This window comes from Enterobacter sp. PL_is379 (genome assembly GCF_055817355.1).
This window is the reverse complement of sequence record NZ_JBVPGT010000028.1, coordinates 112,064-168,650: the sequence shown is the minus strand read 5'-3', so window position 1 is coordinate 168,650 and position 56,587 is coordinate 112,064. Positions and strand designations below refer to the sequence as shown.

Annotated in this window: 55 protein-coding genes, 1 other RNA gene and 1 pseudogene (2 of these 57 cut by a window edge); 33 read left to right on the top strand and 24 right to left on the bottom strand. The window is 56.2% G+C overall.

Annotated features, from left to right (window positions below; translation table 11 throughout):
- The 8 genes from pheT to selO all read left to right on the top strand — a co-directional run.
- Window positions 1–2,107: the 3' portion of a phenylalanine--tRNA ligase subunit beta gene (gene pheT, locus AC0TOY_RS11605; RefSeq protein ID WP_473721866.1), read on the top strand. Its footprint begins 281 nt before the window's first position; 2,107 of the gene's 2,388 nt are visible here — the last part of the coding sequence; its start codon lies beyond the left edge, outside the window; it ends in the stop codon at window positions 2,105–2,107.
- A gap of 4 nt (window positions 2,108–2,111) precedes the next feature.
- Entirely contained in the window at window positions 2,112–2,411 is a 300-nt protein-coding gene (gene ihfA / locus AC0TOY_RS11600) for an integration host factor subunit alpha (protein ID WP_003857805.1), read from the top strand.
- A 103-nt stretch (window positions 2,412–2,514) separates the two neighbouring features.
- Entirely contained in the window at window positions 2,515–3,495 is a 981-nt protein-coding gene (gene btuC / locus AC0TOY_RS11595) for a vitamin B12 ABC transporter permease BtuC (protein WP_032650944.1), read from the top strand.
- Between the two features lie 34 nt (window positions 3,496–3,529).
- Window positions 3,530–4,081, top strand: a complete 552-nt coding sequence (locus tag AC0TOY_RS11590) for a glutathione peroxidase (protein WP_473721865.1) — start codon at window positions 3,530–3,532, stop codon at window positions 4,079–4,081.
- The gene (btuD, locus tag AC0TOY_RS11585; RefSeq protein WP_024909428.1) at window positions 4,081–4,836 is read left to right on the top strand and encodes a vitamin B12 ABC transporter ATP-binding protein BtuD; all 756 of its coding nucleotides are present in this window, start codon (window positions 4,081–4,083) and stop codon (window positions 4,834–4,836) included. Before AC0TOY_RS11590 ends, btuD begins: the two co-directional genes overlap by 1 nt.
- A 74-nt stretch (window positions 4,837–4,910) precedes the next feature.
- Entirely contained in the window at window positions 4,911–5,375 is a 465-nt protein-coding gene (locus AC0TOY_RS11580; protein ID WP_023335377.1) for a C40 family peptidase, read from the top strand.
- A 293-nt stretch (window positions 5,376–5,668) separates the two neighbouring features.
- Window positions 5,669–6,385 carry an EAL domain-containing protein gene (locus tag AC0TOY_RS11575; protein WP_024909427.1) on the top strand — a complete coding sequence of 239 codons (717 nt, stop codon included), beginning with the start codon at window positions 5,669–5,671 and terminating at the stop codon, window positions 6,383–6,385.
- Window positions 6,386–6,446: 61 nt separating this feature from the next.
- Window positions 6,447–7,889 carry a protein adenylyltransferase SelO gene (gene selO, locus AC0TOY_RS11570; protein ID WP_473721864.1) on the top strand — a complete coding sequence of 481 codons (1,443 nt, stop codon included), beginning with the start codon at window positions 6,447–6,449 and terminating at the stop codon, window positions 7,887–7,889.
- A gap of 43 nt (window positions 7,890–7,932) precedes the next feature.
- Here the strand turns inward: selO and AC0TOY_RS11565 are convergent, their stop codons facing one another.
- The 5 genes from AC0TOY_RS11565 to AC0TOY_RS11545 are packed head-to-tail and all read right to left on the bottom strand — an operon-like array spanning window position 7,933 to window position 12,707.
- Window positions 7,933–8,703: a 3-hydroxybutyrate dehydrogenase gene (locus AC0TOY_RS11565; protein WP_061715453.1), complete on the bottom strand. Its 771-nt coding sequence runs from the start codon at window positions 8,701–8,703 to the stop codon at window positions 7,933–7,935.
- A gap of 10 nt (window positions 8,704–8,713) precedes the next feature.
- On the bottom strand, window positions 8,714–10,108 hold the full coding sequence (locus tag AC0TOY_RS11560) for a GntP family permease (protein ID WP_230581870.1): 1,395 nt from the start codon (window positions 10,106–10,108) through the stop codon (window positions 8,714–8,716).
- A 41-nt stretch (window positions 10,109–10,149) separates the two neighbouring features.
- Window positions 10,150–11,331 (bottom strand): acetyl-CoA C-acetyltransferase, encoded by a 1,182-nt coding sequence (locus tag AC0TOY_RS11555; RefSeq protein WP_473721863.1) that lies wholly within the window; start codon window positions 11,329–11,331, stop codon window positions 10,150–10,152.
- A 9-nt stretch (window positions 11,332–11,340) separates the two neighbouring features.
- Window positions 11,341–11,997: a CoA transferase subunit B gene (locus AC0TOY_RS11550; protein ID WP_024909422.1), complete on the bottom strand. Its 657-nt coding sequence runs from the start codon at window positions 11,995–11,997 to the stop codon at window positions 11,341–11,343.
- Window positions 11,998–11,999: 2 nt separating this feature from the next.
- Window positions 12,000–12,707 (bottom strand): CoA transferase subunit A, encoded by a 708-nt coding sequence (locus AC0TOY_RS11545; RefSeq protein ID WP_048991574.1) that lies wholly within the window; start codon window positions 12,705–12,707, stop codon window positions 12,000–12,002.
- A gap of 140 nt (window positions 12,708–12,847) precedes the next feature.
- On the opposite strand from AC0TOY_RS11545, the gene AC0TOY_RS11540 reads away from it, so the two are divergent.
- Window positions 12,848–13,741, top strand: coding sequence for a LysR family transcriptional regulator (locus tag AC0TOY_RS11540; protein ID WP_032645461.1), 894 nt, complete (start codon window positions 12,848–12,850; stop codon window positions 13,739–13,741).
- On the opposite strand, the gene AC0TOY_RS11535 is transcribed toward AC0TOY_RS11540, so the two are convergent.
- The 8 genes from AC0TOY_RS11535 to ppsR all read right to left on the bottom strand — a co-directional run bounded on the left by AC0TOY_RS11535 (window position 13,738) and on the right by ppsR (window position 21,830).
- On the bottom strand, window positions 13,738–14,517 hold the full coding sequence (locus tag AC0TOY_RS11535; RefSeq protein WP_290094787.1) for a heme ABC transporter ATP-binding protein: 780 nt from the start codon (window positions 14,515–14,517) through the stop codon (window positions 13,738–13,740). The genes AC0TOY_RS11540 and AC0TOY_RS11535 overlap by 4 nt on opposite strands.
- The gene (locus tag AC0TOY_RS11530; RefSeq protein WP_473721862.1) at window positions 14,510–15,502 is read right to left on the bottom strand and encodes a FecCD family ABC transporter permease; all 993 of its coding nucleotides are present in this window, start codon (window positions 15,500–15,502) and stop codon (window positions 14,510–14,512) included. Before AC0TOY_RS11530 ends, AC0TOY_RS11535 begins: the two co-directional genes overlap by 8 nt.
- Window positions 15,502–16,323, bottom strand: a complete 822-nt coding sequence (locus tag AC0TOY_RS11525; RefSeq protein ID WP_473721861.1) for a heme/hemin ABC transporter substrate-binding protein — start codon at window positions 16,321–16,323, stop codon at window positions 15,502–15,504. The genes AC0TOY_RS11530 and AC0TOY_RS11525 overlap by 1 nt, the downstream gene beginning before the upstream one ends.
- Window positions 16,320–17,348: a hematinate-forming heme oxygenase ChuS gene (gene chuS, locus AC0TOY_RS11520; protein ID WP_473721860.1), complete on the bottom strand. Its 1,029-nt coding sequence runs from the start codon at window positions 17,346–17,348 to the stop codon at window positions 16,320–16,322. The genes AC0TOY_RS11525 and chuS overlap by 4 nt, the downstream gene beginning before the upstream one ends.
- A gap of 35 nt (window positions 17,349–17,383) precedes the next feature.
- Window positions 17,384–19,366, bottom strand: coding sequence for a TonB-dependent hemoglobin/transferrin/lactoferrin family receptor (locus AC0TOY_RS11515; RefSeq protein ID WP_473721859.1), 1,983 nt, complete (start codon window positions 19,364–19,366; stop codon window positions 17,384–17,386).
- Window positions 19,367–19,443: 77 nt separating this feature from the next.
- A complete protein-coding gene (gene hemP / locus AC0TOY_RS11510) occupies window positions 19,444–19,626 on the bottom strand; it encodes a hemin uptake protein HemP (protein ID WP_024909414.1) in 183 nt (60 codons plus the stop codon).
- A 171-nt stretch (window positions 19,627–19,797) separates the two neighbouring features.
- Entirely contained in the window at window positions 19,798–20,844 is a 1,047-nt protein-coding gene (gene aroH, locus AC0TOY_RS11505) for a 3-deoxy-7-phosphoheptulonate synthase AroH (protein WP_021241096.1), read from the bottom strand.
- 152 nt (window positions 20,845–20,996) lie between these two features.
- Window positions 20,997–21,830, bottom strand: coding sequence for a posphoenolpyruvate synthetase regulatory kinase/phosphorylase PpsR (ppsR, locus tag AC0TOY_RS11500; RefSeq protein WP_473721858.1), 834 nt, complete (start codon window positions 21,828–21,830; stop codon window positions 20,997–20,999).
- Window positions 21,831–22,165: 335 nt separating this feature from the next.
- Between ppsR and ppsA the strand changes: the two genes are divergently transcribed.
- The 6 genes from ppsA to AC0TOY_RS11470 all read left to right on the top strand — a co-directional run bounded on the left by ppsA (window position 22,166) and on the right by AC0TOY_RS11470 (window position 29,809).
- Complete coding sequence (ppsA, locus tag AC0TOY_RS11495; RefSeq protein ID WP_024909413.1) at window positions 22,166–24,544, top strand: phosphoenolpyruvate synthase; 2,379 nt, start codon at window positions 22,166–22,168, stop codon at window positions 24,542–24,544.
- Between the two features lie 235 nt (window positions 24,545–24,779).
- Window positions 24,780–26,180, top strand: coding sequence for an MFS transporter (locus AC0TOY_RS11490; RefSeq protein ID WP_248272198.1), 1,401 nt, complete (start codon window positions 24,780–24,782; stop codon window positions 26,178–26,180).
- A gap of 3 nt (window positions 26,181–26,183) precedes the next feature.
- Complete coding sequence (locus tag AC0TOY_RS11485; RefSeq protein WP_473721857.1) at window positions 26,184–28,559, top strand: glycoside hydrolase family 3 N-terminal domain-containing protein; 2,376 nt, start codon at window positions 26,184–26,186, stop codon at window positions 28,557–28,559.
- Window positions 28,560–28,693: 134 nt separating this feature from the next.
- Window positions 28,694–29,008, top strand: coding sequence for a hypothetical protein (locus AC0TOY_RS11480; RefSeq protein WP_473721856.1), 315 nt, complete (start codon window positions 28,694–28,696; stop codon window positions 29,006–29,008).
- Window positions 29,005–29,496 carry a hypothetical protein gene (locus AC0TOY_RS11475; protein WP_157188997.1) on the top strand — a complete coding sequence of 164 codons (492 nt, stop codon included), beginning with the start codon at window positions 29,005–29,007 and terminating at the stop codon, window positions 29,494–29,496. The genes AC0TOY_RS11480 and AC0TOY_RS11475 overlap by 4 nt, the downstream gene beginning before the upstream one ends.
- A gap of 1 nt (window position 29,497) precedes the next feature.
- The gene (locus AC0TOY_RS11470) at window positions 29,498–29,809 is read left to right on the top strand and encodes a hypothetical protein (RefSeq protein WP_096151424.1); all 312 of its coding nucleotides are present in this window, start codon (window positions 29,498–29,500) and stop codon (window positions 29,807–29,809) included.
- Window positions 29,810–29,997: 188 nt separating this feature from the next.
- On the opposite strand, the gene rprA is transcribed toward AC0TOY_RS11470, so the two are convergent.
- An RNA gene (gene rprA / locus AC0TOY_RS11465) (antisense sRNA RprA) lies at window positions 29,998–30,105 on the bottom strand.
- A gap of 209 nt (window positions 30,106–30,314) precedes the next feature.
- A complete protein-coding gene (ydiK, locus tag AC0TOY_RS11460) occupies window positions 30,315–31,430 on the bottom strand; it encodes an AI-2E family transporter YdiK (protein ID WP_061715441.1) in 1,116 nt (371 codons plus the stop codon).
- Window positions 31,431–31,755: 325 nt separating this feature from the next.
- Between ydiK and ydiJ the strand changes: the two genes are divergently transcribed.
- The 3 genes from ydiJ to AC0TOY_RS11445 all read left to right on the top strand — a co-directional run bounded on the left by ydiJ (window position 31,756) and on the right by AC0TOY_RS11445 (window position 35,499).
- Window positions 31,756–34,812: a D-2-hydroxyglutarate dehydrogenase YdiJ gene (ydiJ, locus tag AC0TOY_RS11455; RefSeq protein WP_473712754.1), complete on the top strand. Its 3,057-nt coding sequence runs from the start codon at window positions 31,756–31,758 to the stop codon at window positions 34,810–34,812.
- Window positions 34,809–35,219 carry a 1,4-dihydroxy-2-naphthoyl-CoA hydrolase gene (menI, locus tag AC0TOY_RS11450; protein ID WP_023311321.1) on the top strand — a complete coding sequence of 137 codons (411 nt, stop codon included), beginning with the start codon at window positions 34,809–34,811 and terminating at the stop codon, window positions 35,217–35,219. The genes ydiJ and menI overlap by 4 nt, the downstream gene beginning before the upstream one ends.
- 85 nt (window positions 35,220–35,304) lie before the next feature.
- Window positions 35,305–35,499 carry a YdiH family protein gene (locus AC0TOY_RS11445; RefSeq protein WP_003857766.1) on the top strand — a complete coding sequence of 65 codons (195 nt, stop codon included), beginning with the start codon at window positions 35,305–35,307 and terminating at the stop codon, window positions 35,497–35,499.
- A gap of 50 nt (window positions 35,500–35,549) precedes the next feature.
- On the opposite strand, the gene AC0TOY_RS11440 is transcribed toward AC0TOY_RS11445, so the two are convergent.
- Together AC0TOY_RS11440 and AC0TOY_RS11435 are read right to left on the bottom strand one after the other, a co-directional pair.
- Window positions 35,550–36,179, bottom strand: a complete 630-nt coding sequence (locus tag AC0TOY_RS11440) for a helix-turn-helix domain-containing protein (protein ID WP_473721855.1) — start codon at window positions 36,177–36,179, stop codon at window positions 35,550–35,552.
- A gap of 69 nt (window positions 36,180–36,248) precedes the next feature.
- Window positions 36,249–36,908, bottom strand: coding sequence for a helix-turn-helix domain-containing protein (locus AC0TOY_RS11435; RefSeq protein ID WP_473721854.1), 660 nt, complete (start codon window positions 36,906–36,908; stop codon window positions 36,249–36,251).
- 417 nt (window positions 36,909–37,325) lie between these two features.
- Here AC0TOY_RS11435 and AC0TOY_RS11430 point away from each other — a divergent pair, with 417 nt between their 5' ends.
- The 6 genes from AC0TOY_RS11430 (at window position 37,326) to AC0TOY_RS11405 (ending at window position 43,362) form a co-directional block, all read left to right on the top strand.
- The gene (locus AC0TOY_RS11430; protein WP_248164167.1) at window positions 37,326–37,856 is read left to right on the top strand and encodes a fimbrial protein; all 531 of its coding nucleotides are present in this window, start codon (window positions 37,326–37,328) and stop codon (window positions 37,854–37,856) included.
- A 79-nt stretch (window positions 37,857–37,935) separates the two neighbouring features.
- Window positions 37,936–38,613 (top strand): fimbrial biogenesis chaperone, encoded by a 678-nt coding sequence (locus AC0TOY_RS11425; protein WP_473721853.1) that lies wholly within the window; start codon window positions 37,936–37,938, stop codon window positions 38,611–38,613.
- A 44-nt stretch (window positions 38,614–38,657) separates the two neighbouring features.
- Entirely contained in the window at window positions 38,658–41,186 is a 2,529-nt protein-coding gene (locus tag AC0TOY_RS11420; RefSeq protein WP_473721852.1) for a fimbria/pilus outer membrane usher protein, read from the top strand.
- Window positions 41,187–41,197: 11 nt separating this feature from the next.
- Window positions 41,198–42,145 carry a fimbrial protein gene (locus tag AC0TOY_RS11415; protein WP_473721851.1) on the top strand — a complete coding sequence of 316 codons (948 nt, stop codon included), beginning with the start codon at window positions 41,198–41,200 and terminating at the stop codon, window positions 42,143–42,145.
- A gap of 5 nt (window positions 42,146–42,150) precedes the next feature.
- The gene (locus AC0TOY_RS11410; protein WP_473702398.1) at window positions 42,151–42,669 is read left to right on the top strand and encodes a fimbrial protein; all 519 of its coding nucleotides are present in this window, start codon (window positions 42,151–42,153) and stop codon (window positions 42,667–42,669) included.
- Window positions 42,670–42,720: 51 nt separating this feature from the next.
- Window positions 42,721–43,362, top strand: a complete 642-nt coding sequence (locus AC0TOY_RS11405) for a LuxR C-terminal-related transcriptional regulator (RefSeq protein ID WP_024909401.1) — start codon at window positions 42,721–42,723, stop codon at window positions 43,360–43,362.
- A 66-nt stretch (window positions 43,363–43,428) separates the two neighbouring features.
- Here the strand turns inward: AC0TOY_RS11405 and fdhF are convergent, their stop codons facing one another.
- From fdhF to ycgZ, 4 genes are all read right to left on the bottom strand, one after another.
- On the bottom strand, window positions 43,429–45,579 hold the full coding sequence (gene fdhF / locus AC0TOY_RS11400; RefSeq protein WP_463726838.1) for a formate dehydrogenase subunit alpha: 2,151 nt from the start codon (window positions 45,577–45,579) through the stop codon (window positions 43,429–43,431).
- Between the two features lie 190 nt (window positions 45,580–45,769).
- The gene (locus AC0TOY_RS11395; protein ID WP_023617825.1) at window positions 45,770–46,048 is read right to left on the bottom strand and encodes a biofilm development regulator YmgB/AriR family protein; all 279 of its coding nucleotides are present in this window, start codon (window positions 46,046–46,048) and stop codon (window positions 45,770–45,772) included.
- Window positions 46,049–46,077: 29 nt separating this feature from the next.
- Window positions 46,078–46,398 carry a hypothetical protein gene (locus AC0TOY_RS11390; protein WP_024909398.1) on the bottom strand — a complete coding sequence of 107 codons (321 nt, stop codon included), beginning with the start codon at window positions 46,396–46,398 and terminating at the stop codon, window positions 46,078–46,080.
- 4 nt (window positions 46,399–46,402) lie between these two features.
- Window positions 46,403–46,642, bottom strand: coding sequence for a regulatory protein YcgZ (gene ycgZ, locus AC0TOY_RS11385; protein ID WP_024909397.1), 240 nt, complete (start codon window positions 46,640–46,642; stop codon window positions 46,403–46,405).
- Window positions 46,643–46,980: 338 nt separating this feature from the next.
- On the opposite strand from ycgZ, the gene AC0TOY_RS11380 reads away from it, so the two are divergent.
- Entirely contained in the window at window positions 46,981–48,204 is a 1,224-nt protein-coding gene (locus AC0TOY_RS11380; protein ID WP_473721850.1) for a diguanylate phosphodiesterase, read from the top strand.
- A 185-nt stretch (window positions 48,205–48,389) separates the two neighbouring features.
- Window positions 48,390–49,118: a MerR family transcriptional regulator gene (locus tag AC0TOY_RS11375; protein ID WP_032650989.1), complete on the top strand. Its 729-nt coding sequence runs from the start codon at window positions 48,390–48,392 to the stop codon at window positions 49,116–49,118.
- Window positions 49,119–49,302: 184 nt separating this feature from the next.
- Here the strand turns inward: AC0TOY_RS11375 and AC0TOY_RS11370 are convergent, their stop codons facing one another.
- The 3 genes and pseudogenes from AC0TOY_RS11370 to AC0TOY_RS11360 form a co-directional block, all read right to left on the bottom strand.
- The gene (locus AC0TOY_RS11370; RefSeq protein ID WP_473721849.1) at window positions 49,303–49,794 is read right to left on the bottom strand and encodes an Hcp family type VI secretion system effector; all 492 of its coding nucleotides are present in this window, start codon (window positions 49,792–49,794) and stop codon (window positions 49,303–49,305) included.
- Between the two features lies 1 nt (window position 49,795).
- Window positions 49,796–50,065, bottom strand: coding sequence for a hypothetical protein (locus tag AC0TOY_RS11365; RefSeq protein WP_248164185.1), 270 nt, complete (start codon window positions 50,063–50,065; stop codon window positions 49,796–49,798).
- Window positions 50,037–50,156 (bottom strand): annotated as a pseudogene (locus tag AC0TOY_RS11360) (DUF2778 domain-containing protein); the annotation flags it as partial. The pseudogene AC0TOY_RS11360 and the gene AC0TOY_RS11365, both read right to left, overlap by 29 nt.
- A gap of 488 nt (window positions 50,157–50,644) precedes the next feature.
- Between AC0TOY_RS11360 and sufA the strand changes: the two are divergent.
- The 7 genes from sufA to ldtE all read left to right on the top strand — a co-directional run.
- A complete protein-coding gene (sufA, locus tag AC0TOY_RS11355; RefSeq protein ID WP_473721848.1) occupies window positions 50,645–51,013 on the top strand; it encodes a Fe-S cluster assembly scaffold SufA in 369 nt (122 codons plus the stop codon).
- A gap of 8 nt (window positions 51,014–51,021) precedes the next feature.
- On the top strand, window positions 51,022–52,512 hold the full coding sequence (sufB, locus tag AC0TOY_RS11350) for a Fe-S cluster assembly protein SufB (protein ID WP_024909392.1): 1,491 nt from the start codon (window positions 51,022–51,024) through the stop codon (window positions 52,510–52,512).
- A 9-nt stretch (window positions 52,513–52,521) separates the two neighbouring features.
- Window positions 52,522–53,268: a Fe-S cluster assembly ATPase SufC gene (gene sufC, locus AC0TOY_RS11345; RefSeq protein WP_024909391.1), complete on the top strand. Its 747-nt coding sequence runs from the start codon at window positions 52,522–52,524 to the stop codon at window positions 53,266–53,268.
- Window positions 53,243–54,514, top strand: a complete 1,272-nt coding sequence (sufD, locus tag AC0TOY_RS11340; RefSeq protein WP_473721847.1) for a Fe-S cluster assembly protein SufD — start codon at window positions 53,243–53,245, stop codon at window positions 54,512–54,514. The genes sufC and sufD overlap by 26 nt, the downstream gene beginning before the upstream one ends.
- Window positions 54,511–55,731, top strand: a complete 1,221-nt coding sequence (gene sufS / locus AC0TOY_RS11335; RefSeq protein ID WP_473721846.1) for a cysteine desulfurase SufS — start codon at window positions 54,511–54,513, stop codon at window positions 55,729–55,731. Before sufD ends, sufS begins: the two co-directional genes overlap by 4 nt.
- Before the next feature lie 14 nt (window positions 55,732–55,745).
- Window positions 55,746–56,162, top strand: coding sequence for a cysteine desulfuration protein SufE (gene sufE / locus AC0TOY_RS11330; protein WP_148769565.1), 417 nt, complete (start codon window positions 55,746–55,748; stop codon window positions 56,160–56,162).
- Window positions 56,163–56,259: 97 nt separating this feature from the next.
- A protein-coding gene (ldtE, locus tag AC0TOY_RS11325) for a L,D-transpeptidase LdtE (RefSeq protein WP_473721845.1) crosses the window boundary here: on the top strand, window positions 56,260–56,587 show its start. The gene runs 686 nt beyond the window's last position; the window shows 328 of its 1,014 coding nt (coding positions 1–328); it begins with the start codon at window positions 56,260–56,262; the stop codon falls past the right edge of the window.

Sequence of the window (56,587 nt, the reverse complement as noted above, 5' to 3'; positions counted from 1 at the left end):
CGTCGGTGCGGTACTGCCGGGCGATTTCAAAATCAAAGCGGCTAAGCTGCGCGGCGAGCCGTCTGAAGGCATGCTGTGTTCCTTCTCCGAGCTGGGTATTTCCGACGATCACAACGGCATCATTGAGCTGCCGCTGGATGCGCCAATCGGCACCGATATCCGTGAGTACCTGAAGCTTGATGACAACACCATCGAAATCAGCGTCACGCCAAACCGTGCCGACTGCTTAGGGATCATCGGCGTGGCGCGCGACGTTGCCGTGCTGAACCAGACCGAACTGAATGCGCCGGACGTTGCGCCGGTTGAAGCGACCATCAGTGACGTGCTGCCTATTCAGGTTGACGCTGCGGATGCCTGCCCGCGCTACCTCGGTCGCGTGGTGAAAGGCATCAACGTTAAGGCGCCAACCCCGCTGTGGATGAAAGAGAAGCTGCGCCGCTGCGGTATCCGCTCTATCGACGCCGTGGTCGACGTGACCAACTACGTTCTGCTGGAGCTGGGCCAGCCAATGCACGCGTTCGATAAAGATCGTATCGAAGGCGGTATTGTGGTGCGCATGGCGAAAGAGGGTGAAACCCTGGTTCTGCTGGACGGCAGCGAAGCGAAACTGAACGCCGACACCCTGGTGATTGCTGACCACAGCAAAGCGCTGGCAATGGGCGGTATATTCGGTGGCGAGCATTCGGGCGTCAATGACGAAACCCAAAACGTGCTGCTGGAGTGCGCGTTCTTCAGCCCGCTCTCTATCACCGGTCGCGCACGCCGTCACGGTCTGCACACCGATGCGTCTCATCGCTACGAGCGTGGCGTTGACCCGGCGCTGCAGTACAAAGCAATGGAACGTGCCACCCGCCTGCTGATCGACATCTGCGGCGGCGAAGCGGGCCCGGTGATCGACGTCACCCACGAAGCGACGCTGCCGAAGCGTGCGACCATCACTCTGCGCCGCAGCAAGCTGGATCGTCTGATTGGGCACCATGTTGCCGATGCGCAGGTGACCGATATCCTGAAGCGTCTGGGCTGTGAAGTGACCGAAGGCCAGGACGAGTGGAAAGCCGTTGCGCCATCATGGCGTTTCGACATGGAAATTGAAGAAGATCTGGTGGAAGAAGTGGCCCGCGTTTACGGCTATAACAACATCCCTGACGAGCCTGTCCAGGCAGGTCTGGTGATGGGCACCCACCGTGAAGCCGACCTGTCCCTGAAGCGTGTGAAAACCATGCTGAATGACAAAGGCTACCAGGAAGTGATCACCTACAGCTTTGTGGATCCAAAGCTGCAGCAGCTGATCCACCCGGGCCAGGAGGCGCTGATCCTGCCAAGCCCAATCTCCAGCGAAATGTCCGCGATGCGTCTGTCTCTGTGGACGGGCCTGCTGGGCACTGTCGTTTATAACCAGAATCGTCAGCAAAACCGCGTGCGAATTTTCGAAAGCGGTTTGCGCTTTGTACCGGATAATCAGGCAAATTTAGGCATCCGTCAGGATCTCATGCTGGCTGGCGCCATCAGCGGCAACCGCTATGAAGAGCACTGGGACCTGGCAAAAGGCACGGTTGATTTCTACGATATGAAGGGCGATCTGGAAGCGATTCTGGATCTGACCGGTAAATTATCTGAAATTGAATTCCGCGCAGAAGCCATCCCGGCACTGCATCCGGGCCAGAGCGCAGCTATCTATTTAGACGGCAAACGCGTTGGTTTTATTGGGGTTGTTCACCCTGAGCTGGAGCGCAAGCTGGACCTGAACGGCCGTACCATCGTGTTCGAGCTGGAATGGAACCCGGTGGCTGACCGCGTTATTCCTCAGGCTCAGGACGTCTCCCGCTTCCCGGCAAACCGCCGTGATATCGCGGTTGTGGTCGCGGAAAATGTGCCCGCAGCAGATATTTTGGCCGAATGTAAGAAAGTTGGCGTAAATCAGGTAGTTGGCGTAAACTTATTTGACGTGTACCGCGGCAAGGGCGTAGCAGAAGGTTTCAAGAGCCTCGCTATTAGCCTTATCCTTCAGGATACCAGCCGTACACTCGAAGAAGAGGAGATTGCCGCTACCGTCGCCAAATGTGTAGAGGCATTAAAAGAGCGATTCCAGGCATCATTGAGGGATTGAACCTATGGCGCTTACAAAAGCTGAAATGTCAGAATATCTGTTTGATAAGCTTGGGCTTAGCAAACGGGATGCCAAAGAGCTGGTAGAGCTGTTTTTCGAAGAGATCCGTCGTGCTCTGGAAAATGGTGAGCAGGTAAAACTCTCCGGTTTTGGCAATTTTGATTTGCGAGACAAAAACCAACGTCCGGGCCGCAACCCGAAGACGGGGGAAGATATTCCCATTACAGCCCGCCGCGTGGTGACCTTCAGACCCGGCCAGAAGTTAAAAAGCCGTGTCGAAAACGCAACGCCCAAAGCAGAGTAATATGAACTAACTAAAAAGGCCGCCCACGCGGCCTTTTTTCTTTGCGCTCTCCGGCAAACCCGCCGTAAAATCAATTACATCTCACGCTACTAAAACCGTACACATGCTTGATTATGCCCATCGCCAGCACCGTTCCGATAAGCGTCGCCTGCTTTTGCTGGTGCTATTGCTCATTGTCGCCGCGGCCGTGAGCCTCTGCGCCGGAGACCGATGGATAGGGCCTGAAAGCTGGTGGGGGCCGGACGGGCAGCTCTTCGTCTGGCAAATTCGCCTGCCGCGCACCGTCGCGGTGGTTCTGGTGGGTGCCGCGCTGGCGCTGTGCGGCACCATTATGCAGGCGTTGTTTGATAACCCGCTGGCGGAGCCCGGGCTGCTTGGCGTGTCGAACGGGGCAGGCGTGGGGCTGATTGCAGCGGTAATGCTGGGCGGGGGAGAACTCTCCGGATGGAGTATTAGCCTGAGCGCTATTCTCGGCGCATTGCTGATCACAGCGATCCTTCTTCGCTTTGCCAGACGGCACTTATCGACCAGCCGTCTGCTGCTTGCCGGCGTGGCGCTGGGGATCATCTGTAGCGCGTTGATGACCTGGGCGGTCTACTTCTCAACATCCTTTGACTTGCGTCAGCTGATGTACTGGATGATGGGCGGCTTTGGGGGCGTTGACTGGCACCAGGGCTGGCTGATGGCGCTGCTGGTACCGGTCATCGTGTGGGCTGCCCTGCAGGCGCAGCCACTGAATATGCTCGCGCTGGGTGAAACCTCTGCCCGCCAGCTCGGCATGCCGATTGGGTTCTGGCGTAATGTGCTGGTGATCGTCATTGGCTGGCTGGTTGGCGTCAGCGTGGCTCTGGCGGGCGCGATCGGTTTTATCGGGCTGGTTATTCCGCACATGCTGCGTCTGTGTGGCCTCACGGACCATCGGACTCTGCTTCCGGCCTCGGCGGTCGCCGGGGCCGTCACGCTGCTGGTGGCCGATATCATCGCCCGGCTAGCCCTGACGGCCGCAGAGCTGCCGATTGGCGTGGTGACCGCCACGCTGGGCGCGCCGGTCTTTATCTGGCTACTATTAAAAGCTGGACGTTAAATCAACTAGCCGTAAGACAACCTGAGGGAATGCTATGCAGTCAACTATCCTGAATACTGAAGTGACCACCATTGACGGCGAGAAAACCACGCTGGAAGGCTACAAAGGCAACGTGTTGCTTGTCGTCAACGTGGCATCCAAATGTGGCCTGACGCCGCAGTACGAGCAGCTGGAAAACATTCAGAAGGCCTGGGAGAAAGACGGTTTCACCGTTCTGGGCTTCCCGTGCAACCAGTTCCTCGGCCAGGAGCCGGGCAGCGAAGAGGAGATCAAAACCTTCTGCAGCACCACCTATGGCGTGACGTTCCCGATGTTCAGCAAAATCGATGTCAACGGTGAAGACCGCCATCCGCTGTATGCGAAGCTGATCTCTGCCGCGCCGAAGGCCGTTGCGCCGGAAGGAAGCGGTTTTTATGAACGCATGGCCAGCAAAGGCCGCGCGCCGCTTTACCCGGACGATATCCTGTGGAATTTTGAAAAATTCCTGATTGGTCGCGACGGCCAGGTGGTTCAGCGCTTTTCGCCGGATATGACCCCTGAGGATCCGATCCTCATGGAATCGATCAAGCTGGCGCTGGCGAAATAATGTCATTGCTGATGCAGCTCACGGACGTTGCCGAGAAGGGGCGTCTGGAGGCGATATCCGGTGCCGTCAATGCGGGAGAAATTCTGCATCTCGTCGGGCCAAACGGTGCGGGGAAGAGCACGCTGCTGGCACGGATGGCAGGCATGACCGACGGAGAAGGGCAGATAACGCTGCTGGAGCATACGCTCGCCGACTGGTCGCCGGTCTCGCTGGCGCATAGGCGCAGTTACCTCGTGCAGCAGCAGATGCCGCCCTTTGCGATGCCGGTCTGGCACTATCTGATGCTGCATTTGCACGACAAACAACAAACGTCACTGCTGACGGACGTGGCCGCGGCTCTGGGGCTGGAAGATAAATTGTCCCGGCACGCCAGCCAGCTTTCCGGCGGAGAGTGGCAGCGGGTGCGCCTGGCGGCTGTCATCCTTCAGATCCACCCGGCCGGCAATCCTCACGGGCGGATGCTGCTTCTCGATGAGCCCATGAGCGGTCTGGACGTGGCGCAGCAGGCGGCACTGGATACGCTGTTAAGCACCCTGAGCCGAAAAGGCATTGCCGTGGTGATGAGCAGCCATGACCTCAACCACACCCTGCGTCATGCCCACCGGGTATGGCTGCTCTCGAAGGGAAAGATGATCGCCAGCGGTGCACGGGATCAGGTTCTTACGCCACCCCATCTTGCCCGCGCATACAACATGTCGTTCCGCAGGCTGGATATAGAAGGACATAAGATGCTGATTTCTACCGGGCAGGCGTAACCGTTTCTTGCCTGTGAGCACAATTGCACGCTAAATTACGAAAAGAACAATAAAAGCAGAGGATTCGTCTGAAAATGCGATTCTGGTTTCTCCTGATGGCCACACTCTTTCTTGCGGGATGCAGTAGCCATCGTGCGCCGCCGCCTAACCCACGGCTTTCAGATTCGATCACCGTTATTGCCAGCCTTAACGATCAGCTGAGCAACTGGCGCGGCACGCCTTATCGTTACGGCGGCATGAGCCGCGGCGGTGTGGATTGCTCCGGCTTCGTTCTGATGACGTTTCGCGATAAGTTTGATTTACAGCTTCCGCGAGAAACGCGCAAGCAGGCAGAAATCGGCACTGAAATTGATAAAGACGATCTTCTCCCCGGAGACCTGGTTTTCTTCAAAACTGGTTCGGGTGAAAGCGGTCTTCACGTGGGCATATATGATACAGACAATCAGTTCATTCACGCCTCGACCAGTCGCGGGGTGATGCGCTCCTCTCTTGATAATGTTTACTGGCGTAAAAATTTCTGGCAGGCACGACGTATATAGTCTTTGTCGGATACTTCTCTTATGACGGCATGATAAGAATAAATCATGCCGTTTTTTCTCAAATAAGATGCTTAAAGTTAAATTTACCTAAAATTAGCGAATCCTGCATGTGTCTGTTTTATCTAAAACTGGCTATTATTCTGTAACCAGGATAAAATTATTTTAGATTCAGGGATAAATCTGAAAATTAATACGGAACTAATGAAATTAATCTTATTAAAATCAAGACAGTGGAATTGTGTCGGCAATTGCTCCAGGATGTCCTCTCTCATCTTTAATGCGGGGCGAGTGCAATGATTATTACGCTAGATAATGCTTACCAGTCTGAACTGCTGCTTCTGCCTGCCCGTAATAGCGCAGGTGAGCTGAAAGGCTTAGAAATTCTGGTTAACTTTACTGGCGTCGGCAGCAATGTGCGGATCCCCACTGAGCTTGTTATCCCTCGGCTTTCAGCGGCTGAAGAGTTAGCGCTGTTTGACGAAAAACTGCAATTGCTTGATACCTGTAAACTGTTTTTTATTCAGCATCAGTTAATTGCATGGATCAATATTACACCTGCAATAGTTGAATTTTTATTAAGTAATGGAAACGCTGTTTCAATCCTTGAGCGTTATCCGTTTCTTGAGTTTACTGTTAATGAGAATTATCCAGGTTTAAATAACGGAAAGGACGACCTGCAGCTGGCGAGAATGGCAATCCATTTCCCGTTGGTCCTGGCAAACTTTGGTGCAGGCGCCGCCTCGCTCAAAGCGGTCTATGATGGATTATTTAAACGGGTCATCCTTGATAAAGGATTCATTCAGCAGCGTGCCCCGGAGCTCTCTTTTGAGCCTTTTATGCGCGCAATCCTCTGGCAAATCACGCCGCACTGCCAGTCAGTGATTGTCTCGGGTATTGACGACCACGGCCTGTTGCAGCGCGTTTTGTCCTTCAATTTTGGTGCAATGCAGGGGGCTCTCTGGCCAGCCGTCTCTGCAGAACACGTCACTACGCTGGTTCAGCAGCGATAACCCTTGCTTTCGCCCGTGTTTAAGTCCGGGTAAACCCTCTACACTAAAAGCAGGAGGACTTATGACCCTGTCTTTTACTGCTCACTGGCATGACGAGTTGCCTGGCTTTTACACCGCACTCAAACCTACACCGTTACACAATTCACGTCTTATCTGGCATAACGATTTGCTGGCTGAAGAACTGGCGATTCCGCCTGAGCTGTTTCAGCGTTCAGAGGGCGCTGGCGTCTGGGGCGGTGAAACGCTTCTTGCCGGTATGCAGCCTCTGGCTCAGGTCTATAGCGGACATCAGTTTGGCGTCTGGGCGGGACAACTGGGCGACGGCAGGGGGATCCTGCTCGGCGAACAACAGCTTCCAAACGGGGAGACGGTTGACTGGCACCTGAAAGGTGCCGGCCTGACTCCCTATTCGCGGATGGGCGACGGGCGCGCGGTACTGCGTTCAACGATTCGCGAGTGCCTGGGCTCCGAGGCGATGCATGCCCTGGGTATCCCCACCACCCGCGCGCTGTCGATCGTGACCAGCGATACCCCGGTTGTGCGTGAAACCGTGGAAAAGGGTGCAATGCTAATGCGTATCGCGCAAAGCCATTTGCGCTTCGGTCATTTTGAGCATTTTTACTATCGTCGCGAGCCGGAAAAGGTGCGCCAGCTGGCTGACTTTGCCATTCGTCACCACTGGGCACATTTGCAGGACGAGGCGGATAAATACGTTCTCTGGTTCAGGGACGTGGTGGCTCGTACCGCAACCCTGATTGCCCGCTGGCAAACGGTAGGCTTTGCCCATGGCGTGATGAATACGGACAACATGTCGCTTCTCGGGTTGACCTTTGACTACGGTCCTTTTGGCTTCCTGGATGATTATCAGCCTGGGTACATCTGCAACCACTCCGACTATCAGGGGCGCTACAGTTTTGACAATCAGCCCGCGGTGGGCCTGTGGAACCTGCAGCGGCTTGCACAAACCCTGTCGCCGTTTATCGACGTTGATGCCCTGAATGATGCCCTCGACAGCTATCAGGAGATCTTACTGCGGGAATATGGCACGCTGATGCGCAACAAGCTGGGGCTGGTGACGCAGGAGAAGGGCGATAACGACATCCTCAATGGCCTGTTTGCCCTGATGGCGCGCGAGGGCAGCGATTACACGCGCACCTTCCGGATGCTGGGGCAGACGGAGCAGTACAGCGCCGCATCGCCGCTGCGCGATGAGTTTATTGACAGACAGGCGTTTGACGACTGGTTTGCATCCTACCGCACGCGGCTGCAGCAGGAGCAGGTGGATGACGCCGCCCGCCAGGCGCAGATGAACGCCACGAACCCCGCGATGGTGTTGCGCAACTGGCTGGCGCAGCGGGCGATTGAGCAGGCAGAGCAGGGCGAGTACGACGAGTTACACCGTCTGCACGTGGCGTTGCGCACGCCGTTTGCCGATCGGGACGACGACTACGTCAGCCGCCCGCCTGACTGGGGCAAGCGGCTGGAGGTCAGCTGCTCAAGCTAGCGATTTTTGCCGGGCGGCGGCGTCGCCTAACCCGGCCTGAACATCACTGCGCGACCCAGCCGCCATCCATATTCCACGCGGCGCCGCGAACGTTCACGGCGATGTCGCTACACAAAAACAGCGCCAGTTCGCCCAGCTGCTCCGGGGTGACAAACTCGCCCGAAGGCTGTTTTTCTGCAAGGAGCAGATCGCGAGCCTGCTCCGGCGGTACGCCCTCAGCGATACGTTTGTCGATCTGCTGCTGCACCAGAGGCGTCAGCACCCAGCCGGGACAGATCGTATTGGCGGTAATGCCGGTGCGCGCGGTTTCCAGCGCCAGCGATTTCGTAAAGCCCACTACGCCATGCTTGGCGGCCACGTAAGCCGACTTCTCTTTTGACGCGACCAGTCCGTGAACGGAGGCGATATTAATGATGCGCCCCCAGTTTTTCTCGCGCATGGCGGGCAGCGCCAGCCGGCTGGTATGAAACACCGAGGAGAGATTAATGGCGATAATGTCGTTCCATTTCTCCACCGGAAACGCGTCAACCGGGGCGACATACTGTATCCCGGCGTTGTTGACAAGAATGTCCACGCCGCCAAACTGCGATTCGGCGTAGCGCATCATGGCTTCAATTTGCAGCACGTCACGCAGGTCTGCATCGTGATAGCCCGGCTTTTTGCCCAGTTGCGCAATCTCTTCTCGTGCTGATTCGCTGTCGCCGAAACCGTTGAGGATCAGCTGCGCCCCGGCCTTCGCCAGCACTCGGGCGATCCCCAGACCAATGCCGCTGGTCGAGCCTGTCACCAGTGCGGTCTTACCGTTCAGATTCATCTTTCTCTCCTTACACAATGCCGGTCAGATAGAACACGGCAATGACAAAAAGCACTGCCAGACTTTTAATGATGGTGATAGCGAAAATGCCGCCGTAGGCCTGGCGATGGCTGAGGCCGGTAATCGCCAGCAGAGTAATCACCGCGCCGTTATGGGGCAGCGTATCCATACCGCCGCTCGCCATTGAGGCCACGCGGTGCAGCACCTCAAGCGGGATATTGGCGGCGTGGGCGGCGGCGACAAACGAGTCGGCCATGGCGGCGAGGGCAATACTCATCCCGCCGGACGCCGAGCCGGTGATCCCCGCAAGCACCGTCACGCTGATGGCTTCATTCAGCAGCGGATTCGGAATGGCCGCCAGCGCGTGAGATAACACCAGAAAACCGGGCAGGGCGGCGATAACCGCGCCGAAACCGTATTCCGAGGCGGTATTCATCGCCGCCAGAATGGCACCGCTCACCGCGGTCCGGCTGCCTTCAGCCAGACGCCCCCGGATATTGCGAAAGCCAAAAATCAGCACCAGCACGATACCTGAGATCAGTGCCGCTTCCACGGCCCAGATGGCGGTGATCTTGCCCACCTCGGTCACAATCGGTTTCGCCAGACCTGGAAGCGTAAGCTCGTGGGTCGTGCCGTACCAGCCGGGGATCCAGCGGGTAAACAGCAGGTTCAGTATGCCCACTACCAGCAGCGGGGAGATAGCAATCAGCGGGTGAGGGAGGTTAATGTTGTCCGGCGTTTCCGGTTCATTTTTCAGTTCCGTGCCGTAACCCTCGTTGTTGCTGAGCGCCTTACGACGCTGGCGCTCCAGCCAGAGCAGGCCAAAAAAGATAATAAACAGCGAGCCAATCAGCCCCAGCCACGGCGCGGCCCAGGCGTTGGTACCAAAGAAGCTGGTGGGGATAATGTTCTGGATCTGCGGCGTGCCGGGCAGGGCATCCATGGTAAACGAAAATGCCCCCAGCGCCACGGTGGCCGGGATCAGCCGTTTAGGGATGCCGCTCTGGCGGAACAGTTCCGCGGCGAACGGATAAACCGCAAACGCCACCACGAACAGCGACACCCCGCCGTAGGTTAACAGCGCGCACACGAGAACAATTACCGGGATCGCGTGGCGACGGCCGAGGATCTGAATCGCCGCAGCGACGATGGACCGTGAGAAACCGGAAAGCTCAATCAGTTTGCCAAACACCGCTCCCAGCAGGAACACCGGGAAGTAGAGCTTGACGAAGCCGACCATTTTTTCCATAAACAGGCCGGTAAACGTCGGGCCGACGGCGCCCGGGTCGGTCAGCAGCACGGCGCCGAGCGCCGCAATCGGCGCAAACAAAATCACGCTGTATCCGCGATAGGCCGCCAGCATCAGCAGCGCCAGCGCCGCCAGGGCAATTAATACACTCATCACGACTCCTCACTGTCATTATTATTCGGGTACCAACGAGATGTTTAACGCTCAACGGTCAGGGCAATGCCTTGCCCGCCGCCTACGCACAGGGTGACGAGCCCTTTTTTAACGTCACGGCGCTGCATTTCGTGCAGCAGCGTCACGAGGATGCGGCAGCCGGAGGCGCCAATCGGATGACCGAGGGCGATAGCGCCGCCGTTAACGTTCACCTTTTGCGCATCCCAGCCGAGCTGCTTGCCCACCGCCAGCGTCTGGGCGGCAAAGGCTTCATTGGCTTCGATGAGGTCCACGTCATCGAGCGTCCAGCCCGCCCGCGCCAGCGCGGTCTGACAGGCGCTGACCGGACCGATGCCCATCACCGATGGGTCAACGCCCGTCACGGCATAGCTCACGATGCGACCGAGGATCGGCAACCCGCTCTCCCGCGCCTTTTCGCCGCTCATCAGCAGCACCGCAGCGGCGCCGTCGTTGAGCGTGGAGGCATTTCCCGCCGTGACCGTGCCTTCCACCTGCAAAAAGGCGGGGCGCAGCTGCGCAAGCTGCTCAGCGCTGGTCCCTGGCCGGGGCTGTTCGTCACGGCTGACGATAAGCGGCGGTTTTTTACCCTGTTTCACCGTCACCGGCGCTATCTCGGTGTCAAAGCGACCCGCTTCGATGGCGGCGGCCGCTTTTTGCTGCGACCGGGCGGCAAAGGCGTCCTGCTGCTCGCGGGAAATGTCATTCTCACGGGCGACGTTTTCAGCGGTGATCCCCATGTGATAATCGTTGAACGCGTCCCACAGACCGTCGGTAATCATGCTGTCCTGCAGGCCCGTATGGCCAAAACGCAGCCCTGAACGTGCGCCGTCCAGCAGATAAGGGGCATTGCTCATGCTCTCCTGACCGCCAGCGATAACCACATCCGCGTCGCCGCAGCGGATCGCCTGCGCGGCGAGCTGCACCGCTTTCAAGCCCGCACCGCAGACCAGGTTGACCGTTGTCGCTGGAGTGCGGACGGGCAATCCGGCGTTGATGGCCGTCTGGCGCGCAGGGTTTTGTCCGCATCCCGCCGTCAGCACCTGACCGAAAATCACCTCATCTATCGTCTCAGCTGGAAGACCGCTGTTCTCCAGCAGACGACTCACCGCTATGGCCCCCAGCTCAACCGCTGAAAGGGAAGATAGCGATCCGCGAAAACTGCCAATGGGGGTTCGCGTTGCCCCGACAATCATGACCTCTTTCATCGTAAGTCCTCAGCTGAAGCGCATCTCGCGAACGTCGTCCGCCACAATTAATTTCCCGGCGGTCTTAGCCGCAATGTCGTCGATACTGACGCCGGGGGCGTATTCCCGCAGGATGAACGCGCCGTCCGCGATCTCGAGCAGCGCGAGGTCGGTTAAGACCCGGCGGATGCAGCCTGCGCCTGTGAGCGGCAGCGTGCAGCGCGACAGCAGCTTTGATTCACCGTTTTTTGACGCGTGGGTCATTACCACAATGATGTTCTGCGCCCCGGCGACAAGATCCATCGCGCCGCCCATGCCCTTCACCATCTTTCCGGGGATCATCCACGAGGCGATATTGCCCTCGACGTCCACCTCAAACGCGCCCAGCACGGTCAGGTCGACATGGCCTCCGCGGATCATGGCAAACGACTGGGCCGAGTCGAAAATGGCCGCGCCTGTCCGTGCGGTCACGGTCTGTTTACCGGCGTTGATCATGTCGGCGTCGAGGCTCTGCTCGTCAGGAAAAGCCCCCATCCCCAGCAGTCCGTTTTCCGACTGGAGCATCACGTCCATTCCTTCCGGAATGTAGTTCGCCACCAGGGTAGGGATACCAATCCCCAGGTTGACGTAATACCCGTCGCGCAGCTCGCGGGCGACGCGCATGGCCATCTGTTCACGGGTTAACATCGTCACACTCCTTCCGCGCGCAGCGTGCGCTGTTCAATGCGTTTTTCAAACTGGCCGACAATCAGCCTGTCGACGTAAATTCCCGGGGTATGAATGGCCGACGGGGGCAGCTCGCCCGGGGGAACAATCTCTTCCACCTCGACGACCGTTATCCTGCCCGCCGTTGCCATCAGCGGATTAAAGTTTTGCGCGGTATGCCGGTAGACGACGTTGCCGTACCAGTCCGCTTTCCAGCCCTTGATCAGCGCGAAATCACCGGTAATGGCCTCTTCAAGGATGTAATGCTTACCGGCAAACTGGCGCACGTCTTTGCCGGCAGCCACGGGCGTGCCATAGCCGGTGGCAGTGTAAAATGCCGGAATACCTGCACCGCCCGCGCGCACCTTTTCCGCCAGCGTGCCCTGAGGCGTGAGTTCAATCTCCAGTTCACCGCTCAGCACCTGCCGCTCGAACAGCGCGTTCTCGCCGACGTAAGAGGCCACTACTTTGCGAACCTGCCGCGTTTCGAGCAGGAGCCCGAGACCGAAACCGTCCACGCCGCAGTTGTTTGATACCACCGTCAGATCTTTCACCTGACGGCGTCTGACCTCTGCAATCAGGTTCTCCGGAATCCCGCACAGGCCGAAGCCGCCCGCCAGCAAAGTCATCCCGTCCGTCAGCCCATCCAGCGCCTGCGCATAGCTGTCGACGCGCTTATCCAGTCCCGCCATCGTCATTCCTCCTCTTAACCGTGGCGGTATCATTAGGGGCGGCAACTCATTTGTTAATTTTGAATTTGTGACCCACTCATTTGGTTTTTTTATTAATTTCCTGTTAACTAAATTTTTTCAATTAGTTAACAGGATGAAAAATGAGAATGAGTGTCAAACAGTTACGCGCGTTTTTAGCGGTAGCTCACACTCTGAATTTCGCCCACGCCAGCGAACGTCTGAATCTCTCTCAGCCGGCCCTGAGCCTGACGATTAAAGCGCTGGAGGATGCGCTGGGCGGACCGCTGCTGCAGCGGAGCACGCGCAAGGTCGCGCTGACGCAGGAGGGCGAGACGTTTCTGCCGATGGCGCGGCAGCTGCTTGCCGACTGGGATAACGTCGAAGAGGCGATGCACCAGTGCTTTACCCTGCAGCGCGGTAAAATCTCGGTCGCGGCGATGCCGTCGTTTGCCGCGAATGTTCTGCCCGAGGTTCTAAAAGCGTTTCGCGATCGCCATGCCGGGATCAACGTCACCGTGCATGACGTGATTAACGAGCAGGTGATTGAGATGGTGCGGGAAGGGCGGGTCGAGATGGGCATCGCCTTTGAGCCCGCGCCCACGCACAACCTGCTGTTTACCCCGCTGGGCCTCGACCGGTTTGTGGCCATTGTGCCGAAAGATTCCCCGCTGGCGGGCAAAAAACGCCTGACATGGGAAGCGCTGCTGACGCTGGATTTCATCACCCTGCAGCGCCCCTCTGCGGTGCGTCTGATGATGGAAGAGGAGCTGGCGCGAAGCGGCAGAAAGCTGGACGTCGCGCTGGAGAGCCATCAGCTGGTGACGGTCGGGCGGATGGTCGCAAGCGGGCTGGGCGGCAGCGCCGTACCGGCGCTCTGCAAGACGCAGATGGCGTCGCTGGGCGCGGTCTGTATTCCGCTGGACAGTCCGCCCATTGAAAAGTGTATCGGAGTGATCCATCCCGGGCACACGCAGCTTTCAAAAGCGGCGCATGCCCTGCTGGAAACGCTGAAGGATTTTTACCAGCCCGATTAAGGGGCGAGAAACACCTGCGGCGCGGCGTGAGCCGGATGCCTGCCGACGTGAACCTGTGCGCCGTACCAGCGTGCCAGCGCATCGGCCTGCAAAACGGTTTCCGGTGCTCCCTGGGACACGATTGTGCCGCCATGCAGCAGCAGGATGCGGTCCGCCCACAGCGCCGCCAGGTTGAGGTCGTGCAGCACCGCGCACACGTGCAGATGTCCCCGGCTGGTCAGGGATTTCAGCAGGCGCAGGAGATGCTGCTGGTGATAGAGATCCAGCGCAGAGGTGGGTTCATCAAGGAACAGCCAGCCGCGCGGGGCACCGTCGCACCAGAGCTGAGCCAGCGCGCGGGCGAGCTGAATGCGCTGCTGCTCGCCGCCGGAGAGTGCGGCAAACTGCCTGCCCGCCAGCGGTAAACAGCCGGTGATGGCCATAACCTCCTCAACAACCGACGCTTCTGGCGTGCGGGTCCAGGGCGCTCGCCCCATACCGACCACCGCCTCAGCCGGCCAGTCAAATCCGAGCTGCGTGTTCTGGCGCATCACCGCCCGGTAGCGGGAGAGCCTGTCCGGCTGCCAGGCCGCAAGCGGTGTGCCCGCCAGGCTGCACCGTCCGCCCGCAGGTTTAAGGTAGCCGGTCAGCAGCCGCAATAGCGTCGATTTTCCGGCGCCGTTGGGGCCAATCAGCGCCACCAGCTCGCCCTGAGATAAGGTCAGCGACACGTCGTTAATCAGCGTGCGTTGTCCGGCGCGAAAAACAAGGTTTTCTGCACAGTAGCGCTCAGCCATGCGCACCTCCGCGACGAAAGATAAGCCACAGGAACCATGGCGCGCCGAGAAGGCTGGTCAATAAGCCAACCGGCATTTCCGCCGGGGCGACGAGGCTGCGCGCCAGCGTATCGGCCACCAGCAGGAGTAGCGCACCGGCCAGCACCGAGCCGGGGAGCACGACCCGATGGTCGGCCCCCAGCCACATGCGCACCAGGTGCGGCACCACCAGGCCGACAAAGCCGATCACGCCGCTGACCGCCACGGCGGCGGCCACCAGCAGGGCGCTGCACAGCAGCAGGATCCGCTGCACGGCGGCAACCTCCACGCCGAGGTAGTGCGCCTCTTCATCGCCCAGCTGCAGCAGGTTGAGGGGCCCTGCCAGACGCCAGATCGCCAGCAGGGTGGGGATCATCAGAGACGCGACGGCCAGCAGCGTCGACCACTGCGCCTGGCCGAGGCTGCCCATTCCCCAGAGGGAAAGCTGGCGAAGCTGGGCATCATTGCTGAGCCATGACAGCACGCCGACGGCGGCGCCGCACAGGGCGTTGATGGCAATCCCTACCAGCAGCAGGCGCGACAGGGAAGCGTCACGCTGCCGGCTGAGCAGGAAAATCACGACGGTGGCGGCCAGCGCGCCGAGAAACGCCGCAAGCATCGGGGCATACAGCATCACCAGGGCAGGCCGCGAGAGCGGAAGCACCACCCATAGCGCAACGGCGAGCGCCGCGCCGCTGCTGATGCCGAGCAGGCCCGGGTCCGCCAGCGGGTTGCGGAACAGCCCCTGCATCACGCAGCCTGCCAGCGCCAGTGAACCGCCGATCGCCAGCGCCAGCAGCACGCGAGGCAGGCGGATCGTCAGCCAGATCTGACGCAGCGCCTCGTCGCTGCCGTCCCACAGCAGGCTGGCCGGCAGGTGTAATGCCCCAACCCCGGTCGCTGCGAGCGTCATGACGGTCAGGATCGCGGTCAGCATCCATAACGATAAGGCTATCCGCCGGGACATCAGGGCAGTTGCTCCGCTTTGGCACGTAGCTGCCGGATGGCTTCCGGCGTTCGCACGCTGAAGCCCAGCAGCGCCATATCGTCAATCGCCAGCACCTGCCTGTTCCGTCCTGCCGGGGTTTGCGCCATGCCGGGCAGTTTCCACAGATTCGCTTCACCGCCAAGGGCGTTGATCCCGTCCTGCGATATCACCACAAGGTCAGGCTGGCTGGCGATCGTGCCCTCCTGAGACAGCGGCTGATAGCGGGTGAACCCCTGCATGGCGTTCTGCAGGCCCGCCGCACGAATGGCCGCGTCCGCGCCGGTCTGTTGTCCGGCAGCCATGGCGGTCATCCCGCCGTGGTTGAGAATAAACAGCACCCGCTTATTGAGCGGCGACGCGGGAAGCGCCGACAGCGCCTGGCGCAACGTGCTGCGCAGGACCTCTCCCTCGGCCTCTCGGTGCGTCGCTTCAGCGACGATCCGCACCTTTTCGTCAATGACGTTCAGGTCGTTACCGGCAGGAATAGCGATTACCCGGACGTGGCTTTGCTCAACCTGCTTTAGCGCCAGAGACGGCTGCGCCTGGGCGCTGGCCAGCACCAGCGTGGGGCGCATGGACAAAATCCCCTCCGCATTGAGCTGGCGCAGATAGCCCACGTCAGGCAGGTTGTTCGCCGCCTGCGGCCACTGGCTGGTGCTGTCGCGGGCCACCAGCGAAGACGCCGCGCCGAGGGCGTAGACGATCTCGGTGACGTCGCCGCCGAGGGTAACGATTTTCTCCTGCGGCGCAGCAAACGCCAGCAGGGGCAGGGCGCTGAGCAGGGCAAGCCACCGTTTCATGCCGCCAGCCCTTTCGCCGTTAAGGCGTCAATCTGGCTGCGCCACTGGTTCTGCTCCGGTTCGCCTTCCGTACGCTGGCCGTACAGCTGGGCGATCTGCGTTCCATCGGCGGCAAACAGCTCCAGGCTGGTGACATGCCCGTCAGCCGTCGGCTTGCGCGTGACCCACGTCTCCACAATGGCGTCTTCCAGCAGGTGCAGGGTAAAGGTTGGGTTAAAGATGTTCAGCCAGCCTTTCATCGGCGTCAGCTTTTCCACCGCGCCGGTGAAAATCTGCACGCAGCCGCGGTTGCCAACGAAGACCATGATTTCGTTACCGTCCCGGCGCGCCGCTTCCAGCAGCTGCGCCAGCGCGGTGTTTTCTACCCGGCAGGCCAGATCGTCGCCCACCAGGCGAAACGCCTGCTGGCGGCTGAGATTATGACGTTTGAGCAGGCTGAAGAATTGGTGCACGTCGGTCATGGCACGCCACTCTTTGTCTACCAGCGCGGCATCCGCGTTTTCAGCATGAGCCGGTGCATCGGCCATCTTCAACGCCAGCGGCGGGTTGTCGGCAAAGATAAAGCGCGTCAGCACGTCGCCCCAGGCGGAAACGTCGGTGTTATCCGTGGCGTAGACCTTCAGCAGGGCATCGCCCTGGTGGTCGAAGAACTGAATGCTCTGCCGCTCGCCGCGGGCGGTGGCTTCACTGATGTGAAACGCGCTCGCCCACTGGTTGAGGAACAGGCGCAGATCCAGCGCGCGCGGGTTCAGCACCAGCCCGGCGTGGCCGTTCAGGTGCTGGTTGGTGAAGTTCCCGACCTGTTCGTGAACGGCGTAGTCGTTGCGGCAGATACATTTGGTTTCGCCCACCGCCTCCAGCGCGCCCAGGATCTCGCGGATGTCACCGCGCAGTCGCCAGGCATCGTGACCCACGCGGGCAAAGGTCAACTCTGCTTCACTGATGTTCATTAACCCCGCGACGTCGCGCGCGTACTTACCCGGATTGGCTTCTTTTAGCTCAAGCCAGCGCGTGTAGTGATTCATTGTCTCTTCCTTCTGAAAAGTTGCCCCGAAGGGAATTACCACTGATAGCTTACGAAAATCTTGCCGTTACGACCGTCCTGTGGAATGCCCTGAGGTGACCAGTACGCTTTGTCGAAGGCGTTGCCGAGTACCAGCGTGGTGGTCACGCCTTTGAGTCGCTCCTGGCCTTTGTAGCTGACATAGAAGTCGTTGACCGCATAGCCCGGCTGCTCGCTGTAGCTGCTGCTGATATGCGTTGAGCGATCGACAAAGGTCCCAATCCAGCCGACGGAGAACCCGCTTTGCGCCACCGGAACGTCCAGCTTGCTGGTGACGGTATCCGGGTTGATGCTGGAGATGTACTCGCCCGTATCGGTGTCTTTCCCGCGCGTGCGGTTATAGGCCAGGTCGAGGCTGAAGAGGTCGGCCGAGTATTTTGCCATCATGTCCCAGCCCCAGATTTTGGCGTTCGGGACGTTATAAGACATGGTGGTTGCCGCCGCGAAATCGACGGTGGTGGAGATATAGTCTTTGGCTTTGGTATCGAAATAGCTGGCTTTAAACTCCAGCGCATCGTTGGCAAGCATCAGATCGTCAAAGCGCAGGCCAAAACCAAACTCCTGCGTTTCGTTGGTTTCCGGGCGCAGGTTCGGGTTCGGCACCCAGTAGTTGGTATAGAAGCGGCCAATGGAGAAGTGTTTGGCGTCGTTATACATCTCGCCCATGGTCGGCGCGCGGAAGGCCTGCGCGTAAGAGCCAAACAGCATCAGCCAGTCGGTTGGGCTGACGGTTAACCCGGCGCGGGAAGACCACTTATCGGCATCCACATCGTTGTAGCCGTCGCTGCTGCCGCGGTAGTTGTCATAGCGCGTGCCGCCCAGCAGGGTAACAGGCAGATCGCGCAGGGTGATCTCATCCTGCAGCCAGCCGGAGCTGAAGTCGATTTTCGCGTCCGGGAAGCCGGTGGTTACCCCGCCCGGATGCTGCTCCTGACGATAGTATTCTCCGCCGTAGGTCAGAAGGTGTGCTGCAACGGTGTCGCTGAACAGGCGGGTGCGGTTTTCCACCTTGCCGCCTTTGGTGGTCTGCTTGCGGAACTCGCCGCTGTTGTCGATATTCTGGGCATTAATGCGCGCTTCGGACCAGTAGACCTTCGCGTCGGCGTTCAGCCAGTCGTTACCTTCCGGGGCGATGCGGTAGCCCACCTGCGCGTCACGCTGAATGGTGGAGCGATCGGTCATCGGGTTGCTGCTGTCCGCCCCGGTGGTTTGCGGGTTTTTCGGCTCCTGAGCGGCGTTATTGTAGTAGCGCAGGGAGCCGCTCAGGGTCTGGGCCGGGTCGAGTTTCCAGCTGCCTTTCGCCAGCATGTTGTTGATGGATTCGTCGTTAGGGGCGGTTGCTCCGTCGCTCTGCCGGATATCGCCGCGATCCCGGCTGGACCAGGCCACCAGACCGTCCAGGGTGTCGGTGCGGCCGTAGGCGCTGGCCCCCATCCCGAGGCTGTGATCGCCCGTCGCGCCCGTTCCAAACACGCGGTAGCCGCTGTTTTTACCCGGTTCGAGCAGATCGTTGGCGTCGGCGGTGTCATAGGAAATCACGCCGCCCAGCGCGCCGCTGCCGTACAGCAGGGCCGACGGGCCGCGAACCACTTCGATACGTTTAATCAGCGCCGGATCGAGGAAGGTGCTGTTCAGGTGGCCGGTATCGGTCCCCTGGCGAACGCCGTCAACCAGCACCAGCACGCCGCGACGGTCATAGCCGCGCAGGTTGACGTCCTGCCCGTTGGTGCGCCCGGTGCCGTCCAGCGTCAGACCGGGGACGTTACGCAGCAGGTCGGCCGCCGAGCTGGCGGTTTGTTTCTCCGGCGCGCTGGCGTCAATCACGCTCACCATCATGGGGGCTTCAAAGGCGCTGCGGGCGTTGCCCGTGGCGGTGACGGTAATGTCGTCTGTGGCGGCGAACGCGACGCCCGGCAGGGTGCTGACAATCGCCAGCGCCAGAAGTGACGGACGTAAAGATGCGGAAGGCAGGTGTGGCATAGCAACTCTCCATAAGAAGTGAAAAGCGCTGGCTGCCTGGGGGTTACCTGGGTGGCTGGCGAAGTTTTTTGTGTTGTTTATTTTGTGAGGATCAGTTTTCCGGCATGGGTCTGGCGCAGCAGATAGCGCTGGCCGTCATGCTCGATAATGACCCGGCCCTCATCGCCGAGCAGGGTTTTGCTGTCAATCCGACGCTCGGTAGGGGCTGGTGCTGTGTCTGTTTTTGCTGGCGTTGCCGCGCTGTTATCCGTACGTGACATAATGTTTATAAATAACAATCAATGTAACAATGATAATCATTATCAATAAACTGCAAATTCACGGCAAGCATTTTTGTGAAAAAAGGGTGAGGGGATCAAATTTGGGGTGAGATGCGGTCTGATGCCCTCACCCCAACCCTCTCCCACAGGGAGAGGGAGAAGGACTGGATTTTAAAAGCGTGTGTCCACGGCTGCTGCGAGTTTCTCCAGCAGCAGTTCGCTGTCTTCCCAGCTCAGGCACGGGTCGGTGATCGACTGGCCGTACACCATCTGCTGTCCGGCAACGATTTTCTGCGTGCCTTCTTTGATAAAACTCTCGGCCATAATCCCTGCAACGGCGGTTGAACCGCTGCGGATCTGCTGGCAGATCTCGTCGCAGACGTCCAGCTGGCGGCGATGCTGCTTCTGGCAGTTGCCGTGGCTGAAATCCACCACCAGATGTTCCGGCAGGTCGAACTCGGCCAGCGTTTCACAGGCCGCCGCAATATCTTCTGCATGGTAATTGGGTTTCTTCCCGCCGCGCATAATGATGTGCCCGTACGGGTTACCGCTGGTCTGGTAGATGGTCATATGACCGCTCTTGTCCGGCGACAGGAACATGTGGCTGGCACGGGCTGCGCGGATGGCATCAACCGCGATACGGGTGTTGCCATCGGTCCCGTTTTTAAAGCCGACCGGACAGGATAGGGCGGAGGCCATCTCACGGTGGATCTGGCTTTCGGTGGTGCGCGCGCCAATCGCGCCCCAGCTGATCAGATCGGCGATAAACTGCCCGGTCACCATATCGAGAAACTCGGTCGCCGTCGGCACGCCCAGCTCGTTGACCTGTAAAAGCAGCTTCCGCGCCAGCTCGATACCGTGGTTAACGCGATAGCTGCCGTTGAGGTCAGGATCGGAAATCAGCCCTTTCCAGCCCACCACGGTGCGCGGTTTTTCAAAGTAGGTGCGCATGACGATCTCAAGGCGATGCTGGTACTTATCCCGCAGTCCCTGAAGTCGTTTTGCATAATCCATCGCGGCATCCAGATCGTGGATGGAGCAGGGACCAATCACCACCAGAAGACGTTTGTCTTCACCATTCAGTATTTTTTCAATGCGGCGGCGGGAAGCCGTCACGTGTTCCGCGACGGCGGCGGAAACAGGATGCCGCTGGGCCAGTTCAGCCGGCGTGACAAGGCTGTCAATGCGCGCAGTGCGGAGTTCATCGGTTTTATTCATGGAATGTCTCAGAAAATTTTTGCTTCATCGGCAGACTACCGGGAAGTGATGGGCATCACCTTAAACCAATCCCTGCTGATTTCAAGTTCGGGGCGACACCGCCCCGTGGTTGCAGATGATGATACCTGAATCTGAGCTAATGTACTAGCATATTAGTACATGCGGCGATTAAGCCCCATGATGTCGAGAATTTTGGTGGCAATTTCTTCAACCGAATAGTTGGTGCTGTTCAGCCACGGGATCTGGTTTTTGCGGTACAGCGCTTCCACTTCGGAGACCTCCATACGGCACTGGCGCATAGAGGCGTAGCGGCTGTTCTCGCGGCGCTCTTCGCGGATGGCCGCAAGGCGTTCCGGGTTGATCGTCAGGCCGAACAGCTTGTGCTGCAGCGGCTTAAGGGCGGCAGGCAGCACCAGGTTATCCATGTCATCAGCGATAAACGGGTAGTTTGCGGCGCGAATGCCAAACTGCATCGCCAGATAGAGGCTGGTCGGGGTTTTGCCGCAGCGCGACACGCCAAGCAGGATCACCTGCGCCTGGTCGAGATTACGCAGAGAGATACCGTCATCATGTGCAAGGGTGTAGTCAATGGCGGCGATACGCGCGTCGTACTTGGTCAGGTTGCTGGGGTTCAGCCCGTGGGTGCGGTGGGCAATAGGCGTCGGATCGAGCTTAAGTTCGCTTTGCAGCGGAGCCACCAGCGCCTGCACGATATCCTGGCAGAAGCCTTCACTTTGCAGAATGATGGCGCGAATCTCGGGGATCACGATCGAGTAGAACACCAGCGGGCGGACGCCGGTCTGCTGGTAGATGGCGTCAATCTGGTCCTTCACCGCTTTGGCGCGGCTCTCGTTTTCGACAAACGGCAGCGTGATGCTGTTTATCGAAACGGGAAACTGCGACATCACCGCGTGGCCCAGGACCTCGGCGGTGATCGCCGTACCATCAGAAATATAAAAAACGTGGCGATCGACAGCACTATCCATTTTACTCACCCTGAATATCAGACCTAATTGTCTGAAAGCATAAATTAAAAAAGTAAATTACACAGCAAAGAACTTATCTTAATTATAAATGAAACGGCGTTTTTGATTTTCCTGAAAAGTGGATTTCATTTTTCAAATAGCGACTTTATTTTTGGGGTTTCTGGCTGAAAATATAGGAATCATCGGGTTAATGCCTGGTGGGAAAGTATCCGAAAAGTTGAAATTTTAAATTGCTTACACGATTCACCGTTTTTTTAGCGCTAATAAATATGCCAGTATAAATACGTAGTCAGGTGTTACTTACTCCGATCAAATATCACAAAAGGATTGTTTCGATGTCCAACAATGGCTCGTCACCGCTGGTGCTTTGGTATAACCAACTCGGCATGAATGATGTAGACAGAGTTGGGGGCAAAAATGCCTCCCTGGGTGAAATGATTACAAATCTGTCGGGTATGGGTGTCTCCGTACCGAACGGGTTTGCCACCACCGCCGATGCCTTTAACCTGTTTTTAGACCAGAGCGGTGTTAACCAGCGCATTTACGACCTGCTGGATAAAACGGATATTGATGACGTTACCGAGCTTGCCAAAGCCGGGGCGCAGATCCGCCAGTGGATCATCGACACACCTTTCCAGCCGGAACTGGAAAAAGCCATTCACGACGCGTACAACCAGCTCTCTGCTGACGATGCGCAGGCCTCCTTTGCCGTGCGTTCTTCTGCGACCGCAGAAGATATGCCGGACGCCTCGTTTGCCGGGCAGCAGGAAACCTTCCTGAACGTCCAGGGTTACGATGCGGTGCTGGTGGCGGTGAAGCACGTTTTTGCTTCCCTGTTCAACGACCGCGCCATCTCCTATCGCGTGCACCAGGGCTACGACCATCGCGGCGTCGCGCTCTCCGCTGGCGTGCAGCGCATGGTGCGCTCGGACGTGGGCTCATCCGGCGTGATGTTCTCCATTGATACCGAATCCGGCTTCGACCAGGTGGTGTTTATCACCTCCGCGTGGGGTCTGGGTGAGATGGTCGTGCAGGGCGCGGTAAACCCTGACGAATTCTATGTCCACAAGCCTACGCTGGCCGCTGGCCGTCCGTCGGTGGTGCGCCGCACCATGGGCTCGAAAAAAATCCGCATGATCTATGCCCCGACCCAGGAGCATGGCAAGCAGGTTAAAATTGAAGATGTACCGCAGGAGCAGCGCGACCGCTTCTCCCTGACCGACGCCGAAGTGCAGGAGCTGGCGAAGCAGGCGGTGCAGATTGAAAAACACTACGGCCGTCCGATGGATATCGAATGGGCGAAAGACGGGAACACCGGCAAGCTGTTTATCGTGCAGGCGCGTCCGGAAACCGTCCGTTCACGCGGTCAGGTAATGGAGCGTTATACGCTGCACGCCCAGGGCAAAATCGTGGCGGAAGGCCGTGCCATCGGTCACCGCATCGGTGCCGGTCCGGTCAAAGTGATCCACGACATCAGCGAGATGAACCGTATTGAGCCAGGCGACGTGCTGGTGACCGACATGACCGACCCGGACTGGGAACCGATCATGAAGAAAGCGGCGGCTATCGTCACCAACCGCGGCGGTCGTACCTGTCACGCGGCGATCATTGCCCGCGAGCTGGGTATCCCTGCGGTTGTCGGCTGCGGTGACGCCACCGAGCGCATGAAGGACGGACAGAACGTGACCGTCTCCTGTGCCGAAGGCGATACCGGCTACGTGTACGCCGATATCCTCGACTTCAGCGTGAAGAGCTCAAGCGTAGATACCATGCCGGACCTGCCGCTGAAGATCATGATGAACGTCGGTAACCCGGATCGCGCGTTTGACTTCGCCTGCCTGCCGAACGAAGGCGTAGGCCTGGCGCGTCTGGAATTTATCATCAACCGTATGATCGGCGTTCACCCGCGTGCGCTGCTGGAGTTTGACGATCAGGATCCGAAGCTGCAGAACGAAATCCGCGAGATGATGAAAGGCTACGACTCGCCGAAAGAGTTCTACGTCGGCCGTCTGACCGAAGGGATCGCGACGCTGGGCGCCGCCTTCTATCCGAAACGCGTGATCGTGCGTCTGTCTGACTTTAAGTCTAACGAATACGCCAACCTGGTCGGCGGCGAGCGCTACGAGCCGGAAGAAGAGAACCCGATGCTTGGCTTCCGCGGGGCCGGACGCTACGTGTCCGACAGCTTCCGCGACTGCTTCGCGCTGGAGTGTGAGGCAGTGAAGCGCGTGCGCAACGACATGGGGCTGACCAACGTGGAGATCATGATCCCGTTCGTACGTACCGTAGATCAGGCGAAAGCGGTTGTGGACGAGCTGGCGCGTCAGGGGCTGAAGCGCGGCGAGAACGGGCTGAAGATCATCATGATGTGTGAAATTCCGTCCAACGCCCTGCTGGCCGAGCAGTTCCTGGAGCACTTCGACGGCTTCTCTATCGGTTCGAACGACATGACGCAGCTGACGCTGGGTCTGGACCGCGATTCCGGCGTGGTCTCCGAGCTGTTCGACGAGCGTAACGAGGCGGTGAAAGCGCTGCTCTCCATGTCCATCCGTGCGGCGAAGAAGCAGGGTAAATACGTTGGGATTTGTGGTCAGGGTCCATCCGACCATGAAGACTTTGCCGCATGGCTGATGGAAGAGGGGATTGATAGCCTGTCCCTGAACCCGGACACCGTGGTGCAAACCTGGCTGAGCCTGGCGGAACTGAACAAGTAACGCCGCGCTGACCCGAAAAGGCGAGGATATTATTCCTCGCCTTTTTTATTTCTCCTTCTTATTTGCTCCCCATCACAAATAAAGTAAAAAACCAAATATCATAATTTGCCTGTCAATTTAGACAATTGTTAGCGCGCAAACCGTTGCTAATACTTGAGCCTTACATGCGCATTTCCCTTCAGATGATGCGCAACTGGTTGAAATACGTTTTAACCTGATAAAAAGGCAAATAACAATGACACTCTCCTCTGTATTGCGTACCAAAGATAAAATAGGTTATGGCTTAGGTGATATGGCCAGCGCGCTGGTCTGGCAAACGGCAACGTTATTTCTCGCCTATTTCTATACGGACGTTTTTGGGCTGCCCGCCGCGATTATGGGCACCATGTTTTTAGTGGTGCGCGTGGTTGATGCGTTTGTCGACCCGTGCATTGGCGCACTGGTGGATCGCACCCAGACGCGTCACGGTCGTTTCCGTCCCTGGCTGCTGTGGTTCGCCATTCCGTTTGGCGTAAGCTGCCTTATCACTTTCTATGTACCGGACGTGGGACCGACGGCGAAAATCGTTTATGCCTGCCTGACCTACGCGATCTTAAGCCTGATTTACTCCGCCATTAACGTGCCTTACTGCGCTATGCCCGGCGCGTTGACGTTAGACCCGCGCGAGCGTCACTCCCTGCAGTCGTGGCGCTTTGGCCTGTCGTTTATCGGCGGGTTGATTGTGACGGTCATCGCCCTGCCGCTGGTTTCACTGTTAGGCCAGGGCAACGTGCAGAAAGGCTATTTCTATGCCATGAGCCTGATGGGGCTGCTGGGCATTGTGCTCTTTTTCTGCTGTTTCCTGATGACCCGCGAGCGCTATTCGCCGCGCAATGATACCTCCGGCTCCATGCTGACCGATTTAAAACTGCTGGCCGGTAACAGCCAGTGGCGTATTGTGTTCCTGTTTAATATTTTGCTGTTAACGGCGGTGGTGACGCGCGGTTCCGCCACGATGTATTACGTGAACTACGTGCTGTTGCGCCCGGAGCTGGTTTTTGCCTTTATTGTTTCAGGCATGGTCGCCTCCTTAAGCGGCGCTTTATTATCTGAACGGCTGCTGGGGAAATTTGATCGCGTACGCGCCTATCAGTGGACCATTATTTCCTTCGTCATTTTCGGCGCGCTGATTTTCTTCCTGCCGCCTTCACAGGTGTGGCTGATTTTTGGCCTCAACATCGTCTTTAGCTTTGTGCAAAACCTGACCACGCCGCTGCAGTGGACCATGTTTTCCGATGTCGTCGACTACGAAGAGCACCGCAGCGGTCGTCGCCTGGACGGGCTGGTTTTCTCCACCGCGCTGTTTGCCATCAAATTCGGTCTGGCGCTGGGTGGGGCGGTGGTCGGCTGGGTGCTTGGCATGGTGGATTACGCCCCGGGACAGGCAACTCAGGCACCCCACGTACTCTCTACGATTAACGCGCTGTTCACCCTTATCCCGTGCGCGCTGTTCCTCTGCATGGTCGCGCTGCTTGCCATCTACAAGCTCAACAGCCGGCTGGTGGATTCCATCGCCCGGGAGCTGGCCAGCAAGCGTGAGGTAAGACCCGACGCGGGGCAGCTCAGCCCGGCAACCCCTTCCGCACTACAGGAGTAAAATATGACTGCTATCTATAAGGACGCGGGACGTCCCGTGCACGAGCGCGTCGTCGATTTACTGGCGCGTATGACCCCGGAAGAGAAATTCGCCCAGATGCATGCGTACTGGCTGATCCTCGATGAAAACGGCAACCACCGCGAGCGCAGCGATCTGAGCGATGAATTCGCCGGCGTGAGCGAGCAGGCCGCGCTGAGCGAACGGCTGAAGCTGGGCGTCGGGCAGATCACCCGTCCGCTGGGCACCCACATCGTTGATGCGAAAACCGGCGTGCGCGCCGCGAACCGCCTGCAGCGGATGATGATGGAAGAGACGCGCCTCGGCATCCCGGCGTTGTTTCATGAAGAGTGTCTGGTGGGGCTGCTGTGTAAAGACGCCACCCTGTTCCCGTCGTCGCTGAACTACGGCTCTACCTGGGATCCGGAACTGGTGCAGCGCGCGGCAGAGCAGATCGGTAAAGAGGCACGGTCCGTCGGCTGCCAGCAGGGGCTGGCCCCGGTGCTGGACGTGTCCCGCGACGTGCGCTGGGGGCGGACCGAAGAGACCTTCGGGGAAGATCCCTGGCTGGTGGGGGTGATGGCAACCGCCTACGTGAAAGGGTTGCAGGGCGATAGGCGTGATCTGCTGGCGACGCTCAAGCACTACGTGGGTCACTCGTTCAGCGAAGGGGCGCGCAACCATGCGCCGGTACATCTGGGCTTTAGCGAACTGAACGACACCTTCCTGCTGCCGTTTGAAATGGCGGTGAAGCTGGCCAATGCCGGGTCGGTGATGCCGGCCTACCACGATATCGACAATCAGCCGGGGCACAGCGACAGCTTCCTGCTGACCACCGTCCTGCGCGAACAGTGGGGATTCGACGGGATTATTGTGGCGGACTACGGCGGCGTCAGCCTGCTGCACCAGCATCACGGGATTTCCCACGATGCGGCCGAATCCGCCGCGCTGGCGTTCAACGCCGGGCTGGACGTTGAGCTGCCGAAAGACGACTGCGCGCGACATCTGGCGGACGCCGTTGAGCGCGGGCTTATTTCTATGACCAAAGTGGATGAGATCGTGGCGCGCGTACTGACGGAAAAATTCCGCCTGGGGCTGTTTGAAAAGCCGTACGCGGATGAAAACGGTATCGATCTGCAAAATGATTTGACCCGCCAGGCCGCGCGGGAGGTGGCGACAAAATCGGTCACGCTGCTGGAAAACAACGGCATTTTACCGCTAGGCGGCAAACCCCGCGTGGCGGTAGTGGGGCCGACGGCAGACGATCCGCTGGCGTTACTCAGCGGCTACAGCTTCCCGGTGCATCTGATCATCAGCGATATGGTGGAAGAGACCTTGCAGGTCATGACCCCGCGCGCGGCGCTGGAGCAGTATCTCGGGGCATCGAACGTCCGCTATGCCAAAGGGTGTCACATCATCGAAAAACGGATGGCGGGCGCGCCGGTCTTCCCTGGCGACAGCGGCAGCAAACCGATGCAGCAGTCGCCGGTCTCGCAAAGCACCGCATTGATCCCCGAGGCCGTGAACGCGGCGCAGGAGAGTGATGTGGTGGTCGCCTGCGTGGGCGATCTCGCCGGGCTGTTCCAGAGCGGCACCGTGGGGGAAGGTTCCGACACCGACTCCCTGAATCTGCCGGGCGTGCAGCAACAGCTGCTGGAGGCGCTTGTAGCGACAGGCAAGCCGGTGATTGTCGTGATGACCGGCGGGCGTCCGTACAACCTTCAGGGGCTGGAAGGTAAGGTCGCGGCGCTAATAATGGCGTGGGCGCCGGGGCAGGAAGGGGGCTGGGCGATTGCGGACGTGCTGACGGGGCGGGCGGAGCCGCAGGGGCGTCTGGTGGTGAGCGTGCCGAAAAGCGCCGGGGCAATGCCGTATTACTACAATCACAAGCTCAAAAGCGGCGGCACGCCGTTTGCGTTCCACTTTGGTTCGCGTTACCCGTTTGGCTTCGGCCTCGGCTGGACGACGTTTAGCTGGGGGGCTGTCCGCGTAGCTGAAACCAGCGTGCCGGTTGAAGGCGAGGTGACGCTGAGCGTGGATATCACCAATACCGGAGAGCGCAGCGGCAGCGAGGTGGTGCAGGTTTACGTCAGGGATAAGGTCGCCACCCAGGTTCGGCCGCTCCAGGAGCTGAAGGCCTTCCAGCGCGTCACGCTCTCGCCGGGCGAAACCGCCGCGCTCAGCTTTACGCTACCGGTTGAGATGTTCAACTTTACCCGCCGGGACGGGAAACGCATCGTTGAGCCGGGCGAGTTTGAACTGCAGGTTGGCGCATCGTCGGCGGATATCCGCGAGAGGGTGACGGTCAGGGTGACCGGGGAAACCCGCGTGCTGCCCGCCGAGTGGCGGATGCTCAGTACCTGTAAGGTGACACGCGCGTAGTCAGGATAAAAAAAAGCCCATCGTGGGAGATGGGCAAAAAGGACACTTGCCCACTTTTAAGGGCAACATCTAAAGCTAAGAAGTCTGTAATGGCGATGCTTACAATGAATCCATAGAAACCTCGGGGTTTAGTGATGAGCACACAGTTTGCACACTTAATGCACACAGACAAGAAAGGCTACTTTTGGAAGAAGCGTTACGATAAGAGCATGATTGAAATCGTACAGCATTCCAAAACACAGGGATTAGCCACGCCCAGAGCAGCAGCGTTAATAATTCGACTCATGGAACTTGAAGCGCTTGCTGCTCCTTTCCAATCCATGTGGGAAACGCTGAAGGACTACAGAGACAATCTAATCAAAATAAGCACTCTTGTAGCCCTGCTAATAATAAAACGCATGAGCAGGGCTTACAGTTTGTTTAATGGCATTCGCAGGGGACCGAAATGAATAAGAGTATTTTGGTATTATTAATGGCTATGTCTACAGCAGCTACAGCTTCTGATTTCTGCCGCGTCGTTACTTTTAATGACTGGACCGTAAGTAATGCTAAGGGTGTAAGTAAGGGGGATTTGCATAAAAACATATCCGCTGAAATTTTCATGAAAACAAATGGCAAGCTTTTCTATGAGCCAGTTAACCCTGTAGATCATACAATGTTAATGGGAATCACTTATCTGGGTGCTATGCCCGACTCTCATATTATTAACACTATGGATTCTAGTAACTCTAATACATTCACCTTTGAGCCTCACACCAATAGCTTCTACGAAGCTGATGTATTTATACCTAATGAAGAGCAACGTGAGAAAGGATTTGATTCTAGTGCCCAGATAATCAAAGGTAGTTATAAGGGCTGCTCTGATAAACAGAAAATGCGCTTACGTGCTGACTTTGATAAGTTCAGCAAAGATTTTCCTTATGTTGTTGAGGGTTAAGATGAAGCATTTCATTATTGCCGCCACACTACTTGCATCCTTTGGTGCTAACGCTTCTGCTTTTGTCTGTAAGGATATGAACGGGAATAAAGCCACTATTGAAAATGGCACTGATAACCAGGGTGAATTAATGGAGTATGCTGGCAAGCAATACTATCACTCTGGAACCGCTGAGGATGGTAGTAGCATCTTTACCTTTGATGAACAGAATAGGCTATATGTTCACTGGGTAAATGATGGATTAACTATTGTCACAATATTTAGTCCTGTTATGCCTAAGATTAATGAATTTGAATGTAGGGGAACTTTCTAAACAATGAAAGAGCAGGGGTTCAATGAGATTCTGCAGCCTCCATTTTTCGGGGCTTGCTGTGTTTGTCACACAACCAGAAACAATATGCACGCAGCGTAAGCGATTGATATTTTATGGGAACAATAAGGATAGCACTTTGGCTCATCACATAGTTGCACACTAAAGCCCTACATAGCACCGTAAGTGACTGAAAAAAAAGCCCATCGTGGGAGATGGGCAAAGACTACACACAGCAATTCGTTGTTTCACTCAGGGGATTTCCATGCTTATAAATCAAGATGTTGATTTATAACCGTGAGCTAATAGTAGGCATTGTGATCTTTAGCGTCGATCAGATTCGTCTCAATAGTTAAAGAGGCGTAAAGATTTCTTGAGGTTAATCGCGGGTTTAATGCACAAACGGCGGGTCTGACCAGTGTGCAACGAATAAATACTTTAGCAGCGTTAAAGTATTGTGAGGGGGAATGTAGGCCGGGTAAGCGTTAGCGCCACCCGGCAAAAAAACTTAATGCGTGTTCTTCTCTTCCAGCTCTTCCAGTTCGCTCAGAATCACGTCCGGGTCTGTTCCCGGAGGTGGAATTTCATGCACCCAGGCGGAGAACAGGCGCCAGGTGACGGCGAGCAGCACCGGGCCAATAAACAGGCCAATCATGCCAAAGGCAATCAGACCGCCAATGACGCCGGAGAGGATCAGGATCAGCGGCAGGTCAGCACCCATACGGATGAGGATCGGACGAATGACGTTATCCATGGTGCCGACTACGCAGCTCCAGACCAGCAGCACCGTTCCCCACGTGGTGTCACCCGTCCAGTACAGCCAGATAATGCAGGGAACCAGCACCAGCAGCGGCCCCAGTTGCGCAAGACAGGTCATCAGCATGACAACGGTAAATACGGTGGCGTACGGTACGCCGGAAATCGCCAGACCGATACCGCCCAGCACCGCCTGCACTAGCGCGGTGACCACCACGCCCAGCGCAACCGCGCGCACGGCCTGCGCAGCCAGCAGTACCGCAGCATCACCGCGCTTGCCCGCCAGGCGGGTGGCAAAGTGACGAACGCCTAAAGCGACCTGCTCGCCGCGCCAGTAGAGCAGGGCGCTGAAGAGCAGCATCAGGGTACAGTGCATCATAAACCGGCCGATATGTGCCGCCTGACCGACAAACCAGGTGGTTGTGGTGCCAATGTACGGGCGGACTTTTGCCATCAGCGCGCTGCCGCCCATCTCCAGCAGGCTATGCCAGCCGCTGTAGAGCTTGGCGCCCACCACCGGAATGCTGTTCAGCCAGGCCAGATCCGGCAGCGTCAGGTCACCGCTGCTAATGGCACGAATAACCGGGCCACTGGAATCCACCAGGCTATTCACCAGCAGGGCAATCGGAATAATAAACAGCAGGAACAGCAGGAGCGTCATGACCAGCACGGCTAACCCGCGGCGGCCGAACAGCAGCTTCTGCAAGCGCAGCAGCAGAGGCCACGTGGCCACGACCACGGTCGCGGCCCAGGCGAAGCCGAGAATAAAGGGTTGAACAATCCACAGACACGCAATAATCATGAGGGCCAGAAACAGCACCGACAGTAAAATTTGCGCAACATCCCTGGGCTGGCGAAGATTGACCATAAATGAAACTTTCCTTAAAAGAACGCCAGTACGACTGGCGGGAACGGAAAACCGCGTCTCTCTAATCATTGATGATCTCGGCGGTTTTTGACAGGCGGATTTTGCCTGTAATTCAGCAGAGATTATAAGAAAAAAATGTGATAAAACTTTCCAGACACAACGCAAACGATTTTATACACAAAATCATTCGAGTTGCATCAAGGCGGCAAGTCTGAGAATCCCCAGGAGCTTACTGAAGTAAGTGACTGGGGTGAGCAGACGCAGCCAACGCAGAGGCAGCTCGAAGGATGACGTGTATATACAACTCTAATTAGGGTCGACAGTTATGATCCCACAGATTTCTCAGGCACCTGGCGTCGTTCAGCTGGTGCTTAATTTTTTGCAAGCACTGGAGCAACAGGGTTTTACAGGTGATACCGCCACGAACTATGCCGACAGGCTGACGATGGCGACCGATAACAGTATTTACCAGCTTCTTCCCGATGCCGTGGTTTTCCCTCGTTCAACGGCCGACGTGGCGCTTATCGCCCGGCTGGCGACGCAGGAGCGCTTTGCTTCACTGGTCTTTACGCCGCGCGGCGGAGGCACCGGGACCAATGGTCAGGCGCTGAACCAGGGCATCATTGTTGATATGTCGCGCTATATGAACCGCATCATTGAGATCAACCCGGAAGAGGGGTGGGTGCGGGTCGAAGCGGGCGTTATCAAAGATCAGCTTAATCAGTATCTCAAGCCTTACGGCTACTTTTTTGCCCCGGAGCTTTCCACCAGTAACCGTGCGACCCTTGGCGGGATGATCAACACGGATGCCTCCGGTCAGGGCTCGCTGGTCTATGGTAAAACCTCCGATCACGTGCTGGGCGTGCGCGCCGTTCTGCTGGGCGGTGATATCCTCGATACCCAGCCGATGCCGGTCGAACTGGCGGAAACGCTGGGTAAAGATAACACCGCCAGCGGACGCATTTATCGTACCGTACTGGAGCGCTGCCGCGACAACCGCCAGCTTATTCTCGATAAGTTCCCCAAACTAAACCGCTTCCTGACCGGGTACGACCTGCGTCACGTCTTTAACGACGACCTGACTCAGTTTGATTTAACCCGCGTGCTGACCGGTTCCGAAGGGACGCTGGCGTTTATCACCGAGGCGCGGCTGGATATCACCCGCTTGCCGAAAGTGCGTCGTCTGGTGAACGTGAAATATGACTCCTTCGACTCCGCGCTGCGCAATGCACCGTTTATGGTGGAAGCGAAAGCGCTGTCGGTGGAAACGGTCGACTCCAAAGTGCTTAATCTGGCCAGGGAAGACATTGTCTGGCACTCCGTCAGCGAGCTGATTACCGACGTGCCGGATAAAGAGATGCTCGGTCTCAATATCGTGGAGTTTGCCGGCGATGATGCGGAGCTGATTGAGCGCCAGGTCACCACGCTCTGCCAGCGTCTGGATGAGCTGATTGCGCAGGGCCTGGGCGGCGTGATCGGCTGGCAGCTCTGTAACGATCTGGCCGGGATTGAGCGTATCTATGCGATGCGTAAAAAAGCCGTGGGCCTGCTCGGCAATGCAAAAGGGGCGGCGAAGCCCATTCCCTTTGCCGAAGATACCTGCGTGCCGCCTGAACATCTGGCGGATTATATCGTCGAGTTTCGCGCCCTGCTGGACAGCCACGGCCTGAGCTATGGCATGTTCGGCCACGTCGATGCCGGGGTACTGCACGTGCGTCCTGCGCTGGATATGTGCGACCCGCAGCAGGAGATCCTGATGAAGCAGATCTCCGACGACGTGGTGGCCTTAACCGCCAAATACGGCGGTCTGCTCTGGGGAGAGCACGGGAAAGGGTTCCGCGCGGAATACAGCCCGGCATTCTTCGGCGAACAGCTCTACGCGGAGCTGCGCAAGGTGAAAGCGGCTTTCGACCCGCATAACCGCCTCAACCCGGGTAAAATCTGCCCGCCTGAAGGCGTGGACGCGCCAATGCTGCAGGTGGATGCCGTCAAGCGCGGCACCTACGACAGACAGATCCCGATTGCGGTGCGCTCCTCCTGGCGCGGCGCGATGGAGTGCAACGGCAACGGCCTGTGCTTTAACTTTGATGTGAAAAGCCCGATGTGCCCGTCGATGAAAATCACCAGCAACCGTATCCACTCGCCAAAAGGGCGGGCGACGCTGGTGCGCGAGTGGCTGCGGCTGCTGGCCGACCGCGGGGTGGATCCGCTCAGGCTGGAGCAGGAGCTGCCGGAAAAACGGGCCAGCCTGCGCTCGCTGATTGAGCGCACCCGCAACAGCTGGCATGCCAACAAGGGCGAGTATGATTTCTCCCATGAGGTGAAAGAGGCGATGTCCGGCTGTCTGGCCTGTAAAGCCTGCTCCACCCAGTGCCCGATTAAAATCGACGTGCCGGAATTCCGCTCGCGCTTCCTGCAGCTGTATCACACCCGCTACCTCCGCCCGGTGCGCGACCATCTGGTGGCGACGGTGGAAAGCTACGCCCCGCTGATGGCGCGCGCGCCGAAGACGTTCAACTTCTTTATCAACCAGCCGCTGGTGCGCAAGCTCTCCGAAAAACATATCGGCATGGTCGATCTGCCGCTGCTGTCGGTGCCGTCTCTGCAGCGCCAGCTCGTCGGGCATCGCTCGGCGAACATGACCCTGGAGCAGCTGGAGGCACTCACGCCTGAGCAAAAAGCGAAGGTGGTGCTGGTGGTGCAGGATCCGTTTACCAGCTACTACGATGCGCAGGTTGTGGCCGATTTCGTCCGTCTGGCGGAGAAAGTGGGTTACCAGCCGGTTGTGCTGCCGTTCTCCCCGAATGGCAAGGCGCAGCATATTAAAGGTTTCCTGAACCGCTTTGCGAAGACCGCGCAGAAAACGTCTGACTTCCTGAATCGCGTGGCGCAACTCGGGATACCGATGGTCGGCGTCGATCCGGCGCTGGTGCTGTGCTATCGCGATGAATACAAGCAGACCCTGGGCGATAAGCGCGGCGACTTCAACGTGATGCTGGTGCACGAGTGGCTGCCGATGGCGCTGGAAGATAAGGCTGTTCAGGATGTCAGCGGTGAACCGTGGTATCTGTTCGGTCACTGTACGGAAGTGACCGCGCTGCCGGGTGCCCCCGCGCAGTGGGCGTCTGTTTTTGCCCGCTTCGGTGCGAAGCTGGAGAGCGTCAACGTAGGCTGCTGCGGGATGGCCGGCACCTACGGACACGAAGTGAAAAACCACGCCAACTCGCTCGGCATCTATGAGCTGTCCTGGCATCAGGCGATGCAGCGTTTGCCGCGAAACCGCTGTCTGGCGACGGGTTACTCCTGCCGCAGCCAGGTAAAACGGGTAGAAGGCAACGGTGTACGTCACCCATTGCAGGCTTTACTGGAGATAATTGGATGATCTGGAAACGTGCCGTGACGCTGCAGGCGCTGAACGCCATGGGCGAGGGGAATATGGTGGGACTGCTGGATATCCAGTTTATCCGCATTGGCGACGATGAGATTGAGGCCACCATGCCCGTCGATAGTCGCACCCACCAGCCGTTTGGTTTATTGCACGGCGGAGCGTCCGTCGTGCTGGCCGAAACGCTGGGCTCGGTGGCGGGGTATCTCTGCACCGAAGGGGAGCAGAAGGTTGTCGGACTTGAGGTGAATGCTAACCACATTCGCTCGGTGCGCAGCGGACGCGTGCGCGGTGTTTGCCGCGCGCTGCACGCCGGAAGCCGCCATCAGGTGTGGCAAATAGATATTCTCGACGAGCAGGATCGCCTGTGCTGCTCGTCGCGGCTGACCACGGCGGTTGTGTAAAATTTTCAGATGTCTTGCCTTTGGTCAAAAACTAGCCAGCGCGTTGTGGTATACTGGTCAGGTTTTGTACATAAGCGAGGACATCATGGATACTGAAATAACCCCAACACAGCTGGCAATTGAATATTTACGTCGCGATAAGAGCAACCTGTCTCCGGCGCAGTACCTGAAAAAGCTGAAACAGCTTGAGCTGGAATTTACAGATTTGCTGGCGCTCTCTTCAAATGAGCTGAAAGAAGAGATCTACTTTGCCTGGCGGTTGGGCGTTCACGTCCATTGAGTACATGAGAATAAAAGGGCCGCGAATGCGGCCTTTTTTGTGTCTGACATTCAGTATCGGGCGGGGAGTTTATTGATTTTGATGAGCCTGCCTTCTTCCATTTCGATGAATCCGCCGGTTTTTAAATCCGCCAGAATGCGCATCACGCCGCTGCGGGAGAGCTGGGTTTTCTCCCTGATATACCTTTCCGCCGTCACGCTGCCGCGATAGCTCTCATCTTCATCCATCAGTTTTATGAGCTGCTGGCGAATCATCTCATACGCCGTCGGCGCGCCCTGCGGCATCACGTTGTTATAAAGACGGCTATACACAAAGATGAGCTGTTTAGAAAGCAGTCCCCATAGCGCCTTCTCTTTGATAATTTCATTCACCCGCTCGGTGGTGAGCGTCCCTATCAGACAAGGGCTGACGGTCTTAATATAATCATTGAAATAGATGTCGGTCAGGTTGGCGAGGCCGAACACGGCCGGACTGCGAGCCGTAGACAGCATCATGTCATCGCTTCTTCTGTAGATGGCGATGGTTCCTTCGAGAATTAAATAGCACATGCCCTGACCGTTAATTTGCAGGTCCAGTCGCTCGCCGCGGGCGCTATGTCGCGTTGTGCAATCAGGCAACAGGTGTGAAATAAGCTCTTGCGCGTAGGGAGAACCCCGTTGAGACTTTTCTGGAAGGGACATGGCAGCCGACAACCTTAAAAATAACCTGGCTAATTATAGCGCTTCTCCCGGGTACAGGCACGCTGGCTATCAATATTTTCGCGGCAGATGGTGAATGTCAAGCAGCACCCCACGTTCCATGGTGATGTACTTCCCGGTCCGCAGTTCTGCCAGAATACGCATAATTCCGCTACGTGAAAGATACGTCCTGCTTTTGATGTACGCGGCGGCCGTCGTATTTTTCCGTATGGTATCGGGCTCCTGCATGAGTTCAACAAGCTGGAAGCGAATGATGTCGTAGGCAGACATTTGCGATATTTGCGCGCAGTGCTCATACACCCGTGAGGCCGTATAAATCAGCAGCTTTGAAAAGTGCTCCCATAAATCCTGCTGCGCAACAATCTGATTAAACGTCTCCAGCGACACGCGGGCGATTTCTGCCGTCTCCAGGGCCCTGACATAGAGATGCTCCGAAGAAAATTGACTGCTGACGCCAAGAATAAACGGCGCTGATTCAGAGTTTAAAACAATGCCGTCGCCGCGACGATGAAGCGCCACGCTTCCCTGGAGAAGTAAAAAACACTGGCGCACATCATCTTTATAATAATGTACGGTTTCTCCCCGACAGATGACCATTCTGTTCGCAGCAGGTAGCACTGATTTAATCAGGGTATCTATATGGATAAACGGTTTTAAACCCAGAACGGTTGATTCGTGGTTATTCAATGGCGTGGTTAAACGCGTATTCATAAGATACCTCACAGCGACTACGGGTCTGATCGTTTTTTGATCTGCATGGAGAATTATCTTAAAAATGAAGGAGTCAGGGAATATTTCGGCAAGGTCCAAAAGTAGACCGTTGAGCATCTGATATCTAACCCCTTGAATGAAAACATAAAGACGATCAAGTCTACTAATAGACCAGGAAATAAGACGTAAGCGTATCCTGAAAGAAATGTTGAAATTACGTTAAATCAGAGTCTACAGCTAGACCATCAAAAAGTTGTATTCACCAAAATGATTATTTAAATTTTAATCAGCCAGTCAGAAAAACCTTATAGCGTTAATTAAAAAGAAGATGAATCCACTGTGATTTATTTATCAACTTTCTGCTGCGTACGTTTTAATAATAAATAAAGTTATCCCGTAAACAGGAAAATGAAGATTATGAAAAAGAACATTATTTTAGCGATGGTTGCGACAGGTTCTGCCTTGATGATGAGCAATGCACTCGCTGCTGCAGGAACCGTTAATTTTAACGGTAACATCCTGGATTCTGCCTGCGATGTCGCGGTTGCTTCTCAAAATCAGGTGGTGGTATTAGGCGATTACAATAAAACAGAATTTCAGGCAACAGGCTCGCGCACTGCGGCAACGAAATTCGACATCGTCCTGAAGAACTGCCCGGTTACGGTCAACAGTGCCAAAGTCCGTTTTGACGGTACGCCCGATCTGACTAACGCCGATCTGCTTGCTATTGATACCTCCGTCGCCGGAGCGGCAACGGGTGTTGCTATTAATTTGATGACCGCTGATAAAGCGGATCTGCCGTTGCACGGCAGTAACAGCTATAGCTATGTGCTAAGCAGCACCGCCGATAATACGCTGAATTTCTACGCGCAGTATATTTCAACGGCGGCATCGGTGACGGCCGGTCCTGCAAACTCCGTGGCAAATTTCTCCGTTGTTTATAACTAGTCATTAAGCAGAACACGAGTCGGTTCCATGACGTTCTGCGTGGGGGCAGTTTCTGCCCCCGTGTTTCAAGAGGTGTAACATGCATTTTATTAGCAAGGCCCTGCTCATATCGGCCGCCCTGACAGCATCGTTTTCGAACGCTTATGCCGGGGTCATTATTGGCGGTACCCGCGTTATTTTTGATGGTGGGAAAAAAGAGGCATCAATCAGTATCAATAATGCTGATAGCGTGCCTTATTTAATCCAGTCCTGGGTTGACATGCCAGAGGGGAATGCTAATAAAGCACCTTTTATTGTAACGCCGCCTTTATATCGACTGGATGGCGGGCAGCAAAACATTGAACGTATTTTACTCTCGGGTTCACTACCCCAGGATAAAGAAAGTCTTTTCTGGCTGAATATTAAAGCCATACCGTCTGCCTCAAAACAGGAAAACTCACTGCAAATTGCTGTCAAAACGCGCATCAAGCTTATTTATCGCCCGTCAGGTCTGAAGGGAACAACGCCGGAAGAACAAGCGAATAAATTAACCTGGTCGCGTAGCGGGAATAAGCTCATGGTCACCAATCCAACGCGATATGTCATCAACTTTAATGAAATAAGCGTCGGTGATAAAAAACTGGATGAGGTCTCCTGGGTGGCACCGGGTGCAACGGCGGTATTTAGCTTACCCGCAGGTGCCAATGGTAACCACATTATATTCAAAGTCATTAATGATTACGGCAGCCCCGGAAGAATGTATCAGGCCAGCTTTTAATTCATCAAAAGCGGCGATCCTCATAGCAGGTCAGGTTAATGATGATGGCAACGAAAACTAAAAAAATGCAGCCTGCGCGTCTGGCGATCTGTATCGCCTTTGCGCTGGTAAATGCAATGCAGACTGTTTATGCCCGTGATTCGTTCAACGCCGAGCTGGTTGAACTGGACAATCCGGGCACGGGTAAAGCTGATTTATCTGCTTTTGAATCAGGTTCGCAGGCACCAGGGAAATACCACGTTGACATCATCCTTGACGACCAACTCATCGAGACCAGCGATATTGATTTTACCGCAGTAAAAAGTGGGGAAGAGGGCGATAGCCTTAAGCCTTGTCTGAGTATTGAACAGCTCAACAGATGGGGCGTCAAAACCGCGCTTTTTCCCGACTTAGCGAGTAAGGACGCGTCCTGTGTCAACCTTCAGGCTATTCCTCACGCCAGCACGGATTTTCAGTTTGCCGCGCAGCGACTGATCGTCAGCATTCCTCAGGCCGCCATTGATATGCCGGCACGCGGGTATGTCTCGCCAGCGCTATGGGATGAAGGGATCGCCGCCGCCATGTTGAATTACAGCCTGAGTGGCGCAAACAGCCGGGCAAAACAAAACGGCAGTAAAAACAGCAACAGTCAATATGCCAACCTGCGCCCGGGTCTCAACGTTGGACCGTGGCGACTGCGAAATTACACCACCTGGTCGCGGGATGAAACCGGTCAGGACAAATGGGATACCGTCTACACCTATGCGCAGCGGGCCATTATTCCGCTCAAAGCGCAGCTCACCCTGGGGGATAGCTCCGCGCCAGCCGACGTGTTCGACAGTATGCCGTTTCGAGGCGGACAGCTGGCTTCGGATGATGACATGCTCCCGGATTCGCTGAAAGGCTATGCACCCGTGGTGCGGGGGATCGCGCGCACCAATGCCCAGGTGGTGGTGCGGCAGAACGGCTATCAGATTTATCAGACCTACGTGGCGCCAGGCGCTTTTGAGATTACCGATATGTACCCCACGGGCGGCGCAGGGGATCTGGACGTCACCGTTAAAGAGGCTGATGGCAGTGAGCAACATTTCACCCTCCCGTACGCGTCATTACCGGTTTTACAGCGCGAAGGACGGCTCAAGTATTCAGTAACCGGAGGGCAATACCGTTCTTATAACGGCAGCGTCGATAAGACACCTTTCGGGCAAATCACCGGGATCTATGGTCTGCCGTATGGGCTAACGCTGTATGGCGGGCTGCAGGAGTCGAGTAAATATCAGTCGATCGCCACCGGGCTTGGAAAAAACATGGGTGATTTCGGCGCTATTTCTGCGGACATGACCCAGGCCTGGTCCACCCCGCAGGGCGGTGAGAAATCCAATGGCCAGTCCTGGCGTGCGCGATACAGCAAAAACATTGTGGGGACCGGAACCCATTTCTCGATTGCGGGTTACCGCTACTCGACCAGCGGTTACTACGGTATGCAGGAGATCCTTGATTCGTACGGTGACAGCTCCGCGCTTCAGGACCGACGCCGCAACCGGGCCGAGCTGACGATGAGCCAGACGCTGGGCGGTAATCTTGGCTCGCTGACGCTGAGCGCGGCCCGTGAAGACTACTGGAATTCGGGTAAAACAATGGCGTCATACAGCCTGGGCTACAACAACTACTGGCACAACATCAGTTACGGACTCACCTGGACCTACAGTAAAAACGGCAGTGCGGGTTCATATGATAACAATAAACGGTACGACAAAGATCAGCTGCTGGCCTTTAACGTCAGTATCCCGCTGGAGACGTTTTTGCCGCAGACCTGGGCTAACTATGGCGTAAGCGCCAGCAAGAATAATGGCACCACCCACAACATCGGCCTGAACGGCGTAGCGCTGGAAAACTACGCCCTGAACTGGAACGTGCAGCAAGGCTTTGGGTCGGACGGCGTCGGCTACACGGGCAATCTGGACGGTGATTATAAGGGAACCTACGGCGAAGCGACGGCGGGCTACAGCTACGATAAAAACAGCGAGCGCCTTAACTACGGCCTGCAAGGGGGCATTCTTGCTCACAAAGAGGGGATCACGCTTTCGCAACCCCTGGGCGAGACCAATGTTTTGATTAGCGCGCCGGGCGCACACGGTGTCGATATCCGCAATCAGGCGGGCGTTAAAACGGATTACCGCGGATATACGGTGGTCAGCAATCTCTCCGTATACCGTAAAAATGACATCACCCTTGCCCCGGAAAGTCTGCCGGATGATGTTGAGCTGGATATTAATACCCGGACGGTGACGCCGACGCGTGGCGCGATCGTTTTGGCCGACTATAAGGCGAAGGTGGGGCGGCGGGTGTTATTTAATTTACTGCATAACGGCCAGTTTGTTCCCTTTGGCGCGATGGCAAGCCTTAAGGGCGCCGACGGCAGCAGCGTTATTGTTGGCGATAAAGGCCAGGCTTATCTCACCGGCCTGGATACTCAGGGAACCGTCTTCGTCACGTGGGGAGCGGAAAGCGAACGGCAATGCCGCGCACCTTACGTGCTTTCCCCGCAGCCGTCGGCGGGTGGAATTACCGAAATTAACGTCAATTGTCTTTAGGGTTTTTTAACATGCGCTTAATTAACATCATATTCCTGCTGTGTATCGCAGCAGGCTGGAACAGTGCTCATGCAGGAACCTGCACGACGATTACGCCGCAGGAATCAACTTTGTCCATCGGCACAATTACGGTTCAACGTGACGTGGCAGTTGGAACCGTATTATTTTCGCGAAACGCGACAATAACCGGTTCCTATTTAACGGGGTGTGCCAATCCATTAATGCTGGGTTTTAGCATGCGGTATTTGAATGCGACACCGAGTGCTTACGGTAATCATGTTTATGACACGAATGTAAACGGTATAGGCGTGCGTTTTTCGTCGGGTAATTATTTTGAAAACCCGGCCAATACCTTTTCCTATAATGCTCAGGCAAGTTATGTCGAATGGTGGGGCGGTAAAATAGAACTTATCGTTACCGGACCGGTCTCGTCGGGGTCGCTGACGCCGGGCGTGCTGGGGGTAGTGATGCTGCAGGGCAGTGACGGCGTTTACCGTGATGGCCTGACGACCACCCTGCTGGGCGGAACCATTAATGTACTGGCCTGCAATATTACAACACCGCAACTGACATTTCCGATAGGCGATATTTCTGCCGCGCTTTTTGGCTCAACGATAGGCACCACACCAACTGGCGCTCAAAATACGCAAAATCTCGGGCTTAACTGCGATGCGGGGGCTAACGTCAACGTATCACTCAGCGGCATTCAGAATCCTGACGTTGCAACACCCAGCGTGCTCGCGCTTACGGGGCAGGGTAATACCGGTACGGCGAAAGGGGTTGGCGTTCAGTTGCTCTATAACGGTACACCGCTCACCCTCAATGCGCGTTTGCCGCTGAAGCTTGCGGCAGGGGGGCAGGAAGCGTTCCCATTAACGGCGCGTTATTACCAGACGCAAACAACGGTAGAACCCGGTACCGCAAATGCGTCAGCAACCTTAAATTTGACCTACCAGTAAAGGGGATGACGATGCATATAATGCGCACGGCAGCGTTCATCGCGGCAGTAATAAGCGGCAATGTTATTGCAGCGGATAGCGTTAACGTCAGCGTCGCCGGCAATATTATCGCCTCTCCCTGCGTATTCAATGGGGGCAATACCAGTCTGGATATTAACCTCGGCAATATTCAGGCATCCAATATGGCCACGCCGGGGGCGACATCCGATCCTGTGTTTTTTAGCCTGCCGTTTACCCAGTGTCCGGCAGGCACGCGCAGCGTTACGGTCTCCTTTACCGGCAACCCCGATCCCGTCTCGGGGGCGAGTTACTACATGAACAGCGGTTCGGCCACGAACGTCGCGATTGCGATGAGCGAGGGCGCAACCGGTGCGTTAAAGGGCACAGGGACAAGCATTACGCAGACTATTGCGTCAGACAGAACCGCGACGATGGTCATGCAGGCATCAGTCAAATCTGTCACCGGCGGTGCGACGCCGGGGAGCATCAGTGCCGTCGTGGTCATGACGATGCAATACAACTGATCGGCACGCGCGTTGGTTGTCCTTATTGATATGCAGATGTTGGTAATTGATATGTTGAATATCCTGATTAAAGAACCGGATTCTTTTTTTAAAAATGGCCTGCAATATTTTCTTGTGGATTTTTTCCTGCATAATTTCAGGCATCACATTCATTTTGACACTGAGCTTACTTATGACAGCGTCAGTGCCGCGGATATTATTATTCTCGCTCTATGCCCCGGGGAAACGCTGACCTGTGTTCCTGAATTGAAAGCGCGAAAAAAAGGGATTGTGATTGGGCTGGTGGACGATGAGCGGCGTTTTTCCGCTTTTACATCCTGTTTTCAGGATATCATTTTTATCTCCCGCCGCGCCCCGCTTGGTCAGGTTAGCGAGATGCTTTTTATTGCATGGTACCGGACGCAACTGCCGGGATATCGCTGGCAGCATAACGGCTGTTTCGAGTGCCAGCATAAAATACTTTCGCCGCAGCAGATCCGCGTCACGGTGAATTTTTACAGAGGATTCTCGGTAGGGCAGATTGCTGATGTACTCAGGACGAGTGATAAAACGATATTTACGCATAAGTATTTGCTGATGCAAAAATTCGATCTGCGCAGTGATTATGAGCTTATGGCGCTCATTCACAGGATGGTCGAAAAAAATGCCTACCCGAACAAATTGCGTGACCATCTGATCGGTTTCGACGGATGAGCGGAAGAGACGGTGGGACTGTAGTCGTTTAGTTGCCGGGTGGCAGTGACGCCACCCGACATTTCTTCAGACATTCACCGCACTAATCAGCCGCGACTTCATGGACTGATACGCCGACGCTGCAAAATCCTCCGCCCAGCGCTGGTCCTCAATCGCCTCCAGCTGCACCGCGCAGTACTTCGTTTCCGGCGTTTTGGAGATGGGATCGAGATTATCCTGGGTCAGCTCGTTGCAGGCGCCAATCCACCACTGATAGGTCATATAAACCGCGCCCTTGTTGATACGCTCGCTGATGCTGGCGCGGGTAATCACTTTGCCGCGACGTGAACGTACCCAGACCAGTTGACCCTCCTTGATGCCCAGTTTTTCCGCATCGGCAGGGTGCATTTGCACCCGGCCCGGCTCGTCGGCCAGGCTCTGCAGCGCAGCGCAGTTCCCGGTCATCGAGCGGCAGGAGTAGTGTCCCACCTCGCGTACCGTACACAGCACCAGCGGGAAATCTTCATCCGGGGTTTCCGCCGGCGCGCGCCACGGTGCGGCAAAGAGCTGTCCTTTACCGGTTGGGGTATCGAACTGATTGTCTTTGTACAGGTAAGGCGTGCCCGGATGATCCAGCGTCGGGCACGGCCACTGCACGTGGCCCATCTCGCCCATTTTTTCATACGTCACGCCGAAGAAGAGCGGGCACAGCTCGCGCATCTCATCCCAGATCTGCTGGTCGGAGTCATAATGCATCGGGTAGCCCATCTCGGTGGCGAGCAGGCTGATGATCTCCCAGTCGCGCTTCACGTTGCCGCTGGCTTCGATGGCTTTGCCGAAACGCTGGAATCCGCGATCGGCACAGGTAAAGACGCCGCCGTGTTCACCCCAGGAGGTGGCAGGGAGCAGAACGTCCGCCACTTCTGCCGTTTTGGTCATAAAGATGTCCTGAACCACAACAAAGTCGAGCGCCTCAAAACCGCTGCGAACGAGACCGAGGTCGGCCTCGGTCTGAAGCGGATCTTCCCCCATGATGTAGTAGGCCTTGACCTTGCCTTCCAGCGCCAGATGAGGCACCTCGGTAATGCGCGTCCCGACGCGATCGTCCATTTTATTGACGTCAATCCCCCAGGCGTCGGCGAACTTCTGCCTGACCGCCGGATCGGTCACATCCTGATAGCCGGGGAACATATTCGGCAACACGCCCATGTCGCAGGCACCCTGGACGTTATTTTGACCGCGTACCGGCCCGACGCCGACGGCAGGGCGACCGAGATTACCGGTCAGCAGCGCCAGGCTGGAAAGCCCTCTGACCACATCCACAGCCTGACCAAACTGGGTCACGCCCATACCCCACATCACGGTGGCGGAAGGGGCCGCCGCGAAGGTGCGCATCGCCTGGCGAACGTCGCGGGCAGGAATGCCGGTAAGATGCTCAACCTTCTCCGGCGCATAGTCTTTCACCGTCTGGCGGTAGGCCTCAAGCCCCTCCGTAAAGCGCGCCACGTAGCTTTTGTCGTACAACTCCTCTTCCAGCAGCACGTAGCCGAAGGCGTTCACCAGCGCCATGTTGCTGCCGTTTTTCACCTGCAGATGCTGGTCGGCGATGCGCGCCGTTTCGATGCGCCGCGGATCGCAGACGATAATTTTCGCGCCGTTTTCACGCGCTTTCAGCACGCGCCGGGCGACGATAGGGTGGGAGTCCGCGCAGTTATAGCCAAACACCAGCAGACATTTTGAGTTTTCAATATCGTTGATGGAGTTGCTCATGGCGCCGTTGCCGAGCGTTTCCTGTAAACCGGCCACGGAAGGACCATGACAGACGCGCGCGCAGCAGTCCACGTTGTTGGTGTTCAGCACCGCGCGGGCAAATTTTTGCATCACATAGTTTGTTTCATTGCCGGTTCCGCGGGAGGAGCCGGTGGTCATGATCGACCGCGGCCCGTGCTGCGCTTTAATGCTGCTGAGCCTGTGGGCGGTGTAGCGGATTGCCTCTTCCCAGGTAACGGGGGTGAAAGCCTCGCCTTTGTGGTAGCGGATCATCGGCTGAGTGAGGCGCGGGGTGAGCAGACGGGTATCGTTAAGGAAGTCCCAGCCGTAAAAGCCTTTCAGACATAGGGTGCCCTGGTTTGTGACGCCCTCTGCCGCTTCGGCACGGATGATACGGTTATTTTCAACGACAAGGTTTAATTTACAGCCTGCACCGCAGTAGGGGCAGACGCTGGCGATCTTTTTCATCAATAACAGACCTGTTAAGAAATGAAGCAAAGTTGACTGGAAAACCCAGTCCCGTAAACGGTGTTAAGCAGGAACCGTGCCAGGTTGGCTTTGCTGGTTTTACAGGGTGTTAAGCGGGAAAGACGCGTGTCATCGTCAGGCCGATCGTCAGTTTTGACGATGACACGTTAGGGGCGTAGCGAGCAGGAGCTTAGAGATCGTCCATCGTGTAACCCACCACGATTTCCAGCGTCTTACGAATCACATCCGCCTGAACCACGTCGTTAGTGGCTTCCAGCGTCTGAATGAGCCAGAGGATGATCGCTTTATTGGACAGATGACCTTCGGAGGCCAGAACACAGCGTACTGCAGTAGAAAAAACAGCGGACTCTTCAGCAAAACGATCGCCTGCGTGACGGAAATATTCCGACAGCGCACTGTCTAAAAAAGCAGAATGGTATTCGGGTTGAAGCTGAATATTTTGTCTCATTTGTTCTCACCGTAGCTGTTAAATTGCAGTCAATGTATTTTTTTGGGGTCGGACGGTTTTCCACTTCCAAATAACGGCACTACATTGTCTCGGTTATCGTTGAGAGGTCCCTCTCTGTTCGTTCGTCCTTGCGCGGTTCTGCGACGTGTAAAGGCGATGCTGTTTGAGCCGATCTCGGCAATCACCACCGCAAGTGTCTCCCGCCGCTGGGGATCCTTTTCATGCTCTTTCATTACCCGCAGACGCTGCAGCAATCCTTCGGTTGTCACTGGCCCCCGCTCTTTCAGAAGAGAAAGAACGGCTTCACCGATAAGCGTGTCGATCAGTCGGTCTGCGTCACTGCTATTCATCACGTTACCGTTCGAAGAGCAGACCAAGCAGCATGTGGTAATGCTCTTCCTCTTCCGGGCCATCGGCCTTTTCGAGGCGGCTGAGCAGTTTGGTACAGAGCGATTTGCGATTTAGGTTTCGCCCGTCGCTGAGAATTTCTACAACCACCTGGCCCAGCGTCTCCTGCTGGGTAGGGAGCGCGGCTTTTTCGAAGTACTGTGCGATTGCTGCTGCGGAATCTGTGGCGTAACCTTTCTGCTGCATGTTTCGCTCCTGTAAAATTTTGTAATCACTAACGTTACAATTAAGGTATACACAATTCCTAAATCTGTACATATAAAATGTACAGATTTTTAATGTTTTTATGATATATTTTATAAATTACTTTATTTTCATTGTGTTACTGGCTTGTCATGAATCGGTAATGTGACAGGATATATTGTACAAAAAGGTCGGGCGCTGGTAAGTTATACAATCGAGAAGAACGGTCCCATCAACTGCCGTAAATGATTGAGATGTAAATTATTTGTCAGGCAATTAATGTGCTATAAGTAAAAATTACCCACGTCTACTGTGGCCAAAACCCTAACCCCAGGAAAAGCATGCTCACAACCATCATTTACCGCAGTCATATCTGCGAGGACGTTCCGGTGAAAGCGCTGGAATCAATGGTCGCTGCTGCAAATCGTAAAAATCGGCAATCCAATGTCACGGGGATCTTGCTGTTTAACGGCACACACTTTTTTCAATTGCTTGAAGGGCCGGTGGAGCAGGTTTCTGCTATCTATGAGCAGATCTGCAACGACCCGCGCCACCATAACGTGGTCGAGTTAATGCGCGATCACGGCCCTGTCCGGCGTTTTGGCAACGTGGGCATGGAGCTTTTTGACTTACGCCACTTCGACAGGGACGAGGTGCTGCAACAGGTGCTCAATAAGGGGACGACACGCTACCAGTTGACCTATAACGACCGCCCGCTGCAGTTTTTCCGCACCTTTGTTGAGGCCACGGAAAAAGCGAACTATTTTGAACTGCCGCCTGCGGATTCCTGGGAATTCGTTCGCGAAGAAACGCGCCTGTCCGCGCAGCCTGAGGTGGTCGCGAAAGGGGCGGATTGCAGCTTTGCGTTCCAGCCGATAGTCGACCCGTTTATGCAGCAGGTCGTCTCCTGGGAGGCGCTTCTGCGCACTCCTGACGGTGACTCGCCGGGGGCATATTTCGCCAGCCGCCCGCATGACGAAGTGTACACGTCAGATTTGCAAAGCAAGCAGGTGGCACTTTCTATGGCCAGCGCGCTGGGGCTACAGGACCAGACGTTATCCCTGAACCTGCTGCCCATGACGCTGGTCAACATTCCCAACGCCGTGGATTTCCTGCTCACCGCGATTGAGGCAAATGGGTTTGTACCCGAACAAATCGTGGTGGAGTTTACCGAGAGCGAAGCTATATCTCGTTTCGATGAATTCACGGATTCGGTCAGGCAGCTAAAAAGCGCGGGTATCAGCGTGACGATTGATCACTTTGGTGCCGGTTTTGCCGGGCTGCAGCTGCTGGCCCAGTTCCAGCCGGACAGAATTAAGATTAATCGCGATTTGGTCGCGAACGTGCATAAAAGTGGCCCTCGTCAGGCCATTATTCAGGCGATTATCAAATGCTGTTCCTCGCTTGAGATCCAGTTCTGCGCGGTGGGCGTAGAGAAGGCGGAAGAGTGGATGTGGCTGGAGTCCGCGGGGATTTCCCAGTTCCAGGGACATCTTTTTGCCAGCCCACGACACGGGGGTATTCCCGCGATTGCGTGGCCGGAGAAAAAGTTCGACTTCGGATAAAGCTGTACACAATCCGGCAGACTTAACTGTACGAACGGCAAATTTTATACAACAATGTATTAACAGGTGGATGGAAAAGAACCCCGTTCGCCCGTTCAAAATGCGGTCTTAGTTATACAAATGATGTGTACAATCTGATAAGGTTGGTGCAGTTAGGTATGGAAGTTCTGAGCGTGAGGGAGTTAATGGCCTATTACAGTATCGGCGAAGTGGCCGAACGATGCGGTATCAACCCCGTTACGCTGCGTGCCTGGCAGCGCCGTTATGGATTATTGAAGCCGCAGCGCAGCGAAGGGGGCCATCGTCAGTTTGACGATGAAGATATCCTGCGCATTGAAGAGATCAAACGCCTGATGAAAAGCGGCGTTTCGGTCGGAAAAGTTAAAGCCTTGCTGGAAAACAAGGAAGTGCTGACGCAGGGCAACTGGGTCTCGTTCCAGGAAGAGATGATGACCGTTCTGCGCTACGCCAGTCCTGCAAAGCTGCGGGCCAAAATAGGTGAATTCCGCCGCGATCACGCGATGGATGCGCTGATTGACAATATTATCTCTCCCGTCCGTCAGCGTATGAACCAGGATCAAAATACCGTGCGTCACATGGCGAGCCTGTTTGACGGCGTACTGATCGAATTTGCGATTGCAAGCCTGGCGGAGTCCCGCAAAAAAGCCGGAAAAGACGCGCTCCTGATTGGCTGGGAATGTGATGATCGCACCCACCTGTGGCTGGAAGCCGCGCGCCTGTCGCAAAAGGGCTGGCACATTGACGTGCTGGCAGAGCCCATTGACTCGCCGCGTCCTGAACTCTTCCCGGGGCAAAAAATCTTTGTCTGGACGGGGAAATCCCCAACGCCTCGCCAGCAGGAACAGCTTGACCACTGGCGTGAGCAGGGGTTTGCTGTCTCATTTCATCACTGAGTGTAAGAGGCCTTGAGGGCCTTTTTTTGTCTTTGTCACTTTCCTTGCAAAAAGCTATCTTAAGAATAGGCATTATTCCTGCGGATGAGATTTACCCGGCTAATTTTAAACGGCATCTGCTTTTTTCTGGGGGCTTTGCTGTCGGCAACTTGTTCAATAGGGGACGGTGTCCCCTTATTAATACTCAGCGAGTATGGCGCTCATTCCATGCATCTGAAAATTGAATATTACCGTCAAGAATTCTCCAGTTGATTTTTTCATATTGAATGCTGACACTTTCTATGTGATTCATTTTATCGTTCCCCGCCAGCTTAACATTTGGAACGCTGCAGTGGACGCCAGTTAATTTCACATCCTCCATAAGAACGGTGTAGTAGCAAACCTCCTGACCTGCATCATTGATGTGATAAAACCTTATTTCTGCGCTTTTCAGCGTCTGCCCAGTTGCTGCAGCCTTGTAAAGATATGGCGTAGAGCTATCAACTTCTTTCTCGATCATCATGGATGAGTGCTGGCGGGTGCCGGTGATTTTGCCGTTTGTGCTGTCAACGGGTAAATTTATACCGTGGCTCAGACCGATAATTTCAATGCTACCTTCACGATCTTGCACATCAACAGATCCTTTGATATCTGCACCGCCATCGTCTTTAAGCCACATATAGGGAGGTATAGGCATTTTATTGTCTCCTTAATTTTTTGATTAACTTCATTGTTAAAATATAGAGAGGGGTAGCGATAATTAGCATTGTAAGCCAGTCAATAAGTGAATAGGCATCATACATTGATTCTGCATTTTCATTTCCGACGATAATGATTGCTGTTGTTCTGGCAACATCATAGTTAATATATAACTCCGGGCCTGGTAGCATATGACCAAGAGCGAGTAATAAAATGAGAAAGTAAATAATTTTACTTGCCCTACGAGCAAGGTTTTTTAATGTAGCCACCCGCTACTACCTCCACCCATCCTCGCGCCATGAGTGACTGCATGCATGGAATCTGAATAAGCGATGTACTCATTAGCGCGTTATGAATCATCATCCCCTGTAACGCCATATGCCACCTTACTTCCTTTGCAAGAGTGTGGTTAATGCTACAGTGATTAATCATGTGTTCCAGAGTGTGCGTATGATTTTCAGAAAAAGACTCGCATCAACAGGTTGTCTACTGCTGAGGAGCGCTTGCTGGCCGGGCACCTGAAGCCCTGGCCTTCTTTTAGTGCGCCAAATCGCATCTGTTAGACTGAGTTCACGACAATCAAAGAGGCTATCTCAAAAATAGGCATTTCCGATGCATATTTTACTTTTCTCCTCTCCGTCAAAAATGACACAACGAAATGCATTATTAATCAATGCATTGAACAATTAAATCCATCCTGCCTGCATCCTGCCACAGGGTCTATGCTTAATAAAAGTAGGCAAAAAGGGCGGTTTAACCGAATGCCCCTGCTGACAGAGGGTTGAAGTGATAATCGTTATCACTAACATGGTGTTATGCCCTGATGGCTTATCAGATGAGGTGGACCTATGGAACTGCATTCAGAAACCTTTAATCCAGCCGATTTTGCCTGGCGCGGGTTAACGCTCACGCCAGCGGCGGCGGCACATATTCACGAGCTGGTGGCGAAAAAGCCCGAGATCCTCGGCGTGCGTTTAGGCGTCAAACAGACCGGCTGCGCGGGTTTTGGCTACGTGCTCGATACCGTCACCGACCCCGAGAAAGATGACCTGGTATTCGAGACCGACGGCGCGAAACTGTACGTCGCGCTGCAGGCCATGCCGTTTATTGACGGCACCGAAGTGGACTACGTCCGCGAAGGCTTAAACCAGTTATTCAAATTTCATAACCCGAAAGCCCAGAACGAATGCGGCTGCGGCGAAAGCTTTGGGGTATAGGCGGAACTATGTCTCGTAATACTGAAGCAACGAGTGAAGTAAATACCTGGAGCGGTGGGCACCTCAACTATAAAGAGGGGTTCTTCACCCAGCTGCAGACCGATGAGCTGGCAAAAGGCATCAATGAAGATGTCGTGCGGGCGATCTCTGCGAAACGTAACGAGCCGGAGTGGATGCTGGAGTTTCGCCTGAGCGCCTTCCGCGCCTGGCTGGAAATGGAAGAGCCGCACTGGCTGAAAGCGCATTATGACAAGCTGAACTATCAGGATTACAGCTACTACTCCGCGCCGTCCTGCGGCAGCTGTGACGACACCTGCGCCTCGCAGCCCGGCGCGGTGCAGCAAACCGGCGCGGAGAACAGTTTCCTCAGCAAAGAGGTGGAAGAAGCCTTTAATCAGCTGGGCGTGCCCGTGCGCGAAGGGAAAGAGGTGGCGGTGGACGCCATTTTCGACTCCGTCTCGGTGGCGACCACCTACCGCGAGAAGCTGGCAGAGCAGGGGATCATTTTCTGCTCCTTCGGCGAAGCGATTCACGATCATCCGGAACTGGTGAAAAAGTACATTGGGACCGTAGTGCCTTCAAACGATAACTTCTTTGCGGCGCTCAACGCGGCGGTAGCCTCGGACGGCACCTTTATCTACGTGCCGAAAGGCGTGCGCTGTCCGATGGAGCTTTCCACCTATTTCCGCATCAATGCCGAAAAAACCGGCCAGTTCGAACGCACGATTCTGGTCGCAGATGAAGGCAGCTACGTCAGCTATATAGAAGGGTGCTCCGCCCCGGTCCGCGACAGCTACCAGCTGCACGCGGCGGTGGTGGAGGTCATCATCCACAAAGATGCCGAGGTGAAATACTCCACGGTGCAAAACTGGTTTCCGGGCGACGGCAATACCGGCGGTATTCTGAATTTCGTCACCAAGCGCGCGCTCTGTGAAGGCGAAAACAGCAAGATGTCGTGGACCCAGTCCGAAACCGGCTCGGCCATCACCTGGAAATACCCGAGCTGCATTCTGCGCGGGGATAACTCCATCGGCGAGTTTTACTCGGTGGCGCTCACCAGCGGCCATCAGCAGGCGGATACCGGCACCAAGATGATCCACATTGGTAAAAACACCAAATCGACCATTATCTCGAAAGGCATCTCCGCCGGTCACAGCCAGAACAGCTATCGCGGGCTGGTGAAAATCATGCCGACGGCCACCAATGCGCGAAACTTCACCCAGTGTGACTCGATGCTGATTGGCGCAGATTGCGGGGCGCATACCTTCCCGTACGTCGAATGCCGTAATAACACGGCCCAGTTGGAGCACGAGGCGACCACGTCACGGATAGGGGAAGATCAGCTCTTCTACTGCCTGCAGCGCGGGATCAGCGAAGAAGACGCCATCTCGATGATCGTTAACGGCTTCTGTAAGGATGTGTTCTCTGAACTGCCGCTGGAATTTGCCGTTGAAGCCCAGAAACTCCTCGCCATTAGTCTTGAACACAGCGTCGGTTAAGGAAAGCACATGTTAAGTATTAAAGATTTGCAGGTCAGCGTAGAAGACAAAGCCATCCTGCGTGGCCTCAATTTTGACGTCAAGCCGGGGGAAGTCCACGCCATCATGGGGCCGAACGGTTCCGGGAAAAGTACGCTTTCTGCGACGCTGGCGGGGCGCGAAGATTATGAGGTGACCCACGGATCGGTCGAGTTTAACGGCAAAGATCTGCTGGAGATGTCGCCGGAAGACCGTGCGGGCGAGGGCATCTTTATGGCCTTCCAGTACCCGGTCGAAATTCCGGGCGTCAGCAACCAGTTCTTCCTGCAGACGGCGCTGAATGCGGTGCGCAAGTATCGCGGGCTGGAGGCGCTGGACCGCTTCGACTTCCAGGATCTGATGGAAGAGAAGATCAGGCTGCTGAAAATGCCGGAAGATCTGCTGACCCGCTCGGTGAACGTTGGTTTTTCCGGCGGTGAGAAAAAGCGTAACGATATTCTGCAGATGGCGGTTCTGGAACCCGAGCTGTGCATTCTGGATGAGACCGACTCCGGTCTGGATATCGACGCCCTGAAGATTGTCGCTGACGGGGTGAACTCCCTGCGCGACGGCAAGCGCTCGTTCATTATTGTCACCCACTACCAGCGCATACTGGACTACATCAAGCCGGATTACGTCCACGTGCTTTACCAGGGACGTATTGTGAAATCCGGTGATTTCACGCTGGTTAAACAACTGGAGGAGCAGGGCTATGGCTGGCTTACCGAACAGCAGTAATGCGCTCCAGCAGTGGCACCGGCTGTTTGAAGCCCAGGGGGGCACGCGCTCCGAGCAGGCGCAGCAGCATCTCCAGCAAATGCTGCGTCTCGGGTTGCCGACGCGTAAGCAGGAGAACTGGAAATACACCCCGCTTGATGGCCTTCTGAACGCCGAGTTTGTGACCCGCCAGGCGGATCTCACCCCAGTACAGCGCGACGCGCTGGCCTTGCGTGTCGATGCCCTGCGCCTGGTGTTCGTCGACGGTCAGTTTCGTCCGGAACTGAGCGACACGGTTCAGGAGAGCGGCTTTGAGATTGAGATAAACGACGATCGCCAGCGCCTGAGCGCCCCGGTTCAGCCTGAGGTCTTCCTGCACCTGACCGAGAGTCTGGCCCGCAGCGTGACGCACATCCGCGTGAAGCGTAACCAGCGTCCGGCAAAACCGCTGCTGCTAATGCACATTACTCAGGGGCTGAACGGCGATGAAATCAATACCGCGCACTATCGCCACCATCTGGAGCTGGCGGAGGGGGCGGAGGCCACGGTCATCGAACATTACGTCAGCCTCAATGAGACGCGTCACTTTACCGGATCGCGTCTGACGATGAATGTTGCCGCGAATGCGCAGCTTCATCATGTCAAGCTGGCGTTTGAGAATGCGCAGAGCCACCACTTTGCCCATAACGACATTGTCCTTGGCCAGGATGCCGCGGCGTACAGCCACAGCTTCCTGCTCGGCGGGGCGGTGCTGCGCCACAACACCAGCACGCAGCTTAACGGTGAAAACACCACGCTGCGCATCAACAGCCTGGCGATGCCGGTTAAATCGGAAGTGTGCGACACGCGCACCTGGCTGGAGCACAACAAGGGCTACTGCAACAGCCGCCAGCTGCACAAAACCATCGTCAGTGATAAAGGCCGCGCGGTGTTTAACGGACTGATTAACGTGGCGCAGCACGCCATTAAAACCGACGGGCAGATGACCAACAATAATCTGCTGTTAGGCCGCCTTGCGGAAGTGGACACTAAACCGCAGCTGGAGATCTACGCCGACGACGTCAAATGCAGCCACGGTGCGACGGTCGGGCGAATCGACGACGAGCAGATGTTCTACCTGCGCTCGCGCGGCATCGACCAGCAGGCGGCGCAGAAAATGATTATCTACGCGTTTGCCGCCGAACTGACGGAAGCGCTGCACGATGGTCAGTTAAAACTGCAGGTGCTGGATCGGATCGGTCAGCGCCTGCCTGGAGGCGAAGCATGAGTTTTCCCGTCGAGAAAGTACGGGCAGATTTCCCGGTTCTGACCCGTGAAGTAAACGGTCTGCCGCTGGCCTATCTGGACAGCGCGGCCAGCGCACAGAAGCCGAATCAGGTGGTGGATGCGGAAGCCGAGTTTTATCGCCACGGCTATGCCGCCGTGCATCGCGGTATTCATACCCTGAGCGCCGAGGCGACCCAGCGAATGGAAAACGTGCGTACGCAGCTGGCCGCCTTCCTTAACGCCCGCTCGCCGGAAGAACTGGTCTTCGTGCGCGGAACCACCGAAGGGATTAACCTTGTCGCTAACAGCTGGGGCAACGCTCAGGTTCACGCGGGGGATAACATCATCATCACCCAGATGGAGCACCACGCCAATATCGTGCCGTGGCAGATGTTCTGCGAGCGCGTGGGTGCGCAACTGCGGGTGATCCCGTTAAATGCCGACGGGACGCTGCAGCTCGAGCAGCTAGACGCATTGCTTGACGATAAAACGCGGCTGGTGGCGGTCACCCAGGTCTCCAACGTGCTGGGGACGGAAAACCCGGTGGCAGATATCGTCGAAAAGGCCCATCAGGCAGGTGCAAAGGTGCTGATTGACGGTGCCCAGGCGGTGATGCATCACGCGGTTGACGTCCAGGCGCTGGACTGCGATTTCTACGTCTTTTCAGGCCACAAGCTCTACGGGCCGACCGGGATTGGCGTGCTGTATGTGAAAGAAGAGATCCTGCAGGCGATGCCGCCGTGGGAAGGGGGCGGGTCGATGATCGCCACCGTCAGCCTGACGGAAGGCACCACCTATGCGCGCGCGCCGTGGCGTTTTGAGGCGGGCACGCCCAATACCGGTGGGATTATCGGTTTAGGAGCGGCGATTTCTTATGTCTCCTCAATCGGCCTTGATAGCATTCAGGAGTACGAACAGCTGCTGATGCACTATGCGCTTGCGGAGCTTGCCAGCGTGCCGGATCTGACCCTCTACGGGCCTGCCGACCGGCAAGGGGTGATCGCGTTCAATCTCGGGAAACATCACGCCTATGACGTGGGCAGTTTCCTCGATAACTACGGCGTGGCGGTCCGTACCGGGCACCACTGCGCCATGCCGCTAATGGCGTTTTACCAGGTACCGGCAATGTGCCGCGCGTCGCTGGTGATGTACAACACAACGGAAGAGGTCGACAGGCTGGTGGCGGGGCTTAAGCGCATTCATCAGCTGCTGGGCTAACGGAGAGGCGAAAGATGGCGGAACTGCCGGACAAAGATAAACTGCTGCGTAACTTCTCGCGTTGCGCAAACTGGGAAGAGAAGTATCTCTATATCATTGAGCTGGGACAGCGCTTGCCGCCGCTCAGCGAAGAGGCGCATACCCCGGAGAACACTATTCAGGGCTGTCAGAGCCAGGTGTGGATTGTGATGGCGCAGTCGGATGACGGCACTGTCGAACTGCACGGCGACAGCGATGCGGCCATTGTAAAAGGGCTTATTGCGGTCGTCTTTATTCTTTATCACCGGATGTCGGCGCAGGATATTGTCGCGTTTGATGTCCGCCCGTGGTTTGAAAAAATGGCTCTGACCCAACACCTCACCCCGTCTCGTTCCCAGGGACTGGAAGCGATGATTCGCGCCATCCGCGCCAAAGCTGCAATCCTTAGCTAGACTTACAGAACAGCATTCATTCTGTTTCGCGAGGTGGTTCCCGCCTCGCTGGTTTTTCAGCTTTCTGGCGTTCTGTCAGTGAATAAGGAATCTCAGCATGAAGCGCGCGTCTCTAATAACTCTATTACTCCTCAGTTCGCTCGGCGCCCTTAATTCGGCCCGCGCGATGGACTATCCGTTGCCGCCCGCAGGCAGTCGCCTGATTGGGCAAAATCAAACCTACACGATACAGGAAGGGGATAATAAGCTGCAGACCATCGCCCGCCGGTTTAATACGGCGGCGCAGGTGATCCTGGAAACGAACAATACCATTGCGCCGGTAAACCCTGCGCCGGGAACCGTGATTACCATCCCTTCGCAGATGCTGCTGCCGGACACGCCGCGCGAGGGCATTGTGGTGAACCTCGCAGAGCTTCGGCTCTACT

Coding starts and splice junctions, on each gene's coding strand:
- ihfA (WP_003857805.1), top strand. CDS start 2,112: ATGGCGCTTACAAAAGCTGAAATGTCAGAATATCTGTTTGATAAGCTT.
- btuC (WP_032650944.1), top strand. CDS start 2,515: ATGCTTGATTATGCCCATCGCCAGCACCGTTCCGATAAGCGTCGCCTG.
- AC0TOY_RS11590 (WP_473721865.1), top strand. CDS start 3,530: ATGCAGTCAACTATCCTGAATACTGAAGTGACCACCATTGACGGCGAG.
- btuD (WP_024909428.1), top strand. CDS start 4,081: ATGTCATTGCTGATGCAGCTCACGGACGTTGCCGAGAAGGGGCGTCTG.
- AC0TOY_RS11580 (WP_023335377.1), top strand. CDS start 4,911: ATGCGATTCTGGTTTCTCCTGATGGCCACACTCTTTCTTGCGGGATGC.
- AC0TOY_RS11575 (WP_024909427.1), top strand. CDS start 5,669: ATGATTATTACGCTAGATAATGCTTACCAGTCTGAACTGCTGCTTCTG.
- selO (WP_473721864.1), top strand. CDS start 6,447: ATGACCCTGTCTTTTACTGCTCACTGGCATGACGAGTTGCCTGGCTTT.
- AC0TOY_RS11565 (WP_061715453.1), bottom strand. CDS start 8,703: ATGAATCTGAACGGTAAGACCGCACTGGTGACAGGCTCGACCAGCGGC.
- AC0TOY_RS11555 (WP_473721863.1), bottom strand. CDS start 11,331: ATGAAAGAGGTCATGATTGTCGGGGCAACGCGAACCCCCATTGGCAGT.
- AC0TOY_RS11550 (WP_024909422.1), bottom strand. CDS start 11,997: ATGTTAACCCGTGAACAGATGGCCATGCGCGTCGCCCGCGAGCTGCGC.
- AC0TOY_RS11545 (WP_048991574.1), bottom strand. CDS start 12,707: ATGGCGGGACTGGATAAGCGCGTCGACAGCTATGCGCAGGCGCTGGAT.
- AC0TOY_RS11540 (WP_032645461.1), top strand. CDS start 12,848: ATGAGAATGAGTGTCAAACAGTTACGCGCGTTTTTAGCGGTAGCTCAC.
- AC0TOY_RS11535 (WP_290094787.1), bottom strand. CDS start 14,517: ATGGCTGAGCGCTACTGTGCAGAAAACCTTGTTTTTCGCGCCGGACAA.
- AC0TOY_RS11530 (WP_473721862.1), bottom strand. CDS start 15,502: ATGTCCCGGCGGATAGCCTTATCGTTATGGATGCTGACCGCGATCCTG.
- AC0TOY_RS11525 (WP_473721861.1), bottom strand. CDS start 16,323: ATGAAACGGTGGCTTGCCCTGCTCAGCGCCCTGCCCCTGCTGGCGTTT.
- chuS (WP_473721860.1), bottom strand. CDS start 17,348: ATGAATCACTACACGCGCTGGCTTGAGCTAAAAGAAGCCAATCCGGGT.
- AC0TOY_RS11515 (WP_473721859.1), bottom strand. CDS start 19,366: ATGCCACACCTGCCTTCCGCATCTTTACGTCCGTCACTTCTGGCGCTG.
- hemP (WP_024909414.1), bottom strand. CDS start 19,626: ATGTCACGTACGGATAACAGCGCGGCAACGCCAGCAAAAACAGACACA.
- aroH (WP_021241096.1), bottom strand. CDS start 20,844: ATGAATAAAACCGATGAACTCCGCACTGCGCGCATTGACAGCCTTGTC.
- ppsR (WP_473721858.1), bottom strand. CDS start 21,830: ATGGATAGTGCTGTCGATCGCCACGTTTTTTATATTTCTGATGGTACG.
- ppsA (WP_024909413.1), top strand. CDS start 22,166: ATGTCCAACAATGGCTCGTCACCGCTGGTGCTTTGGTATAACCAACTC.
- AC0TOY_RS11490 (WP_248272198.1), top strand. CDS start 24,780: ATGACACTCTCCTCTGTATTGCGTACCAAAGATAAAATAGGTTATGGC.
- AC0TOY_RS11485 (WP_473721857.1), top strand. CDS start 26,184: ATGACTGCTATCTATAAGGACGCGGGACGTCCCGTGCACGAGCGCGTC.
- AC0TOY_RS11480 (WP_473721856.1), top strand. CDS start 28,694: ATGAGCACACAGTTTGCACACTTAATGCACACAGACAAGAAAGGCTAC.
- AC0TOY_RS11475 (WP_157188997.1), top strand. CDS start 29,005: ATGAATAAGAGTATTTTGGTATTATTAATGGCTATGTCTACAGCAGCT.
- AC0TOY_RS11470 (WP_096151424.1), top strand. CDS start 29,498: ATGAAGCATTTCATTATTGCCGCCACACTACTTGCATCCTTTGGTGCT.
- ydiK (WP_061715441.1), bottom strand. CDS start 31,430: ATGGTCAATCTTCGCCAGCCCAGGGATGTTGCGCAAATTTTACTGTCG.
- ydiJ (WP_473712754.1), top strand. CDS start 31,756: ATGATCCCACAGATTTCTCAGGCACCTGGCGTCGTTCAGCTGGTGCTT.
- menI (WP_023311321.1), top strand. CDS start 34,809: ATGATCTGGAAACGTGCCGTGACGCTGCAGGCGCTGAACGCCATGGGC.
- AC0TOY_RS11445 (WP_003857766.1), top strand. CDS start 35,305: ATGGATACTGAAATAACCCCAACACAGCTGGCAATTGAATATTTACGT.
- AC0TOY_RS11440 (WP_473721855.1), bottom strand. CDS start 36,179: ATGTCCCTTCCAGAAAAGTCTCAACGGGGTTCTCCCTACGCGCAAGAG.
- AC0TOY_RS11435 (WP_473721854.1), bottom strand. CDS start 36,908: ATGAATACGCGTTTAACCACGCCATTGAATAACCACGAATCAACCGTT.
- AC0TOY_RS11430 (WP_248164167.1), top strand. CDS start 37,326: ATGAAAAAGAACATTATTTTAGCGATGGTTGCGACAGGTTCTGCCTTG.
- AC0TOY_RS11425 (WP_473721853.1), top strand. CDS start 37,936: ATGCATTTTATTAGCAAGGCCCTGCTCATATCGGCCGCCCTGACAGCA.
- AC0TOY_RS11420 (WP_473721852.1), top strand. CDS start 38,658: ATGGCAACGAAAACTAAAAAAATGCAGCCTGCGCGTCTGGCGATCTGT.
- AC0TOY_RS11415 (WP_473721851.1), top strand. CDS start 41,198: ATGCGCTTAATTAACATCATATTCCTGCTGTGTATCGCAGCAGGCTGG.
- AC0TOY_RS11410 (WP_473702398.1), top strand. CDS start 42,151: ATGACGATGCATATAATGCGCACGGCAGCGTTCATCGCGGCAGTAATA.
- AC0TOY_RS11405 (WP_024909401.1), top strand. CDS start 42,721: ATGTTGAATATCCTGATTAAAGAACCGGATTCTTTTTTTAAAAATGGC.
- fdhF (WP_463726838.1), bottom strand. CDS start 45,579: ATGAAAAAGATCGCCAGCGTCTGCCCCTACTGCGGTGCAGGCTGTAAA.
- AC0TOY_RS11395 (WP_023617825.1), bottom strand. CDS start 46,048: ATGAGACAAAATATTCAGCTTCAACCCGAATACCATTCTGCTTTTTTA.
- AC0TOY_RS11390 (WP_024909398.1), bottom strand. CDS start 46,398: ATGAATAGCAGTGACGCAGACCGACTGATCGACACGCTTATCGGTGAA.
- ycgZ (WP_024909397.1), bottom strand. CDS start 46,642: ATGCAGCAGAAAGGTTACGCCACAGATTCCGCAGCAGCAATCGCACAG.
- AC0TOY_RS11380 (WP_473721850.1), top strand. CDS start 46,981: ATGCTCACAACCATCATTTACCGCAGTCATATCTGCGAGGACGTTCCG.
- AC0TOY_RS11375 (WP_032650989.1), top strand. CDS start 48,390: ATGGCCTATTACAGTATCGGCGAAGTGGCCGAACGATGCGGTATCAAC.
- AC0TOY_RS11370 (WP_473721849.1), bottom strand. CDS start 49,794: ATGCCTATACCTCCCTATATGTGGCTTAAAGACGATGGCGGTGCAGAT.
- sufA (WP_473721848.1), top strand. CDS start 50,645: ATGGAACTGCATTCAGAAACCTTTAATCCAGCCGATTTTGCCTGGCGC.
- sufB (WP_024909392.1), top strand. CDS start 51,022: ATGTCTCGTAATACTGAAGCAACGAGTGAAGTAAATACCTGGAGCGGT.
- sufC (WP_024909391.1), top strand. CDS start 52,522: ATGTTAAGTATTAAAGATTTGCAGGTCAGCGTAGAAGACAAAGCCATC.
- sufD (WP_473721847.1), top strand. CDS start 53,243: ATGGCTGGCTTACCGAACAGCAGTAATGCGCTCCAGCAGTGGCACCGG.
- sufS (WP_473721846.1), top strand. CDS start 54,511: ATGAGTTTTCCCGTCGAGAAAGTACGGGCAGATTTCCCGGTTCTGACC.
- sufE (WP_148769565.1), top strand. CDS start 55,746: ATGGCGGAACTGCCGGACAAAGATAAACTGCTGCGTAACTTCTCGCGT.